General features: G+C 64.7%; 49 protein-coding genes and 1 tRNA gene (2 of these 50 only partly in view). 27 read left to right on the forward strand and 23 right to left on the reverse strand.

Features of this window, described 5'->3' with window-relative positions:
• The 3 genes from CBY09_RS00245 to CBY09_RS00255 all read left to right on the forward strand — a co-directional run.
• Positions 1-1,376: the 3' portion of a M48 family metallopeptidase gene (locus tag CBY09_RS00245; RefSeq protein ID WP_094285384.1), read on the forward strand. Its footprint begins 478 nt before the window's first position; the window shows 1,376 of its 1,854 coding nt (coding positions 479-1,854); the start codon falls outside the window, past its left edge; it ends in the stop codon at positions 1,374-1,376.
• 177 nt (positions 1,377-1,553) lie between these two features.
• On the forward strand, positions 1,554-2,828 hold the full coding sequence (locus tag CBY09_RS00250; RefSeq protein ID WP_094285385.1) for an RsmB/NOP family class I SAM-dependent RNA methyltransferase: 1,275 nt from the start codon (positions 1,554-1,556) through the stop codon (positions 2,826-2,828).
• A gap of 180 nt (positions 2,829-3,008) precedes the next feature.
• Positions 3,009-4,223 carry a DesA family fatty acid desaturase gene (locus CBY09_RS00255; RefSeq protein WP_094285386.1) on the forward strand — a complete coding sequence of 405 codons (1,215 nt, stop codon included), beginning with the start codon at positions 3,009-3,011 and terminating at the stop codon, positions 4,221-4,223.
• A 67-nt stretch (positions 4,224-4,290) separates the two neighbouring features.
• Here CBY09_RS00255 and CBY09_RS00260 read toward each other — a convergent pair whose 3' ends face one another.
• Positions 4,291-4,683, reverse strand: a complete 393-nt coding sequence (locus tag CBY09_RS00260) for a hypothetical protein (protein ID WP_094285387.1) — start codon at positions 4,681-4,683, stop codon at positions 4,291-4,293.
• Positions 4,684-4,915: 232 nt separating this feature from the next.
• On the opposite strand from CBY09_RS00260, the gene CBY09_RS00265 reads away from it, so the two are divergent.
• The gene (locus tag CBY09_RS00265; RefSeq protein ID WP_094285388.1) at positions 4,916-6,421 is read left to right on the forward strand and encodes an aminotransferase-like domain-containing protein; all 1,506 of its coding nucleotides are present in this window, start codon (positions 4,916-4,918) and stop codon (positions 6,419-6,421) included.
• Positions 6,422-6,516: 95 nt separating this feature from the next.
• Here CBY09_RS00265 and rpmG read toward each other — a convergent pair whose 3' ends face one another.
• From rpmG to trxB, 3 genes are all read right to left on the reverse strand, one after another.
• Positions 6,517-6,687, reverse strand: a complete 171-nt coding sequence (gene rpmG, locus CBY09_RS00270) for a 50S ribosomal protein L33 (protein ID WP_063461314.1) — start codon at positions 6,685-6,687, stop codon at positions 6,517-6,519.
• Positions 6,688-6,698: 11 nt separating this feature from the next.
• On the reverse strand, positions 6,699-6,932 hold the full coding sequence (gene rpmB / locus CBY09_RS00275; RefSeq protein WP_015013086.1) for a 50S ribosomal protein L28: 234 nt from the start codon (positions 6,930-6,932) through the stop codon (positions 6,699-6,701).
• Positions 6,933-7,114: 182 nt separating this feature from the next.
• The gene (gene trxB, locus CBY09_RS00280) at positions 7,115-8,068 is read right to left on the reverse strand and encodes a thioredoxin-disulfide reductase (protein WP_094285389.1); all 954 of its coding nucleotides are present in this window, start codon (positions 8,066-8,068) and stop codon (positions 7,115-7,117) included.
• A gap of 188 nt (positions 8,069-8,256) precedes the next feature.
• Between trxB and CBY09_RS00285 the strand changes: the two genes are divergently transcribed.
• From CBY09_RS00285 to CBY09_RS00335, 11 genes are all read left to right on the forward strand, one after another.
• Positions 8,257-8,934, forward strand: a complete 678-nt coding sequence (locus tag CBY09_RS00285) for a Crp/Fnr family transcriptional regulator (RefSeq protein ID WP_063461312.1) — start codon at positions 8,257-8,259, stop codon at positions 8,932-8,934.
• A gap of 70 nt (positions 8,935-9,004) precedes the next feature.
• Entirely contained in the window at positions 9,005-11,341 is a 2,337-nt protein-coding gene (locus CBY09_RS00290) for a DNA translocase FtsK (protein WP_094285390.1), read from the forward strand.
• 44 nt (positions 11,342-11,385) lie between these two features.
• Positions 11,386-12,018, forward strand: coding sequence for an outer membrane lipoprotein periplasmic chaperone LolA (gene lolA, locus CBY09_RS00295; protein WP_094285857.1), 633 nt, complete (start codon positions 11,386-11,388; stop codon positions 12,016-12,018).
• A gap of 94 nt (positions 12,019-12,112) precedes the next feature.
• Positions 12,113-13,462 carry a replication-associated recombination protein A gene (locus tag CBY09_RS00300; RefSeq protein WP_094285391.1) on the forward strand — a complete coding sequence of 450 codons (1,350 nt, stop codon included), beginning with the start codon at positions 12,113-12,115 and terminating at the stop codon, positions 13,460-13,462.
• Positions 13,463-13,789: 327 nt separating this feature from the next.
• Positions 13,790-14,719 (forward strand): branched-chain amino acid ABC transporter permease, encoded by a 930-nt coding sequence (locus CBY09_RS00305; RefSeq protein ID WP_094285392.1) that lies wholly within the window; start codon positions 13,790-13,792, stop codon positions 14,717-14,719.
• A 13-nt stretch (positions 14,720-14,732) separates the two neighbouring features.
• Complete coding sequence (locus tag CBY09_RS00310) at positions 14,733-15,809, forward strand: ABC transporter permease subunit (RefSeq protein ID WP_094285859.1); 1,077 nt, start codon at positions 14,733-14,735, stop codon at positions 15,807-15,809.
• Between the two features lie 25 nt (positions 15,810-15,834).
• Positions 15,835-16,617, forward strand: coding sequence for an ABC transporter ATP-binding protein (locus CBY09_RS00315; protein WP_015013097.1), 783 nt, complete (start codon positions 15,835-15,837; stop codon positions 16,615-16,617).
• A 2-nt stretch (positions 16,618-16,619) separates the two neighbouring features.
• Positions 16,620-17,348, forward strand: a complete 729-nt coding sequence (locus CBY09_RS00320; RefSeq protein WP_094285393.1) for an ABC transporter ATP-binding protein — start codon at positions 16,620-16,622, stop codon at positions 17,346-17,348.
• A gap of 232 nt (positions 17,349-17,580) precedes the next feature.
• Positions 17,581-17,943: a DMT family protein gene (locus tag CBY09_RS00325; protein WP_094285394.1), complete on the forward strand. Its 363-nt coding sequence runs from the start codon at positions 17,581-17,583 to the stop codon at positions 17,941-17,943.
• Between the two features lie 165 nt (positions 17,944-18,108).
• Positions 18,109-18,756, forward strand: coding sequence for a DUF47 domain-containing protein (locus CBY09_RS00330; RefSeq protein WP_055403060.1), 648 nt, complete (start codon positions 18,109-18,111; stop codon positions 18,754-18,756).
• A 19-nt stretch (positions 18,757-18,775) separates the two neighbouring features.
• Positions 18,776-19,786, forward strand: coding sequence for an inorganic phosphate transporter (locus tag CBY09_RS00335; RefSeq protein ID WP_094285395.1), 1,011 nt, complete (start codon positions 18,776-18,778; stop codon positions 19,784-19,786).
• Between the two features lie 108 nt (positions 19,787-19,894).
• Here CBY09_RS00335 and CBY09_RS00340 read toward each other — a convergent pair whose 3' ends face one another.
• Positions 19,895-20,341: a TM2 domain-containing protein gene (locus tag CBY09_RS00340; protein ID WP_063461303.1), complete on the reverse strand. Its 447-nt coding sequence runs from the start codon at positions 20,339-20,341 to the stop codon at positions 19,895-19,897.
• A gap of 13 nt (positions 20,342-20,354) precedes the next feature.
• On the reverse strand, positions 20,355-20,876 hold the full coding sequence (locus tag CBY09_RS00345; RefSeq protein WP_094285396.1) for a GNAT family N-acetyltransferase: 522 nt from the start codon (positions 20,874-20,876) through the stop codon (positions 20,355-20,357).
• A gap of 146 nt (positions 20,877-21,022) precedes the next feature.
• Between CBY09_RS00345 and rpsP the strand changes: the two genes are divergently transcribed.
• The 6 genes from rpsP (at position 21,023) to CBY09_RS00375 (ending at position 25,105) form a co-directional block, all read left to right on the forward strand.
• Positions 21,023-21,274, forward strand: coding sequence for a 30S ribosomal protein S16 (rpsP, locus tag CBY09_RS00350; RefSeq protein WP_063461301.1), 252 nt, complete (start codon positions 21,023-21,025; stop codon positions 21,272-21,274).
• A 76-nt stretch (positions 21,275-21,350) separates the two neighbouring features.
• Complete coding sequence (gene rimM, locus CBY09_RS00355; protein WP_094285397.1) at positions 21,351-21,923, forward strand: ribosome maturation factor RimM; 573 nt, start codon at positions 21,351-21,353, stop codon at positions 21,921-21,923.
• A 33-nt stretch (positions 21,924-21,956) separates the two neighbouring features.
• Entirely contained in the window at positions 21,957-22,715 is a 759-nt protein-coding gene (gene trmD / locus CBY09_RS00360) for a tRNA (guanosine(37)-N1)-methyltransferase TrmD (protein WP_094285398.1), read from the forward strand.
• 128 nt (positions 22,716-22,843) lie between these two features.
• Positions 22,844-23,227, forward strand: a complete 384-nt coding sequence (rplS, locus tag CBY09_RS00365) for a 50S ribosomal protein L19 (protein WP_056061081.1) — start codon at positions 22,844-22,846, stop codon at positions 23,225-23,227.
• Positions 23,228-23,340: 113 nt separating this feature from the next.
• A complete protein-coding gene (locus CBY09_RS00370; RefSeq protein ID WP_240515519.1) occupies positions 23,341-24,063 on the forward strand; it encodes a CoA pyrophosphatase in 723 nt (240 codons plus the stop codon).
• A gap of 55 nt (positions 24,064-24,118) precedes the next feature.
• Complete coding sequence (locus tag CBY09_RS00375; RefSeq protein ID WP_094285399.1) at positions 24,119-25,105, forward strand: CobD/CbiB family protein; 987 nt, start codon at positions 24,119-24,121, stop codon at positions 25,103-25,105.
• Between the two features lie 29 nt (positions 25,106-25,134).
• Here CBY09_RS00375 and rsgA read toward each other — a convergent pair whose 3' ends face one another.
• The 3 genes from rsgA to CBY09_RS00390 are packed head-to-tail and all read right to left on the reverse strand — an operon-like array spanning position 25,135 to position 27,779.
• On the reverse strand, positions 25,135-26,079 hold the full coding sequence (rsgA, locus tag CBY09_RS00380) for a ribosome small subunit-dependent GTPase A (RefSeq protein WP_094285400.1): 945 nt from the start codon (positions 26,077-26,079) through the stop codon (positions 25,135-25,137).
• Between the two features lie 12 nt (positions 26,080-26,091).
• A complete protein-coding gene (locus CBY09_RS00385) occupies positions 26,092-26,433 on the reverse strand; it encodes a 4a-hydroxytetrahydrobiopterin dehydratase (RefSeq protein ID WP_094285401.1) in 342 nt (113 codons plus the stop codon).
• Positions 26,430-27,779, reverse strand: a complete 1,350-nt coding sequence (locus tag CBY09_RS00390; RefSeq protein ID WP_240515520.1) for a M48 family metallopeptidase — start codon at positions 27,777-27,779, stop codon at positions 26,430-26,432. The genes CBY09_RS00385 and CBY09_RS00390 overlap by 4 nt, the downstream gene beginning before the upstream one ends.
• Here CBY09_RS00390 and orn point away from each other — a divergent pair.
• The 3 genes from orn to CBY09_RS00405 all read left to right on the forward strand — a co-directional run bounded on the left by orn (position 27,778) and on the right by CBY09_RS00405 (position 32,239).
• Positions 27,778-28,371: an oligoribonuclease gene (orn, locus tag CBY09_RS00395; protein ID WP_094285863.1), complete on the forward strand. Its 594-nt coding sequence runs from the start codon at positions 27,778-27,780 to the stop codon at positions 28,369-28,371. The two genes, CBY09_RS00390 and orn, sit on opposite strands and share 2 nt — an antisense overlap.
• Positions 28,372-28,768: 397 nt before the next feature.
• Positions 28,769-30,619: a DEAD/DEAH box helicase gene (locus CBY09_RS00400; RefSeq protein WP_094285402.1), complete on the forward strand. Its 1,851-nt coding sequence runs from the start codon at positions 28,769-28,771 to the stop codon at positions 30,617-30,619.
• Positions 30,620-30,766: 147 nt separating this feature from the next.
• Entirely contained in the window at positions 30,767-32,239 is a 1,473-nt protein-coding gene (locus CBY09_RS00405; protein WP_205734069.1) for a sensor domain-containing diguanylate cyclase, read from the forward strand.
• A gap of 102 nt (positions 32,240-32,341) precedes the next feature.
• On the opposite strand, the gene CBY09_RS00410 is transcribed toward CBY09_RS00405, so the two are convergent.
• From CBY09_RS00410 to CBY09_RS00460, 11 genes are all read right to left on the reverse strand, one after another.
• The gene (locus CBY09_RS00410; RefSeq protein ID WP_094285404.1) at positions 32,342-33,574 is read right to left on the reverse strand and encodes a multidrug effflux MFS transporter; all 1,233 of its coding nucleotides are present in this window, start codon (positions 33,572-33,574) and stop codon (positions 32,342-32,344) included.
• Positions 33,575-33,694: 120 nt separating this feature from the next.
• On the reverse strand, positions 33,695-35,275 hold the full coding sequence (bcsG, locus tag CBY09_RS00415; protein ID WP_094285405.1) for a cellulose biosynthesis protein BcsG: 1,581 nt from the start codon (positions 35,273-35,275) through the stop codon (positions 33,695-33,697).
• Positions 35,272-37,710 carry a UDP-forming cellulose synthase catalytic subunit gene (gene bcsA, locus CBY09_RS00420; protein ID WP_420807432.1) on the reverse strand — a complete coding sequence of 813 codons (2,439 nt, stop codon included), beginning with the start codon at positions 37,708-37,710 and terminating at the stop codon, positions 35,272-35,274. Before bcsA ends, bcsG begins: the two co-directional genes overlap by 4 nt.
• A gap of 89 nt (positions 37,711-37,799) precedes the next feature.
• A complete protein-coding gene (gene bcsQ / locus CBY09_RS00425) occupies positions 37,800-38,588 on the reverse strand; it encodes a cellulose biosynthesis protein BcsQ (RefSeq protein ID WP_094285407.1) in 789 nt (262 codons plus the stop codon).
• Positions 38,589-38,613: 25 nt separating this feature from the next.
• On the reverse strand, positions 38,614-38,793 hold the full coding sequence (locus CBY09_RS00430) for a hypothetical protein (RefSeq protein ID WP_094285408.1): 180 nt from the start codon (positions 38,791-38,793) through the stop codon (positions 38,614-38,616).
• On the reverse strand, positions 38,790-40,478 hold the full coding sequence (bcsE, locus tag CBY09_RS00435; RefSeq protein ID WP_094285409.1) for a cellulose biosynthesis protein BcsE: 1,689 nt from the start codon (positions 40,476-40,478) through the stop codon (positions 38,790-38,792). Before bcsE ends, CBY09_RS00430 begins: the two co-directional genes overlap by 4 nt.
• Positions 40,479-40,596: 118 nt before the next feature.
• Complete coding sequence (locus CBY09_RS00440) at positions 40,597-44,517, reverse strand: cellulose synthase subunit BcsC-related outer membrane protein (RefSeq protein ID WP_133066215.1); 3,921 nt, start codon at positions 44,515-44,517, stop codon at positions 40,597-40,599.
• Positions 44,514-45,671, reverse strand: coding sequence for a cellulose synthase complex periplasmic endoglucanase BcsZ (bcsZ, locus tag CBY09_RS00445; RefSeq protein WP_094285411.1), 1,158 nt, complete (start codon positions 45,669-45,671; stop codon positions 44,514-44,516). Before bcsZ ends, CBY09_RS00440 begins: the two co-directional genes overlap by 4 nt.
• Positions 45,664-48,054: a cellulose biosynthesis cyclic di-GMP-binding regulatory protein BcsB gene (gene bcsB, locus CBY09_RS00450; RefSeq protein WP_240515522.1), complete on the reverse strand. Its 2,391-nt coding sequence runs from the start codon at positions 48,052-48,054 to the stop codon at positions 45,664-45,666. Before bcsB ends, bcsZ begins: the two co-directional genes overlap by 8 nt.
• A 469-nt stretch (positions 48,055-48,523) precedes the next feature.
• Positions 48,524-48,599, reverse strand: a tRNA-Lys gene (locus CBY09_RS00455).
• A gap of 87 nt (positions 48,600-48,686) precedes the next feature.
• On the reverse strand, positions 48,687-49,616 hold the full coding sequence (locus CBY09_RS00460; RefSeq protein ID WP_276208238.1) for an NAD(P)-dependent oxidoreductase: 930 nt from the start codon (positions 49,614-49,616) through the stop codon (positions 48,687-48,689).
• Positions 49,617-49,715: 99 nt separating this feature from the next.
• On the opposite strand from CBY09_RS00460, the gene CBY09_RS00465 reads away from it, so the two are divergent.
• The gene (locus tag CBY09_RS00465; protein ID WP_094285412.1) at positions 49,716-50,597 is read left to right on the forward strand and encodes an alpha/beta hydrolase; all 882 of its coding nucleotides are present in this window, start codon (positions 49,716-49,718) and stop codon (positions 50,595-50,597) included.
• 50 nt (positions 50,598-50,647) lie between these two features.
• Here CBY09_RS00465 and CBY09_RS00470 read toward each other — a convergent pair whose 3' ends face one another.
• Together CBY09_RS00470 and CBY09_RS00475 are read right to left on the reverse strand one after the other, a co-directional pair.
• Positions 50,648-51,625 (reverse strand): GMP reductase, encoded by a 978-nt coding sequence (locus tag CBY09_RS00470; protein ID WP_094285413.1) that lies wholly within the window; start codon positions 51,623-51,625, stop codon positions 50,648-50,650.
• 243 nt (positions 51,626-51,868) lie between these two features.
• A complete protein-coding gene (locus CBY09_RS00475; protein ID WP_205734070.1) occupies positions 51,869-52,576 on the reverse strand; it encodes a hypothetical protein in 708 nt (235 codons plus the stop codon).
• 44 nt (positions 52,577-52,620) lie between these two features.
• Here CBY09_RS00475 and CBY09_RS00480 point away from each other — a divergent pair, with 44 nt between their 5' ends.
• Both CBY09_RS00480 and CBY09_RS00485 read left to right on the forward strand, forming a co-directional pair.
• The gene (locus tag CBY09_RS00480) at positions 52,621-55,074 is read left to right on the forward strand and encodes a UvrD-helicase domain-containing protein (RefSeq protein ID WP_094285414.1); all 2,454 of its coding nucleotides are present in this window, start codon (positions 52,621-52,623) and stop codon (positions 55,072-55,074) included.
• A gap of 114 nt (positions 55,075-55,188) precedes the next feature.
• Positions 55,189-57,009 (forward strand): DUF262 domain-containing protein, encoded by a 1,821-nt coding sequence (locus CBY09_RS00485; RefSeq protein WP_094285415.1) that lies wholly within the window; start codon positions 55,189-55,191, stop codon positions 57,007-57,009.
• 87 nt (positions 57,010-57,096) lie between these two features.
• On the opposite strand, the gene CBY09_RS00490 is transcribed toward CBY09_RS00485, so the two are convergent.
• Positions 57,097-57,120, reverse strand: partial view of a DUF1513 domain-containing protein gene (locus tag CBY09_RS00490; protein ID WP_094285416.1) — the end only. Its footprint extends 1,113 nt past the window's final position; only the last 24 of its 1,137 coding nucleotides appear in the window; its start codon lies beyond the right edge, outside the window; it ends in the stop codon at positions 57,097-57,099.

Here is a 57,120-nt window from a genome sequence, read left to right on the forward strand (position 1 = left end):
ACCGGCCGCGTTTCCTGGCCGTGCTGGCCCATGAATATGGGCACCTGCGCGGCGACCACGGCCGGTTTGCCGCCTGGATCTACCGCACGCGCCTGTCGTGGATGCGCCTGAACCACAGCCTGGCCGACGACGAAGGCCCGGTGGCGGCTGCCACCCAGGCCTTCATGCGCTGGTACTTTCCGCGCTTTTCTGCCAAGACCTTTGCGCTGGCCCGCCAGGACGAATACGAGGCCGACCGCATTGCGGGCAAGCTGCTGGGCCGCGATGTGACAGCCGCTGCGCTGGCCGAGATCGAGATCCGGGGCGCCTGGCTGCAGGCGGAGTTCTGGGGCAACCACTGGTGTGTGGCGGCCGACAACCCGGTGCCGGTGGGCCCCTACCGCAGCATGCGCCGCCAGCTGGCCAAGGCCCCCGACGCCGTGTTTGCCAACGATGCTTTGCGCCAGGCCCTCAAGCGCCTGAGCAGCGTGGATGACACCCACCCCGGCCTGCGCGACCGCATCGAGGCGCTGGATGCGACGCCCACCGTGCCGGACTGGTCGCGCGGCAATGCCCTGGCCCTGCTGGGCCCCGACGCCAAACGCTGGGTGACGCATTTCGACAAGCAATGGTGCCGTGACAACGCCACCGAGTGGAAGCAACACCACGCCTGGCTGGGCCGCGTGCGTGCCCGTGCCGAGGCACTGGGTGCCTCCACGGCGCAAAGCAGTGCCGCTGATCTGGTGGAGCTGGCGCGCCTGAAGCGCCACCTGGACCCGCATGCTGATGTGCGTGCTCTGTACGAACTGGCGCTGGAGCGCAGCACCGATTACCCGGCCGCGCTGCGCGGGCTGGTGCCTTGCCTGCCCGAAGGCGACCGCGAAGCCAAGCTGCAGCTGTTGAACCGGGTGTGGGAAGCCGGCAGCAGTGACCGCTACTGGGCCGCACGCACGGCGCTGGCCGAGCTGGAAACCCCACGCCTGGGGCTGGACCACGACGCCGCCGCCTTCAAGCAGTGGCGCAAGCGCCTGGAACGCGCCCAGGAGTCGGAAGAGCGTGCCTGGGAGGAGCTGTCGGGCACCTCGTTCTTCAGCCAGACCACGCGCAATGACCTGAGTTCTTTCGAGCTGGCCGAACTGCAGTCGGAGCTGGCCCGCTGCGCCCCCCTGGCCCGCTGCTGGCTGGTGCGCAAGAACCTGCGCGAACACCCACAGCGCAGGGCCTACCTGGTGTTTGTGGAACTACCGGGCATGGACGACGAAAGCCGCTACCACTTGTGCCGTGCGCTGGAACGCAACCTGAGCCTGCCCGGCCCCGCTCTGGTGCTGTGGGCAGGCGAATCGCCGACACTGCAGGAGATCCAGCGCTCGGCGTTCGAGCCCATCTATACGCGGTGAGGGGGCTCAGATCCGTGCGGTTGGGCGGATTCAACCCCACGATGCTGGTCTTTGCCACTGGGGCGACCCAGGCCAGTGCCCCCGCGCAAGGGCCGCCCCGCCGCGCTGGGGGCGTCCCCCTCCGGGGGAAGGCGCCGAAGGCGACTCAGGGGGGCTTCAGGGTGGGACAATCGGGGGATGCATCCCAAAGTTCTTCTCGACGCCTGCGCCGAACTGGTCAGGCTCACCCTCACGTTTGAACACCCCGCCGATGCGGTGGTGTCGCGTTTTTTCCGTGACAACCGGGGCCTGGGGCCCCGCGAGCGCGCAACGCTGGCCGAAACGGTCTACACCGTGCTGCGCAAGAAGCTGCTGTTTGACCACATGGCGCCTTCGGGCTCGGGCCCCAAGGAGCGGCGCCTGGCCATCCTGGGCTTTCATGGGCCGCGCGATTTCCTCAAGGCAGCGCTGACCGAGCAGGAGAAGAACTGGCTGGACCAGTGCGATGCCGTGACGGTGGACGACCTGATGGAGCGCCACCGCCACAACCTGCCCGAATGGCTGGTCAAGCCCCTCAAGGACCAGCTGGGCGCTGGCTTTTGGCCCTTGGTGGGTAGCCTGGCCCAGAGCGCGCCGCTGGACCTGCGCGTCAATGCGCTCAAGGACAAGCGCGCCGATGTGCAAAAAGAGCTGGCCAAGGCCGGCATCAAGGCCCAGCCCACGCCGTATTCGCCCTGGGGCCTGCGCATTGACGACAAGCCCGCATTGACCAAGCTGGATGCGTTCACGCGCGGGGCCATCGAGGTGCAGGACGAAGGTTCGCAGCTGCTGGCCCTGCTGCTTGATGCCAAACGGGGCGAGATGGTGGTGGATTTTTGCGCTGGTGCAGGTGGCAAGACGCTGGCCATTGGCGCTAGCATGCGCAATACGGGGCGGCTGTATGCCTTTGATGTGTCGGGCCACCGGCTGGACGCGCTCAAGCCCCGCTTGGCGCGCAGTGGCCTCTCGAACGTGCACCCGGCTGCGATCGCGCACGAGCGCGATGAGCGCGTCAAGCGCCTGGCCGGCAAGATCGACCGCGTGCTGGTGGATGCGCCGTGCTCCGGCCTGGGCACGCTGCGCCGCAACCCCGACCTCAAATGGCGCCAAACCCCCAAGGCGGTGGAGGAGCTGACCGCCAAGCAGACCTCGATACTGGCCAGCGCGGCGCGCCTGCTCAAGCCGGGCGGGCGGCTGGTGTATGCCACCTGCAGCATCCTGCCCGAGGAGAACGAGGCGATCGCCGAAGCCTTCAGCGCCGCGCACCGGGATTTTGAGCTGCTCGATGCGGGTGAGCTGCTGGCGCAGCTCAAGGTTGAAGGTGCCCAGGGGCTGTGCAGTGGAGGCGCATCCGGCAGTGGTTATCTGCGCCTGTGGCCCCATTTGCACCAGACCGACGGTTTCTTCGCAGCCGTCTGGACCCGCAAGCGCTGAGGGATGCATTGCCTGCACCAACTTGGGGATATGACCAGTTGGCGACAGATGCGCTGAGAATGCCCTCTAAATCAGCGTAAATCCTATGGATGTCCCCGGTTTTTCAAAGGGGTGTCACTTTAAAATGGGCGACCTGCTTCGCTGGTGAGCGGGCTCTTTGTAGTAAGGCTTTTGTTGAATATGCTGTTACCCGATTGGGCTGTGCTGAACGCTGCCATTGACTGGCTGGGCCATGGGTTGTGGAACCTGGCCTGGTGGCAAATCGTGCTGTACACCCTGGCGACGACCCACATCACCATTGCGGCGGTCACGATTTTTCTGCACCGCGCTCAGGCGCACCGCGCGCTCGACCTGCACGCCATTCCTTCGCACTTCTTCCGCTTCTGGCTGTGGATCGGCACGGGCATGGTCACCAAGGAATGGGTGGCCATCCACCGCAAGCACCACGCCAAGTGCGAAACCGTGGACGACCCCCACAGCCCGCAGACGCGTGGCCTGGATACCGTGATGTGGCGTGGTGCCGAGCTGTACCGTGCCGAGTCCAAGAACATGGAAACCATCAAGAAGTTCGGTCATGGCACACCGGATGACTGGATGGAGCGCAATGTGTACACCCGCTTCGGCTGGCAGGGCGTGGGCCTGATGCTGGTGCTCGATCTGGCCCTGTTCGGCGCCATCGGCGCCGCTGTGTGGGCGGTGCAGATGCTCTGGATTCCATTCTGGGCAGCCGGTGTGGTCAACGGTGTGGGCCACTACTGGGGCTACCGCAACTTCGAGGCGCAGGACGCCAGCACCAACCTCTCGCCCTGGGGCGTCATCATTGGCGGTGAAGAACTGCACAACAACCACCACACCTACCCCACGTCGGCCAAGTTCTCGGTCAAGCCCTATGAGTTCGACATTGGCTGGGTCTACATCAGCCTGATGAAAAAGGTGGGTTGGGCCACGGTCAAGAAGGTGCCGCCCAAGCTGCAGCTGGGTGATGTGAAAGCCGTGGCCGATGAGAAAACCCTGGAGGCCTTGATCGCCAACCGCTATGAGGTCATGGCCGGTTATGCCCGAGGGGTACGCCAGGCGTGCAAGGAAGAGATTGCTGCGCTCAAGGCGCGCCAGGCGGATGTCTCGGTGCTGAAGGCTGCCAAGCGCTGGCTGCCCCGCGATGCCGAAAAAATCCCGGCCATCGCGCTGCCACAACTGGCCCAGGCCCGCGCGGCGCACCCTGCGCTCGACAAGATGGTGACCATGCGCGAAGAACTGCGCCAGCTGTGGCTGAACACCTCGCAATCGCGTGAGCAGCTCACGGCCGACCTGCAGGCCTGGTGCCGCCGGGCGGAAGAAAGCGGGATTTCCGCACTGCGCGAGTTCTCGCTGCGGCTGCGGGCGGCGCAGGCCTGAAGCGGTTTGCCCTGACCACACAAAGGCCTTGCCGCTTGGCAAGGCCTTTTCATTTTTGGGTTCTTGTTTACCGCGCAGCGTGCAAGGCGCCGCCATGGCCTGAGCCCTTGGCGGCTTTCCGAGGGCTTTGGAGGGTGGTGCGCAGGCCGCGCCAGATCTGCTGCCATAGCCCTGGCGCAGGTGCGGCTTCCGTGAGCTGGATTTCGGCGGGGTGTTGCCGGGGGTTGTGCAGCCGAAGCCAGACGGCTTGCGCCTGCCCGTTCCACGGCAGATGCTGCCCGGCCTCCAGCCAGGTGGGAGGTGGTGTCTGCAATCCTTGTCCGCAGGCTTGAGGGGGCCAGTGGACAGCCACATCACCCCGCGTGGTGCGCAGTGTGCTGCCAGGGGCCAGGCAAATCCAGAGCCCCTGGCCGGGGGTGAGATGCTGGGTGAAGGGGGGCGTGCTGGTGTGCAGGGACATGGTGCAGGGGCTCCGGGTGAACAAAGGAAAGGCTGCAGTGAGGGCCTTAGCGTAGGAAAAGCCGCTTCGGTTCAACAGGTACACGCACCGGCGCAGAAGGGTAGAACAGTGTTGATTTCTTGAATGCTGTTATGGTCCTTGATCCCCTTTCCTGTATCTGTACCCGCCAGCGGTGTTCAGGCACGATGCACGGACCCGCTGCCGAGCCCGTCCCACGGCAGCGCACCACGCCATGTCACATTCCTCCGAGCCCCGGGAAGTCCCGATCTACCGCCAGCTGGCGGCCTTGTACGAGCAGGCGATCGCTGCAGGCAGCCTCACGCCCGGCATGCGCATGCCTTCGGTGCGCGAGCTGTGCCAGCGGCACCAGGTGAGCCTGACGACGGCGCTCCAGGTGCTGCGCCGGCTTGAATCCCAGGGGTGTGTGGAGGCCCGGGAACGGGTGGGTTACTTTGTGCGGGAGCTGGGTGGTGTGGCGCTGCCCGGGGCGCGCGAGCCCGATCTGCATGAGCCCCTGGCCCAGGACCCGCGCGTCTTCGCAGGTATCAACGAGCGTATTTCGGGATTTCTGGAGAAGGCGCGTCGCGCTGGCCCTTTGCCGCTGGACCTGGGCAGCGCCATGCCCGCGCCCAGTCTGTTCGATGCTGCCGCGCTCAACCGGCTGGCCCATGGCCTGTTGCGGGAGCAGCCCGATATCCTGGTGTATGGCCCCTCGGCGCCGACCACGCACCCGGAGTTCCAGCAGGCCATGGCGCGCCATGCGCTCACCTTTGGCGTGTGCGTGGCGCCTGCCGACATTGGTGCGACGCACGGCAACTCTGAAGCTGTGAACCTCGCACTGGATGCGGTGGCCGAGCCGGGCGATGTGATTGCCGTGGAATCGCCCACGTTTTTTGGCATCCTGCAGGCCATCGAGGTGCGGGGGCTGCGCGCGCTGGAGATTCCGAGCAGTCCACACACCGGCATGTCGCTGGAGGCGCTGGAGCTGGCCGCGCGCAATGAGCCCCGGCTCAAGGGCGTGGTGGTGGTGCCCCACCTGCAGATGCCCCTGGGTAGCGTCATGCCCGACGCCCACAAGGAACGCCTGGTGGCCCTGTGTGTGGAGCATGGGCTGGCGCTCATCGAGGACGATATCTACCGGGAGTTTGTGGAGTCTCCCCGCGTGCTGCGCCCCGCCAAGGCCTGGGACCGCCCGGGCGATGCGGGCCAGGTGATTTACTGTGCATCGCTCAGCAAGAGCTTTGCGCCTGGCCTGCGCCAGGGTTGGATGAGTGCCGGCCGCTGGCAGGCGCGGGTGCAGATGATCAAGTTCGCGCGCACGCGCAACATGCAGACCTGGTCGCAGTTGCTGGCCGCGCGCAGCGTGGATTCCCCAGCCTACGAGCGCCACATGCGCCGCATGCGGGCGCAACTGCGCATCCAGCGCGAACAGGCGGCGCGGGCCGTGGCGCGCTACTTCCCCGCGGGCACGCGCCTGAGCTTGCCGCCGGGTGGGTTGAGCCTGTGGCTGGAGCTGCCTGTCGGCATTTCCTCGACACGCTTGTACGACGAAGCGTTGGAGAACGGCATCCGTGTGGCCCCGGGCCCCATGTTCTCCAACACGGGGCGGTATGAGCATTTTCTGCGGCTGAGCTGCGGCATGCCGTTCACCGCCGAGGTGGAGGCGGGCTACCGCACCCTGGGTGGCTTGCTGGCTGCCCAGATGGCGGAGCTGCCTGTGCCGCGCAAGGTGGCCTGAGGCCGCTGAGGTCGTCCGCCTTTTGGCGGTCCGTTGTGCCGCAGGCATAAAAAAACCGCCCTGGAAGGGCGGTTTTTTCGGGGAGCGGTGCCGAATTACTTCAGCTTGGCTTCCTTGTACTCGACGTGTTTGCGAGCCTTGGGGTCGAACTTCATGATCGACATCTTTTCAGGCATCGTCTTCTTGTTCTTGGTGGTGGTGTAGAAGTGACCGGTGTCCGCCGAGGACACCAGCTTGATCTTGTCGCGTCCGCCTTTGCTTGCCATGGTGCTACTCCTTAAGCCTGGCCACGGGCACGCAGGTCTGCGAGCACCGAGTCGATACCGTTCTTGTCGATCAAACGCAGGGCAGCGCTCGAAACACGCAGGCGAACCCAGCGGTTTTCGCTCTCGACCCAGAAACGGCGGTATTGCAGGTTCGGCAGGAACCGGCGCTTGGTTTTGTTATTGGCGTGGGAAACATTGTTCCCGGTCATGGGCTTCTTGCCCGTTACGTCGCAGACGCGTGCCATGAGGACACTCCGATACTTTTAACGGCCGTTTGCTGGGCCCCGGGATCAATTTCCCGGGTTGGCTTGCGGCCTCACCTCGCCAGAAAGGGTGGCGGTAACCCGATTTGCTTGGTTTCAGGTGCCGCAAAAAACGGGCCGAATTCAGCAAAGCCGCAGATTATAGCCTGTTGCCCAGTTTTTGATCAAGCTTCTTGTTCGAGGAAGCGCTGCGCGTCCAGCGCGGCCATGCAGCCCGTGCCTGCGCTGGTGATGGCCTGGCGGTACACATGATCCTGCACATCGCCAGCGGCAAACACGCCGGGCACGCTGGTCTGGGTGGCAAAACCCTTGAGTCCGCCCTGGGTGATGATGTAGCCGTTCTCCATCTCCAGCTGGCCCTGGAAGATCTCGGTGTTGGGGGCATGGCCGATGGCGATGAAGCAGCCTTGCAGCTTGATGTCTTCCGTGCTGCCATCCTTGGTGCTCTTGATGCGGATACCGGTCACCCCAGTGTTGTCGCCCAGCACTTCGTCCAGCGTGTTGAACAGCTTGAGCTCGATCTTGCCCGCAGCGACCTTCTCATGCAGCTTGTCCACCAGGATGGGCTCGGCCTTGAACTTGTCGCGGCGGTGCACCAGCGTGACCTTGCGGGCAATGTTCGACAGGTAAAGAGCTTCTTCCACGGCGGTGTTGCCGCCGCCGACCACGCACACGTCCTGCTCGCGATAGAAGAAACCGTCGCAGGTGGCGCAGCCCGACACGCCCTTGCCCATGAAAGCCTCTTCCGAAGGCAGGCCCAGGTATTTGGCCGATGCGCCCGTTGCCAGGATCAGCGCGTCACAGGTGTAGGTGCCGCTGTCGCCGGTGAGGGTAAAGGGGCGCTTGCTGAAATCGACCTTGTTGATGTGGTCGAAGACGATTTGCGTCTTGAAGCGCTCGGCGTGCTCCAGAAAGCGCTGCATGAGGTCGGGGCCCTGCACGCCGTGCACGTCGGCAGGCCAGTTGTCCACCTCGGTCGTGGTCATCAGCTGGCCGCCCTGGGCCATGCCGGTGATGAGCACCGGGTTCAGGTTGGCGCGGGCGGCATAGACGGCCGCTGTGTAGCCCGCAGGGCCCGAGCCGAGAATCAGAACTTTCGCGTGTTGGGTGGTGGACATGGTAAAAGCCTGTGTTTTGCGCCCGCTACACGGGGCGCTGTTGGAAAAGCTGGGGGTTGAGCCGCCGAGTATCAACCGGCGGATGCGGCTGCACGCAGCCCGTTTTTCAATCACGGCGATTGTAAGAAGCGATTGATAACCCGTTGCGGCGCCGGTTGAGCCGCACCCCTGAAAGGAGAGATGTCTGCATGTCCACGATGTTGTCCAACCTGGACCTGCTGCGCCGGGTGCCCTTGTTCTCGCTGCTGACGGTGGCGCAGGCCGAGGTGATCAGCGGCGCGGTGATCAAGCGCCGTTTCAAGCGTGGCGAGGCCCTGGTGGAACAGGGGCAGAAATCCAATGCCCTGTTCATCCTGCTCACGGGCCGGGCCCGGGTGATGACCTCGGACAGCCGGGGGCGCGAAGTGATCCTGGCGACCCTGGCGCAGGGCGACTACCTGGGCGAGATGAGCATCATCGACAACGAACCCCACTCGGCCACGGTGCGGGCCGAGGTGCAGACCGACGTGCTGATGCTGGGCCGCACCGAGTTCGCCCGTTGCCTGACCGAGAACGCCTCCATGTCGCTGGTGGTGATGCGTGGTCTGGTCAAGCGCCTGCGCCATGCCGATCGCAAGATTGAGTCACTGGCGTTACTGGATGTGTACGGCCGTGTGGCCCATGCCCTGCTGGACTTTGCCGTGCCCGATGCCCAGGGCCAGCAGGTGATCAAGGACAAGATATCGCGCCAGGACCTGGCCAAGATGGTGGGCGCCTCGCGCGAGATGGTCAGCCGCGTGATGAAGGACCTGGAAGAGCGGGGCTTCATCGAAGTGCTCCCGAGCGGCGCCACGCTGCTGCGGGACCGGCTGAACGCGCTGGGCTGACGTTTACCGCCCTGCGGCGGGGCAAGCCCACGGTCCTGGGATGCTTGGGGTAAGCTCGCCCGGCACGCTTATGACCTATTCCCTCAATACCTTGAATGCATCGGCGGCGGCCAAGTCGCCGCCCCGCACGGGCGCGGCCCGTTTTGGCCATGAGATTGGCCTGCTGGTGGGCCTGCTGGCCCTGGTTTTCTGGCTGCTGGCGCTGGTCAGCTATTCGGCCCAGGACGCGGCCTGGTCCACCTCGGGCGCGCGGGATGCGCGCGCGGTGGCCAATTGGGCGGGTCGGCTGGGGGCCTGGCTGGCTGACGGCAGTTATTTTGCGATGGGCTTTTCGGTGTGGCTGTGTGTGGCGGCGGGTGTGCGCGCCTGGTTGTCTTCGCTGGCGCGCTGGATGCGCGGGGGCGAAGCAGTGGCCGGGGCGGCCAGCCCGCTGGTGCGCCGGGCCACGTTCTGGCTGGGCCTGGTGGTGTTGATGTGTGCCAGCACGGCCCTGGAGTGGTCGCGGCTGTACCGTTTTGAATCTCTCCTGCCGGGCCATGCCGGTGGTGTGCTGGGGTACCTCACGGGGCCCGCCAGCGTGAAATGGCTGGGTTTCACCGGCTCGGGGCTGCTGGCCATTGTGCTGGCCGTGCTGGGCGCGGCGCTGGTGTTCCGCTTTTCGTGGGGCCATGTGGCGGAGTTTCTGGGGGCGCGCATCGATGCGCTGGTGCAATCTCGCCTGGCAAAACGCGAGGTGGCCAAGGATGTGGCCGTGGGCCGCAAGGCCGCGCGCGAGCGCGAAGTGGTGGTGCAGGAAGAGCGCACCGAGAGCGAGGTGCACCACCCCGAACCCATTCAGATCATCGAACCCGTGTTGGTGGAGGTGCCCCAAAGCACGCGTGTGGTGAAAGAGCGGCAAAAGCCCCTGTTCACCGAGATGCCTGACAGCAAGCTGCCCCTGGTGGACCTGCTCGATGGCCCGCAGCAGCGCCAGGAAACCGTGGCGCCCGAGACGCTGGAGATGACCAGCCGCCTCATCGAGAAAAAACTCAAGGACTTTGGCGTGGAAGTGCGCGTGGTCGCGGCCATGCCCGGCCCGGTGATCACGCGGTACGAGATCGAGCCCGCCACCGGCGTGAAGGGCTCGCAGATCGTGGGCCTGGCCAAGGACCTGGCGCGCTCGCTCAGCCTGGTGTCCATCCGCGTGGTGGAGACCATCCCCGGCAAGAACTACATGGCGCTGGAGCTGCCCAATGCCAAGCGCCAGTCCATTCGCCTGTCTGAGATCCTCGGCTCGCAGGTCTACCACGAGGCCAAGAGCATGCTCACCATGGGCCTGGGCAAGGACATCGTGGGCAACCCGGTGGTGGCCGACCTCGCCAAGATGCCGCATGTGCTGGTGGCGGGTACCACGGGCTCGGGCAAGTCGGTGGGCATCAACGCGATGATCCTGTCGCTCCTGTACAAGGCCGAGGCGCGCGATGTGCGCCTGTTGATGATCGACCCCAAGATGCTGGAAATGTCGGTGTACGAAGGCATTCCGCACCTGCTGGCGCCCGTGGTCACCGACATGAAGCAGGCGGCGCATGGTCTGAACTGGTGTGTGGCCGAGATGGAGCGCCGCTACAAGCTCATGTCCAAGCTGGGTGTGCGCAACCTCGCGGGCTACAACACCAAGATCGACGAAGCCAAGGCCAAGGAGGAGTTCATCTACAACCCCTTCAGCCTCACACCCGAAGAGCCCGAGCCGCTGCAGCGCCTGCCGCACATCGTGGTCATCATCGACGAGCTGGCCGACCTGATGATGGTGGTGGGCAAGAAGATCGAAGAACTCATCGCCCGCCTGGCGCAGAAGGCGCGCGCTGCGGGTATCCACCTGATTCTGGCCACGCAGCGCCCCAGCGTGGACGTGATCACCGGCCTGATCAAGGCCAACATTCCCACCCGCATCGCGTTCTCGGTGGGCTCCAAGATCGACAGCCGCACCATCCTCGACCAGATGGGCGCCGAAGCCCTGCTGGGCATGGGCGACATGCTCTACATGGCCAGCGGCACCGGCCTGCCGATCCGGGTGCATGGCGCCTTTGTGTCGGACGAAGAAGTGCACCGTGTCGTCAGCTACCTCAAGGAACAAGGGGAGCCGGACTACATCGAGGGTGTGCTCGAAGGCGGAACTGTGGATGGCGACGGCGATCTGTCAGGGGACGGCGGCGGTGGCGAAGGGGGCGAGAAGGACCCCATGTACGACCAGGCCGTCGAAGTGGTGCTCAAGGACCGCAAGGCGAGCATCTCGTACGTGCAGCGCAAGCTGCGCATTGGCTACAACCGCTCGGCGCGGCTGCTGGAAGACATGGAGAAAGCTGGCTTGGTCAGCGGCCTCACCGCCAGCGGCCAGCGCGAAGTGCTGGTGCCTAACCGCAGCGAATGATGGACCGGGCTGCGCGCCCGGCCCGCACCCCACAGGAGTTTCTGTTGAAAAAGATCGCCACTGCAATTTTGATAGCTGCTGCGGCAAGCGCAGCAAGCGCTGATGGCCTGAAAAGCCTGGAGTCCTTCATGAAAGGCACCCAGACGGGCAAGGCGGATTTCACCCAGACCGTGACATCGCCCCCGAAGGAGGGTCAGACCGCGCGCACCAAACAGTCGAGTGGCAGTTTCGAGTTCCAGCGCCCGGGGCGCTTCAAGTTCGTTTACAAGAAACCTTTCGAGCAGACCATCGTGGCCGATGGGCAAACGCTGTGGCTGTACGACGTGGACCTGAACCAGGTCACGCAGCGCTCGCAGTCGCAGGCGCTGGGCAGCACGCCCGCTGCGCTGCTGGCGTCGGCGCCCGATCTGTCGGCGCTCAAGGCCGAATTCACGCTGGAGGCCGCCCCCGATGCCGATGGCCTGCAGTGGGTGTTGGCCAGCCCCAAGGCCAAGGACGGCCAGCTCAAGAGCGTGCGCGTGGGTTTTGCGGGCGAACAGCTGGCGGCGCTCGACATCCTGGACAGCTTTGGCCAGCGCTCGCTGATCCGCTTTACCGGCATGCAGGCCAATGCAGCGCTGCCCGCCAGCAGCTTCCAGTTCAAGCCGCCTGCCGGGGCGGATGTGGTGAAGCAGTGATTTGCTATAGATAATATAGCTTCCAGCGCATGCTGGTCAGGCGCAAAGAGCACTTTTGCTCGATAAGCGTGATGTAGACAGGACCGACTCCACCATGGCCACACGCAGTGCCTCCACCTCCCCAGCGGCGCAGGCCTCCACCCACCAGCCCTTGGCCGAGCGCCTGCGGCCCCGCACGTTGGGCGAGGTGATTGGCCAGCAGCATGTGCTGGGTCCGGGCATGCCGCTCAGGCTCGCGTTTGAATCAGGTCGCCCGCACAGCTGCATCCTGTGGGGCCCGCCGGGCGTGGGCAAGACCACCATTGCACGGCTCATGGCCGATGCCTTTGATGCCCAGTTCATCAGCATCAGCGCCGTGCTGGGCGGGGTCAAGGACATCCGCGAGGCCGTGGAGCAGGCCCAGGCCGCGCGCGACGGGCTGATGCAGCAGCGCACGATCGTGTTTGTGGACGAGGTGCACCGCTTCAACAAAAGCCAGCAGGACGCCTTTCTGCCCCATGTCGAGTCGGGCCTGTTTACCTTCATCGGTGCCACGACCGAGAACCCTTCGTTTGAGGTCAACTCCGCGCTGCTGTCGCGTGCGGCGGTCTATGTGTTGCAGCCCTTGTCCGAAGAGGATTTGAAGCAAATTGTGGCCCTTGCGCGCGATGAACAAGCCTTTCCAGCTATTGAAAGCGTAGCAATTGACCGCCTGGTGGCCTATGCCGACGGCGATGCGCGCCGCCTGCTCAACACACTGGAAACGCTGGCCATGGCGGCCGCGCAGGAAAGGCTTGCCGAGATCACCGACGTGTGGCTCCTCAAGGTGCTGGGCGAGCGCATGCGCCGTTATGACAAGGGCGGCGAGCAGTTCTACGACACCATCAGCGTGCTGCACAAGTCCGTGCGCGGCTCCGACCCCGATGCCGCGCTGTACTGGCTGGTGCGCATGCTGGACGGCGGTGCCGACCCGCGCTACATGGCCCGCCGCCTGGTGCGCATGGCCAGCGAGGACATTGGCCTGGCCGACCCGCGCGCCCTGCGCCTGGCGCTGGACGCGAGCGAGGTCTACGAGCGCCTGGGCAGCCCCGAGGGCGAGCTGGCGCTGGCCGAGTGTGTGGTGTACCTGGCCGTGGCGCCCAAATCCAACGCGGTCTACAAGGCCTACAACGCGGCGCGCGCGTGGGTGAAGCAGGACGGCACCCGGCCCGTGCCCATGCACCTGCGCAACGCACCAACACAGCTCATGAAGCAGCTCGACTACGGCAAGGGCTACCGCTACGCGCACGACGAGGAGGGTGGCTTTGCCGCGGGCGAAAACTACCTGCCCGAGGGCATGCCGGAGCCCGGTTTCTACCAGCCGGTGGAGCGTGGGCTCGAAATCAAGATTGCACAGAAATTGCGTGAACTGCGTGCGCGCAACGCGTCGGCAGGCGCGGGTACAGACCCCGGCGAAGGCGAATAAAGCAGGGGTTCAGAGAGAGCGTCTTGTGATCCCATTTGCCGCGTTATGCTGATTCTGCATACTGTAGGTAATAAGTTTGCACATCAATGATCCTGCGTGGATCATTTTTCCTTATACAGTGCGTGGCGCGCTGATGGGACGAAAACCCGAGGGAAAACCCCGCCCGGCGCGGATGGGGACGGAGAGGACTACTCGCTACAATCCCGTCCACAAACCCGCACAGTAGTACTCCTGGCGGGTTTTTTGCTAGATGGCAGTCGGGCCCACAAGGCTGTACCGATTCCGGTGCCTGAGCGGTGGGTGCGTCACAAACGAAGGACTTCTCTTATGGACATTTTGCTGCAACAGATCATCAACGGTCTGGTACTCGGCAGCATGTACGCCTTGATAGCCTTGGGCTACACCATGGTGTACGGCATTATTCAACTCATCAATTTTGCCCACGGCGAGGTGCTCATGATCGGCGCCCTGACCAGCTGGAGCTGTATTGGAATGATGCAGGCCGCCATGCCGGGCGCGCCGGGCTGGATGATCCTGCTGCTGGCCACCATCATTGCGTGTGTGGTCGCTGCCACCTTGAACTTCACGATCGAGAAAATTGCCTATAAGCCGCTGCGCAACAGCCCGCGGCTGGCGCCCCTGATCACCGCCATCGGCATGTCGATCCTGCTGCAGACGCTGGCGATGATCATCTGGAAGCCCAACTACAAGCCGTATCCCACGCTGCTGCCCAGCTCGCCTTTCCAGATCGGTGGCGCTTTCATCACCCCCACGCAGATCCTGATCCTGGGTGTGACGGCCGTGGCCCTGGCCTCGCTGGTCTATCTGGTCAACCACACCAACCTCGGCCGTGCCATGCGCGCCACCGCAGAGAACCCCCGCGTGGCGTCCCTCATGGGTGTGAAGCCCGACATGGTGATCTCGGCCACCTTCATCATCGGCGCCGTCCTGGCGGCCATCGCCGGCATGATGTACGCGTCCAACTACGGCACGGCGCAGCACACCATGGGCTTCCTGCCGGGCCTCAAGGCCTTCACGGCGGCCGTGTTCGGCGGCATCGGCAACCTGGCCGGCGCGGTGGTGGGCGGCATTTTGCTGGGCCTCATCGAAGCCATCGGCTCTGGCTACATCGGCACGCTCACGGGCGGCCTGCTGGGCAGTCACTACACCGACATCTTTGCGTTCATCGTGCTCATCATCATCCTGACGCTGCGCCCCTCGGGCCTGCTGGGTGAGCGTGTGGCGGATCGCGCCTGAGGAGCCTCACACCATGAAGAACACCAAAACCAACTGGATCATCGGCGCCGTTGCGCTGCTGGTGCTGCCGCTGATCCTGCAATCCTTCGGCAACGCCTGGGTGCGCATTGCCGACCTGGCCCTGCTGTACGTGCTGCTGGCCCTGGGCCTGAACATCGTGGTCGGCTATGCCGGTCTGCTGGACCTGGGCTACGTGGCGTTCTACGCCGTGGGCGCCTACCTGTTTGCCTTGATGGCCTCGCCGCACCTCGCGGACAACTTTGCGGCGTTTGCCGCCATGTTCCCCAACGGGTTGCACACCTCGTTGTGGCTCGTGATACCGGTGGCGGCGTTACTGGCGGCGTTCTTCGGGGCGTTGCTCGGGGCGCCCACGCTCAAGCTGCGTGGGGACTATCTCGCCATCGTGACGCTGGGCTTCGGCGAAATCATCCGCATCTTCCTGAACAACCTGGACCACCCCGTCAACCTGACCAACGGCCCCAAGGGCCTGGGCCAGATCGACTCGGTCAAGATCTTTGGTCTGGACCTGGGCAAGCGCCTGGAGCTGTTCGGCTTCGACATCAACTCCGTCACCCTGTACTACTACCTGTTCCTGGTGCTGGTGGTGGTCTCCATCGTGATCTGCTACCGCCTGCAGGATTCGCGCATCGGCCGCGCCTGGATGGCCATCCGTGAAGACGAAATCGCCGCCAAGGCCATGGGCATCAACACCCGCAACATGAAGCTGCTGGCTTTTGGCATGGGCGCTTCGTTTGGTGGTGTGTCGGGTGCGATGTTCGGCGCCTTCCAGGGCTTCGTGTCGCCCGAGTCCTTCAGCCTGATGGAGTCGGTCATGATCGTTGCCATGGTGGTGCTGGGTGGTATCGGCCACATCCCCGGCGTGATCCTGGGTGCCGTGCTGCTGTCGGCCCTGCCCGAAGTGCTGCGCTACGTGGCCGGCCCGCTGCAGGCCATGACGGACGGCCGTCTGGACTCCGCCATCCTGCGCCAGCTGCTGATCGCCCTGGCCATGATCATCATCATGCTGCTGCGCCCCCGTGGCCTGTGGCCGTCGCCTGAGCACGGCAAGAGCCTGACGCAGAAGACCTGAAGCAGAACACCACCGAAAGTTAGCAATGACAGAGAAATCCAATGAAGTGGTGCTGAAGGTCGCCGGTATTTCCAAGCGCTTCGGCGGCCTGCAGGCCCTGTCCGACGTGGGCATCACCATCCAGCGCGGCCAGGTCTATGGCCTGATCGGCCCCAACGGCGCAGGCAAGACCACGTTCTTCAACGTGATCACCGGCCTGTACACGCCCGACGCGGGCACCTTCGAGCTGGCCGGCAAGCCCTACGAGCCAACGGCCGTGCACGAAGTGGCCAAGGCCGGTATTGCGCGCACCTTCCAGAACATCCGCCTGTTTGCCGAAATGACGGCGCTCGAGAACGTGATGGTGGGCCGCCACATCCGTACCAAGTCCGGCCTGCTGGGCGCGGTGCTGCGCACCAAGGGCTTCAAGGAAGAAGAAGCCGCGATTGCCAAGCGTGCCCAGGAGCTGCTGGACTACGTGGGTATCGGCAAGTTTGCCGACTACAAGGCGCGCACGCTGTCGTACGGCGACCAGCGTCGCCTCGAAATTGCCCGTGCGCTGGCCACCGACCCGCAGCTCATTGCGCTGGACGAGCCCGCCGCCGGCATGAACGCCACCGAGAAAGTGCAGCTGCGCGAGCTGATCGACCGCATCCGCAACGACAACCGCACCATCCTGCTCATCGAGCATGACGTGAAGCTGGTGATGGGCCTGTGCGACCGTGTGACGGTGCTCGACTACGGCAAGCAGATCGCCGAAGGCAACCCTGCCGAAGTGCAGAAGAACGAAAAAGTGATTGAGGCCTATCTGGGCACCGGAGGACATTGAGAATGGCCGAAAAATCCAACAAGGTACTGCTGCAGGTCAAGGGCCTGAAGGTGGCCTACGGCGGTATCCAGGCCGTCAAGGGCGTGGACTTCGAAGTGCGCGAAGGCGAACTGGTCTCGCTGATTGGCTCCAATGGCGCTGGCAAGACCACCACCATGAAGGCCATCACCGGCACCCTGGGCATGAACGATGGCGACATCGAATACCTGGGCAAGAGCATCAAGGGCAAGGGCGCCTGGGACCTGGTCAAGGAGGGCCTGGTGATGGTGCCGGAAGGCCGCGGCGTGTTCGCGCGCATGACCATTACCGAAAACCTGCAAATGGGCGCCTACATCCGCAAGGACAAGGCGGGCATCCTCGCCGACATCGAGAAGATGTTCACCATCTTCCCGCGCCTGCGCGAGCGCAAGGACCAGCTGGCGGGCACCATGTCCGGTGGCGAACAGCAGATGCTGGCCATGGGCCGTGCGCTGATGAGCCAGCCCAAGGTGCTGCTGCTGGATGAACCCTCGATGGGTCTGTCGCCCATCATGGTGGACAAGATCTTCGAGGTGGTGCGCGACGTGTACGCCCTGGGCGTGACCATCGTGCTGGTGGAGCAGAACGCGAGCCGCGCGCTGGCGATTGCCGACCGTGGCTATGTGATGGAGTCGGGCCTGATCACCATGACCGGCCCTGGCCAGCAGCTGCTGAACGACCCCAAGGTGCGCGCTGCCTACCTGGGCGAGTAACCCGCACCATTCGCACCGATGTGCCCCGCCTGCCGCCTGCCAAAGGGCGCAGGAACTGGGGCAGACAACAAGGCACTGCCCCCTCGGGCGGTGCTTTTTTTTGGCCTCTGCAGGTAGGGAAGCAGATGTTTGCTATTTAATTTATAGCTTCAAGCGCTTGCCTGTCGAGCGCAGAATGCCATTTTTGTTCATAATCCAGCCCTTGTTCAGCCCCTCCTGGCCGAGGCCGTCGATGTCCACCCTCCAATCCCTGCCCGTTTCGCTTCAGACCGTGTTGCTGCTCATTGCCAGCAACGTCTTCATGACCTTTGCGTGGTATGGGCACCTCAAGAGCCTGGCGTCTTCGCCCTGGTACACCGCCGCGCTGGTGAGCTGGGGCATCGCGCTGTTCGAGTACCTGCTGCAGGTGCCTGCCAACCGCATCGGCTACACGCAGTTCAACGTGGGGCAGCTCAAGATCATGCAGGAGGTGATCACGCTGGGGGTATTTGTGCCGTTTGCGGTGTTTTATATGGGCCAGCCGCTCAAATGGGACTACCTCTGGGCGGGGCTGTGCCTGGTCGGTGCGGTGTACTTTATCTTCCGCGGCGCCTGAGCCGCACGCGCGCGCCAGGGGCTTGCCCCGGCGCATGACCGCATGCTGCGCAGGCATCGGCCCGTTGGGGGTGGACGGTTAAACTCCCCGGGTCACGAAAAAGTCATGGTTCTGTCATGGCTTTGCCTTTTTTCAAAATTCGATCCCGTTCCAGGAGCCTCTCCCATGCTGTTTGCCAAGCTGTTGCCACGCGAAGGCAATTTTTTCGAAATGTTCAACCAGCATGCGGACCGCATCGTCGAGGCGGCACGGGCCTTTTCGCAGCTGGTGGCCAATTACAGTGATCCGCACCTGCGCGACAAATACAACCAGGATGTGGACAATGCCGAGCGCGCCGCCGACCGCGTGACCCACGAGGTGAACAAGGCGATCCACAAGACCTTCATCACCCCCATCGACCGCGAGCAGATCCACACGCTGATCAACACCATGGACGACGTGGCCGACCTGATCCAGGACTCCGCCGAGACCATGGCGCTGTACGACGTGCGCCACATGACGGAAGAGATCACCCGTCTCACGGACCTGAGCCTCAAGTGCTGCGAGCGCCTGCGCGATGCCGTGAAGCTGCTCGACAAGATCGCCGACCCGGCCGTGGCCGAGGCCGCGCTCAAGACCTGCGAGGAAATCGACAAGCTCGAATCCGACGCCGACCGCGTGATGCGCAGCGCCATGAGCAAGCTGTTCCGCGAAGAGCCCGATGTGCGCGAGGTGATCAAGCTCAAGGCCATCTATGAGCTGCTGGAAACGATCACCGACAAGTGCGAGGACGTGGCCAACTGCATCGAGGGCATCGTCCTCGAAAACTCCTGAACCCCGCAGGCTGACCAGCATGGAAACCATACAGACGGCCCTGTGGGTTGTGGTTCTGCTCGTGGCGTTGGCGCTCCTGTTCGACTTCATGAACGGGTTCCACGACGCCGCCAATTCGATCGCCACGGTGGTCTCCACCGGCGTGCTCAAGCCCGCGCAGGCGGTGCTGTTCGCGGCGTTCTTCAACTTCATCGCGATTTTCGTGTTCCACCTGAGCGTGGCGGCCACGGTGGGCAAGGGCATCGTGCAGCCCGGCATCGTGGACACCCATGTGGTGTTTGGCGCCCTGGTGGGCGCCATCACCTGGAACGTGATCACCTGGTATTACGGCATCCCCAGCAGTTCGTCGCACGCGCTCATCGGCGGTATCGTGGGCGCGGTGATCGCTAAGGCCGGGGCGGGCGCGCTGATCTCCACCGGCATCCTCAAGACGGTGGCCTTCATCTTCGTCTCGCCGCTGCTCGGCTTCATGCTGGGCTCCATCATGATGGTGGCGGTGGCGCATATCTTCCGGCGCACGCGCCCGAGCAAGGTGGACAAGTGGTTCCGCCGCCTGCAGCTGGTGTCTGCCGGGGCCTACAGCCTGGGCCACGGTGGTAATGATGCGCAAAAGACCATCGGCATCATCTGGCTGCTGCTGATCGCCACGGGCTACACCTCGGCCACGGAAGCCTCGCCTCCCACCTGGACCATCGTGAGCTGCTACGTGGCCATTGGCCTTGGCACCATGTTCGGCGGCTGGCGCATCGTCAAGACCATGGGCCAGAAGATCACCAAGCTCAAGCCCGTGGGTGGTTTCTGCGCCGAAACGGGCGGGGCGCTTACGCTGTTCCTGGCGACCACGCTGGGCATTCCGGTGTCCACCACCCACACCATCACCGGTGCCATCGTGGGCGTGGGCTCCACGCAGCGCGCCAGCGCCGTGCGCTGGGGCGTGGCGGGCAACATCGTCTGGGCGTGGATTCTGACCATCCCGGCCAGCGCGTTTGTGGCCGCAGTGGCTTACTGGATCAGCCTGCAGATCTTCTGACGGCCCGCCACCATCCGCTGGGAGCCAGCGGATGGTGGGTTGCCAATTGTCAGTCGCTATATTTTTTATAGCTACTTGCGCTTGCCCATCAAGCGCAAGGCCCCGATTTCACTGAGAAATTTTGCGGGCTTCTTCAATCTGGTGCTCAAAGTAGCGCTGAAAGCTGAACGCGATGCTGGCCATCAGCACCGCCGTGCCAATCATCAGCGACGCCACGATGGCGGCAATGGTGATCCAGCCCGTGCGGCCGGGTGCTGCGTCGGGCGCAGCGTGGGGGTTGTAGCGGGCGTTCCAGGCTTCGGGCGTCTTCAGGGCAAACAGGATGGCCTGCAGCGCACAGCCCGCGATGGTGAAGCCCAGCAGCGGGATCAGCATCCAGCTGGTGTGATCGTCCTGGCCAAACTGCTGCACACGCTGGATGCCGTAGACCCCCAGTGCCGTGGGCAGCGGCAGCAGCCAGCCAATCAGGTCCCACATGCCGTGCAGGTAGAAGCGGTGCAGGCCCAGCGGCCCGCCTAGAAAAGCGAGCCAGGCCGCCAGGGTCTTGTTCTTCATGCGGGGCATCGTGTCATTCGGGGGAGGTGGTGTCGCCCGCGCCCAGGGTCTTCTCCATCAGCACGATGTCGCGCCAGGCGCCAAACTTCCAGCCCACTGAGCGCATGATGCCCACATCAGTGAACCCCAGCGCCCGGTGCACCCCGATGGAGCCCGCGTTGGCCGAGTCGCCAATCACGGCCAGCAGCTTGCGCACGCCCACGGCTTCGGCCTGCACGGCCAGCTCGGCCAGCAGTTGGCGGCCCAGGCCCATGCCACGGGCGCTGTCGGCCACATAAATCGAGTCTTCGGCCGAAAAACGGTAGGCCGGGCGCGGCTTGAACCAGTTGGCGTAGGCAAAACCCAGCACCTGCCCATCCTGCTCGGCCACCAGCCAGGGCAGGCCACGCGCCAGCACGTCGGCGCGGCGGCCCGCCATGTCGGCTTCAGACGGGGGATCGATCTCGAAGGTGCCCGTGCCGTGGAGCACGTGGTGTTGGTAAATGGCGGTAATGGCAGGGATATCGCTGTCGGTACTGGGACGGATGGTGGGCATTTTGGAGGAAATGGATATAATCGCGGGCTTTGCAGCGTGTCGCTGGCCGGGTGGCCATGTCGCGTGTCTCAAGCGTTGCGAATATGGTTGCGAACACTGTGGCTTACGGCAAATGTTGCCGGAGTTCACCACCCGAAGGATAAATCATGGTCGTCATTCGACTCTCCCGCGGCGGCTCCAAGGGCCGTCCTTTCTTCAACATCGTCGTTGCTGACAAGCGCGTGCGCCGTGACGGCCGCTTCATCGAGCGCATCGGCTTCTACAACCCCACCGCCAAGGAAACCGAAGAAGGCCTGCGCATCGTGCAAGACCGTCTGGCTTACTGGGTGGGCGTTGGCGCCCAGTCCTCCCCCACGGTGGACCGCCTGATCAAGCAAGCCGCCAAGAAGGCTGCTTAAAGCTCCCTGAAAAGGGCGGGTTCCGTCGGCTAGTCTGGCGGAACCCGCCCTTTTCCTATTCTGGAATCCCCCCGCCATGGCCACCACTCCCCTGACCCTCGAACCCGCAGAGCTGCCGCCCGATGCCGTTGAAGTGGGGCGCATTGCCGATGCCTGGGGCGTCAAGGGCTGGTTCAAGGTGCTGTCCCACAGCAGCAGCCCCGAGGCGCTGTTCGCGTCCAAGCGCTGGTACCTGCAGCCGTCCGAGCGGGGGGGCAAGGCATTTGCTGGCACGGTGGTGCTGTCCATCCGCCAGGCCAAGGACCATTCCGACACCGTGGTGGCCTGGGCGCAGGGCGTTGATGACCGCAATGCCGCCGAGGCCCTGCGCGGTGCGCGCATTTTTGTGCCCCGGTCGAGTTTTCCGTCCACCTCGGAGGACGAGTTCTACTGGGTGGATCTGATTGGCCTCGCGGTCGTCAACCGGGAAGGCGTGGCGCTGGGGCAGGTGCAGGAGCTGATGTCCACCGGCCCCCAGACCGTGCTGGTGCTGGCCTATGAGGAAGATGGCAAGGCCCGCGAGCGGATGATTCCTTTTGTCTCGGCTTTTGTGGACAAGGTGGATCTGCCTGAAAAGCGCATCACGGTCGATTGGCAGCCCGACTACTGAGCGGATGCCGCTCTCCTGCGCCCTGCACGCACCATGCGCTTTGACATCATCACCCTGTTCCCTGAGCTGTTCGCGCCTTTCCTGGCGAGCGGTGTGACCCGCCGCGCTTATGCCAGCGGCCAGGTCGATGTGCGCCTGTGGAACCCGCGTGACCATGCCGAAGGCAACTACCGCCGCGTGGACGACCGGCCCTTTGGCGGCGGCCCCGGCATGGTGATGATGGCCGAGCCGCTGCAGCGGTGCCTCGCAGCTATCCGAGCGGAGCGGGCCGAGCCGGAGGAGGGCAGGGCGCCGCTGGTGCTCTTTTCACCCATCGGGTCGCCGCTCAACCATGCTGCTGTGGAGCGCTGGTCTGCCAGCGCAGGCGCCGTGCTGCTGTGTGGCCGCTATGAAGGCATTGACCAGCGATTCATCGACGCACATGTGGATGTGCAGGTGAGTCTGGGGGATTTTGTGCTCTCGGGCGGCGAAATAGCCGCCATGGCCTTGCTGGATGCGGTCGCCCGTCTGCAACCCGGCGTGCTCAACGATGAAGGCAGCCACCAGCTCGACAGCTTCAACCCCGCGCTCGACGGTCTGCTCGACTGCCCGCACTACACGCGGCCGGAGGAGTGGGCGGGGCAGCAGGTACCCGCGGCGCTGATGTCCGGGCACCATGCGCAGATCGAGCGCTGGCGGCGCGACCAGCGGCTGGCCATCACGGCCCGCCACCGCCCCGATCTCATCGACGCTGCGCGCCAGGCGGGGCGTCTGGCCCCGGCCGACGAGGCGGTATTGGCCAAGCTCGCCTGAATTGTTATAATCAAAGGCTTTTCGATCCTCTGGCCGGCCGTTTTGACAGGGTTTCCTCCCGCAAAACACTGAACCGTCAATCCCGACGCAGCCACTTTTGGCGCGGACAAGATCGTTGGACATCAAACATGAACCTGATCCAGACCCTGGAAGCGGAAGAAATCGCCCGCTTGAACAAGACCATCCCCGAATTCGCCCCCGGTGACACCGTCATCGTGAGCGTGAACGTGGTGGAAGGTACCCGCAAGCGCGTGCAGGCCTACGAAGGTGTTGTGATTGCCAAGCGCAATCGCGGCCTGAACAGCGGCTTCACCGTGCGCAAGATCTCCAGCGGCGAAGGCGTGGAACGTACGTTCCAGACCTACAGCCCGCTGATCGCCAGCATCGAAGTCAAGCGCCGTGGTGACGTGCGCCGTGCCAAGCTGTACTACCTGCGTGACCGCAGCGGCAAGTCGGCACGTATCAAGGAAAAGCTGCCTTCGCGCGTCAAGGCTGCTGCCACCGCCGCTTAATCCAAGCAAGGCGAGGGCCTGCCCTGACAAGCCGCTACAGCATCAGCCTGTAGCGGCTTTTTTGTTTTTTTGGCCTGTTGAATCCGAACCTGAACCCGAACCGAATTTCTTGAGTGAACGCCTCTTCTCCCGCCCCCGCCGTTTCGTCCGTCGTTGCGCCGCTGTCCAGCCTGCCTGATTTCGACCCCCGCCTGGTGCCGGTGGTGGGCGTGGATGCGCACCTGCCCATCGTGCCTGCGGCGGCGCAGACGCCCGAGGCGCTGCGCGCGCGGTTTGCGCACCCGCCCCGCTGGGAGCCCGAGGTGCTGCTGGAGAAGAAGTTCATGAACCGCGAGCCAGCCCACGCATCCGTGCTGCTGGCGATCATGCTGCGCGAGCAGCCCACGGTGCTGCTCACCGAGCGCACGGCCCACCTGTCCACCCACTCGGGGCAGGTGGCTTTCCCGGGCGGGCGGGCCGACCCTGGCGACGCCACGACCGCCGACACGGCTTTGCGCGAGGCACAGGAAGAAGTCGGGCTCGCGCCCGAGTTCGTCGAGGTGCTGGGCACCTTGCCAACTTACGTCACCGGCTCGTCCTTCATCATCACGCCGGTGGTGGCGCTGGTGCGGCCAGACTGCGTGCTGCAGCCCAATCCCTACGAGGTGGCGGACCTGTTCGAGGTGCCGCTGGCGTTTCTGCTGGACCCCGCCAACCACCGGCGCCATGTGTTCGACCGGGACGGTGTGCACCGCGAGTGGTTCTCCATGCCCTACCAGGACAGCCGCAAGAACCATTTCATTTGGGGTGCGACGGCGGGTATGCTGCGCAATTTCTACCGCTTCATGCAGGCCTGATCCGCCTCGCACATAAAGGGTGCACGGGGGCGAAGCGCCAGTATCATTGCCCCCCATGAGTTTCTTCGCCATCCTGTTCGCTCTGCTGATCGAGCAGGCCCGCCCCCTGGCTCGCAGCAACCCCATTCATGCGGGTCTGCGGGCGTGGGCGCTGTCCGTGAGTCGCAACTTCGACGCCGGCAAGCCCCACCATGGCTGGGTGGCCTGGAGCTTGGCGGTGCTGCTCCCGGCCCTGATCACGCTGGCCATCCATTGGGCGCTGCTGTGGGGTCTGGGCTGGCCGTTTGCGGTGCTCTGGAGCGTGGCGGTGCTGTATGTCACGCTGGGCTTTCGCCAGTTCAGCCACCATTTCACGGGCATCCGCGATGCGCTCGAAGAAGGCGATGAAGATGCGGCCCGCGAGCGCCTTGCACATTGGCAGCAGGTGGATGTGGGGGCCTTGCCCCGCAGCGAGATCGTGCGCCATGTGATCGAGTATTCGGTGCTGGCCGCGCACCGCCATGTGTTTGGGGTGCTGGCCTGGTTCTCGGTGCTGGCGGCGCTGGGGCTGGGGCCCACGGGGGCGGTGTTGTACCGTCTGGCCGAATTTGTTTCACGCTACTGGCACTACCGGCAACGCGCGGGCACGCAGCCCGCCAGTGCCTCGCTGCAGCAGGCCTGTGCCCAGGCCTGGACCGTGGTGGACTGGCTGCCGGCGCGGCTCACGGCACTCAGCTTTGCCGTGGTCGGGAGTTTTGAGGAAGCGATCGAGGGCTGGCGTTTTCATGCGCAGCGGTTCCCCAACGACAATGATGGCGTGGTGCTGGCTGCCACAGCGGGCGCGATCAATGTGCGCCTGGGGGGCGAGGCCCTGAAGGCCCGCACCGAAACGCAGGCCCCCCAAGGGCTGGAGATCGACGCCGACATGGGCGACAGCGACTCCACTCCCGGCCGGGAGCCCGAAGTGGGCCACCTGCGCAGTGTGGTGGGGCTGGTGTGGCGATCGGTGGTGGTCTGGATGCTGCTGCTGGCGCTGCTCACGCTGGCCCGCCTGTTGGGGTAGGGCTGGGCACCCTTTGTGCAGGGCTCGCGTCAATAGCGGGTGTGGCTCAGCTCTTCAAACAAATCGCTATAAATTTTATAGCGATTTGGGCTTATCCCGTGCGCGGAAGAGCCGTTTTTAACCGCATCCAGAACACCACAACCGGGCTCATGCAGGTGGGTGCAGTTGTAGAACTTGCAGTGGCTGGCATGTTCTGCGATGTCCGGCATGCAGGCGGCGAGCTGCATGGGCGCCACATGGTGCAGACCGAATTCCTGGAACCCTGGTGAGTCGATGAGCGCCGTGGTGCGCTCCGCATCCATCCAGTACCAGTGGGTGCTGGTGGTGGTGTGCTTGCCGGAGTTCAGCGCTTGCGATATCTCGCCGGTCTGCACGGTAGCGCCTGGCACCAGCAGGTTGATCAGTGTGCTTTTGCCCGAGCCCGAGGGGCCCAGCACCAGCGTGGTCTTGCCGCGCAGGTGTTCCATCAGCAGCGCGCGGTCCACATCGCTGGACAGCGCCAGCGACAAGGGCAGCACGCCATAGTGCGTGCCTGCCCCCATGTGGCGGTACGGCAGCAGCCGTTCCCAGGCGCGGGCAAAGGGCTCCACCAGATCGCTTTTGTTGAGGCCGATCAGTGGTTTGATGCCTTCGGCCTCGGCTGCGATCAGGGCGCGGGCGAGCTGACTTTCGGAGAACACGGGTTCTGCCGCGATCAGGATCAGCACCTGATCCAGGTTGGCCGCAAACGACTTGGTGCGGATCTCGTCCTGGCGGTAGAACAGGTTGCGCCGCTCCAGCACCTTCTCGATGGTGCCTTCGTCGCCCTGGCCGGGCGGGGGGGCTTGCCACAGCACCCGGTCGCCCACCACGGCGTAGCTTTTTTTGCCCCGAGGGTGACAGATGCGGCGCTCGCCGTCGGCGGTTTCAACCATGCAGTGGCGCCCATGGCTGGCCACCACGGTGCCTTCCATGAGGGCGCTGCGTTCAGCCATGGTGGGCTGGTGTCATAGCGCGACCAAGGCGTCGAACTGGGCGGCGCATTCGAAGTCGGTCGAGGAGATGCCGTTCACATCGTGGGTGTTCAGGCGCACCACACAGCGGTTGTAGTGCACCGAGAGGTCGGGGTGGTGGTCTTGCGCATTGGCGACGAAGGCCAGTGCGTTCACGAACGAGATGGTCTCGTAGTAGTTGGCGAAGCGGTAGGTCTTCTCGATGGCGACGTTTGCGCCGTCGCCGCTCAGGCTCCAGCCTTCGAGCTTGGCCAGATTTGCTACAACTTCAGTAGCGGTCAGCGCACGGCGGGAAAGCGCAGACCAGTCTTTTTTCTTCAACATGGTGGTGGTCATGGATGGGCGGGGTGGTTGTGCATGCGTGCCAGCCGTTCGGTGGCGGGCGGGTGCGAGTAGTAGAACTTCACGTACACCGGGTCGGGTGTGAGCGTGGAGGCATTGTCTTCGTACAGCTTGAGCAGGGCCGAAGCCAGATCGGCGCCGCTGGCCTGGGCCATGGCGTAGGCATCTGCCTGAAACTCGTGCCTGCGCGACTGTTGCGAGAACAGCGGCGAGATGAAGAAGGTGAATACGGGCACCACCAGCATGAACAGCAGCAGCGCCAAGGCGTCGTTGGGCGCGGCCGCTATGGTGGGGTCCAACGAGATGTTGGGGCGCACGCCCAGGCCCGTATAGAACCACACCTGGTTGGAGAGCCACCCCAGCAGCGCAAAACCGGCCAGACTGAGGCCAAACATGACCACGATGCGCTGGATGATATGGCGGTGCTTGAAGTGGCCCAGCTCATGCGCCAGCACGGCCTCGACTTCACCCGGGGCCAGCTGCTTCAGCAGCGTGTCGTAGAACACCACGCGCTTGGCCGCGCCAAAGCCCGTGAAATAGGCATTGGCATGGGCACTGCGGCGGCTTCCATCCATCACAAACAGGCCCTTGGCCGAGAAGCCGCAGCGCTGCATCAGGGCCGTGACGCGGGCCTTGAGTGATTCGTCTTCGAGTGGCTGGAATTTGTTGAACAGGGGCGCGATGAAGGTGGGGTAGATCACCATCAAGAGCAGGTTGAAGCCCATCCAGAAGCACCAGGCCCAGAGCCACCACAGCGGGCCGGCCGCGCCCATGAGCCACAGGATGAGCGCGGCAATCGGTAGGCCGATGACCGCACCCACCAGCAGGCCCTTGGCCGCGTCGGCCAGCCACAGGCGCCAGGTCATCTTGTTGAAGCCAAAACGCTCTTCGATCACAAAGGTCTGGTACAGCGACAAGGGCAGGTCGATCAGGCCAGCGATGGCGGCGAAGGCCACCAGCAGCGCCAGCTGTTGCGCCATGCCGGGCCCCATGGCGTCCAGCAGGGTGCGGTTCAGTGCGTCCAAGCCACCCAGCAAGGTCCAGCCCAGCAGCACCACGCAGCCCAGGGCCATCTCCAGCAGCCCCAGGCGGGCCTTGGTGATGGTGTAGTCGGCGGCCTTCTGGTGGGCTGCCAGGGAGATGCGCTCGGCAAACGGTGCAGGCACGGCGGCGCGGTGGCGGGCGATATGCCGCACCTGGCGGGTGGCCAGCCAGAACTTGAGCGCCAGGCCCAGGACCAGTGCAGTCGCAAAGGCCAGCGTGAGCAGCATGGAGGGGGAGAAGTCGTCGGGGGTGGGCATGTGCGGCGAGTTTAGGCCATCGGCGACAATGCGCGCCATGTCAGAAGCCAACAACCCCACCCCTGCCACGCTTGCCAAATCCGACCAGAACCTGGTCTGGCTCGATTGCGAAATGACCGGCCTGGAGCCGGATACGGACCGCCTGCTGGAAATCGCCGTGGTCGTGACGGGCCCCGGTCTGGAACCCCGTGTCGAAGGCCCGGTGTTTGCCATCCACCAGTCGGATGAATTGCTGAACAAGATGGATGCCTGGAACAAGGGGACCCACGGCCGCAGCGGCCTGATCGACAAGGTGAAGGCCTCGACAGTGACCGAGGAAGAGGCCGAGCAACAGATCATTGCCTTCCTGAGCCAGTATGTACCCAAGGGCACAGCCCCCATGTGTGGCAACAGCATCGGGCAGGACCGCCGTTTTCTGGTGCGCTACATGCCCAAGCTGGAGAAGTTCTTCCACTACCGCAACGTCGATGTCAGCACCTTGAAGGAGCTGGCCAAACGCTGGAAGCCCGAGGCCTACACCAGCTTCAAGAAGGCGCAAAAGCACACGGCCCTAGCGGATGTGCACGAGTCCATCGATGAGCTGGCGCACTACCGCCAGCACCTGTTGTCCGTGGAAGTGAAAAACCCCTGAATCGCTGGGCGTCAGGAGAGCCCTCGGCGCATGCGCGGTATGGGGCGCCCCTGCAGCGGTGCGGCCATTGCGCGAGGGCGTGCGCCCGGAGCACGCCCTGGAGAGGCTGCGCATTGGAAGGGTATTGCGGGGAAACCCTTAACCGTGTCATAATTGCGGGCTGCGCAGGAAATCCGCCTCGCAGTTTGTGCATCTCCCCTCACACACCGGGCTTGCCAGCCCACTGCCCACATGCAAATGTAAGCCGGCAGTGCAGGACTGGCGAATAACAGCCCACCCGCATCGGCCTGATTCCCCAGAGCCAGCGCAGGTTTCGTTTGATGGTTGATGTTTTTTAACCATTTGACGAAGCCAATCGTGGGCAGCGCCCGCGACCGTCTTCGTGAGAGAAAAATTCATGACCGACACCTCTTTGGTGCAGGGCGAATTCGCGCCTGCTGATAATTCCTTTGCTGCCGACGTTTCCGTGCAGTCCTCCTCCCTCGATTCCGTGGTGGCCGCCGCTATTGAAGATGCTGCCGCCGTGACCGCCGAGCCCAATGGGTTCGTCGAACTGGGCTTGGCGCCCGAGCTGGTGCAAGCCGTGGCCGACCTGGGCTACACACAGCCCACCAGCGTGCAGCGCAAGGCCATTCCTCTGGCCATGGGCAGCGATGCCTCGAAGTTCATCGACCTGATGGTCTCCAGCCAGACGGGCAGCGGCAAGACCGCCGCCTTCCTGCTGCCGGTGCTGCACACGCTGATCCAGCAGCAGGCCGTGGCCCAGGCTGAAGAGCGCGCCGCGTTCGAGCGTGCGGTGGCCGAAGCGGCTGCCCGTGGCGAGCCCGCCCCCAAGCGTGCCAAGCGCAAGGACCCCACCAGCTCGCGCAATTTCAAGGCCGCCACGCCGGGCGCGCTGATCTTGTGCCCCACCCGTGAACTGGCCCAGCAGGTGGCGCACGACGCCATCGATCTGGTCAAGCACTGCCGTGGTCTGCGCGTGGCCAATGTGGTGGGCGGCATGCCCTACCAGCTGCAGATCGCCAAGCTGCAGAACGCCGATCTGGTGGTTGCTACCCCTGGCCGCCTGCTGGACCTGCAGCGCTCCATGCAGATCAAGCTCGACAAGGTGCAGTTCCTGGTGGTGGACGAAGCCGACCGCATGCTGGACCTGGGCTTCTCGGACGACCTGGCCGAGCTGAACCAGCTGACCAGCCAGCGCAAGCAGACCATGATGTTCAGCGCCACGTTCGCGCCCCGCATCCAGCAGCTGGCCATGCGTGTGATGCACGACGGTGGCTCGTCCGTGCAAAAGGTGACTATCGACTCTCCGCAAGAGAAACACACCAACATCAAGCAGGTGCTGTACTGGGCCGACAACGCCCAGCACAAGCGCAAGCTGCTGGACCACTGGCTGCGTGACACCACGATCAACCAAGCCATCGTGTTCGCCAGCACCCAGGTGGAGTGCGATGGTCTGGCCAACGACCTGCAGCAAGATGGCTTCTCGGCTGTCGCCCTGCACGGTGCCTTGAGCCAGGGCCTGCGCAACCGCCGCCTGATGGCGCTGCGCAGCGGCCAGGTGCAGATTCTGGTGGCGACCGATGTCGCAGCCCGTGGCATCGACGTGCCCACCATCACCCACGTGTTCAACTTCGGCCTGCCCATGAAGGCCGAGGACTACACCCACCGCATTGGCCGCACCGGCCGTGCGGGCCGCGACGGCCTGGCCGTCACTTTTGCCGAGTTCCGCGACCGCCGCAAGATTTACGACATTGAGTCGTACAGCCGCCAGCAGTTCAAGGCCGAAGTGATCCCTGGCATGGAGCCTGCCCAACGCGCCCCCCAGGCGCCCCGTGGCGGTGATTTTGGTGGCCGTGGCCGCTCGGGTGGCTATGACCGTGACAGCCGTGACCGCAAGTTCGGTGGCCCTGCCCGTGGCGGCTTCGGTGGTGGTTTTGGCGGCGGTTTTGCTGGCCGTGGTGACAACCGTGGTGCTCCAGCCCGAGGCGATGGTGGCGGCTTCGGTGGTCGTGACGATCGTGGTGCTGACCGTGGTTTTGCTCCTCGCCGCGACGGCGAAGGCTATGGCCGCAAGCCGGGCTTTGGCGATGCGGGCCGCGGTGGCTTTGCGCCCCGTGGCGATGCCGGCGCACCCCGTGGTGATTTCGCGCCGCGCAAGCCTGCGTTCTCCAAGCCTGCGGGTGGTGGTGGCAAGCCCTTTGTGGCCCACGATGCGCGCAAGCGCCCAGCGCGCCCCGCACGCTGATTGATGAATAGGGCTGGGGGCGTGTTGAGCGCTCCCACCGATCAAGGGCTGGTACCGCAAGGTGCCAGCCCTTTTTTGTGGCTGGAGTGCGGGCCCCCTGCTTTTTGCGGGCCGTGTCGTCAATAATTGCCCACGGAGGAATTTGTTGTGGTGTCTTCTCTCTCCTCGGGGGCCGATTACGAACACATGTTCGAGCTGGCGCCCGTGTCGCTTTGGCTGGAGGATTTCAGCGAACTCAAACGTCTGTTCGATGGCTGGCGTGCGCAAGGGGTCACCGACATACGCTCCCATCTGGCCGAAGACCCGGCCCGCCTGCGCCAATGCAGTGCGTCGCTGCGTGTGCTGCAGGTCAATCGGCGCACGCTGGAGTTGTTCTCGGCCGACAGCCAGCAGCATCTGGAAGCCAACCTCGACAAAGTCTTTCGGGATGACCGGCACGACACTGCGGCGCATGAGCTTGCGCAGCTGTGGGACGGACAGATGGAGTTTGCCAACCAGACGGTGAACTACGCGCTTGACGGCCGGCGCCTGGACGTGCTGGTCCGCGCGCGCATACTGCCTGGTCATGAGGCCGACTGGAGCCGCGTGCTGGTCTCTCTGGAGGACAACACCCAGCAACTGGAGGCTGCGCGCCGCTTGCGGCGCAGCGAGCAGTATGCGCGCGACCTGTTCGAGCATTCGCCGGTCTCGCTCTGGGTGGAAGACTTCAGCGCCGTGAAGAATCTGCTCGATGGCGTGCGCGCCCAGGGCATTGGCGACTTCAAGACCTTCCTCAAGGTACACCCCGACTTCGTGAGCCGCTGCATGCAGGAGATCCGCGTCATCGACGTGAACCAGCAGACATTGCGCATGTTCGGTGCTGCCAGCAAGGAGATGCTGCTCAACAACATCGGCCGCGTGTTCCGTGGCGAAATGCATGAGTCCTTCGCAGAGCAGCTGCAGGACCTGTGGGAGGGGAAGACCTTCCAGCAGCGCGAGGTGGTGAACTACTCACTGTCGGGCGACGCGGTGAACATCCACATGCAATTCTCGGTGCTCGATAGCCATCGGCATGATTGGGGGCTGGTGCTCCTGTCGCTGGTGGATATCACGGCCCGAAAAAAGGCCGAGGCTTACCTCGAATACCTGGGCAAACACGATGTACTCACCCAGCTGCGCAACCGCGCCTTCTATGCCGAAGAGTTGAACCGGCTCACGCGCAAAGGGCCCTGGCCTCTGTCCGTCATCGCCATTGACCTGAATGGGCTCAAGGTGGTCAATGACGAGCAAGGCCACGCGGCGGGCGACTCGATGCTGCGGCGCGTGGGTGAGGTGCTGGCCAAGGCCGTGGATGCCCCGGCCTGCGCGGCGCGCATTGGCGGCGATGAATTCACCGTGCTGTTGCCTGGCACTGAAGAGCGTGGGGCATATGCGTTGCAGGAGCGCATCATCTCGATGCTGGAGCTGAACAACCAGTTCTACCCCGGCCAGCACTTGAGTCTGGCCATGGGCATCGCCAGTTGCCATTCCGGCGATGGGGTGGAAGCGGCGATCAATCGGGCCGACCAAGCCATGTACGCCGAGAAAAACCGCTATTACCAGCAGAAAAATGTGGACCGTCGGCAGCCGCACAACACTTGAGGTGGATGCATGCCCGGTGACCACCTTGCACTGACAGTTGGCCATGGTCCTGCAGGGTAGTGCGGCCCCAGGAGCGATCCTGGGTGAACCCGGGGTGGATGCTCAGAGCTGAACGGGTGTGCGTCCGATGTCGGGCCAGCGGTTGTGTAGATAGATCCAGGCCGCCAGGCCTATGCCCATCATCAGCAGCGAGGCCAGTGCCAGCAGCACCGTGGAGTGCATGACCAGGGGGGCAATCAGACCGGCCACCAGGCCATTGGCGCTGGAGCCCACAAAGGCTTGCATCGACGAGGCCATGCCCCGGCGCTCCGGGTGCAGGTCCAGCACCAGCAGCGTGACCACCGGCACCATCAGTGCCCAGCCGAACGAGAAGATGGCAATGGGCAGCAGGGCCCACCAGGCGTGTGGCGGAAACAGCAGGTTGGCCGCGAGGTTGAGCACCGCCACCGTGCACATGATGAGAAACCCATGGCGTATCTGCCGCTTGGGTGGGATGCGCCCGGCCAGGCGCCCGCTAAGCCAGGCGCCGCCCATGATGCCCGAAATGGTCAGGATGAAGAACCAGAAGAACTGCGTGGGCGCCAGCGACAAATGTTCGCCCAGGAAAGCCGGTGCAGAGAGTACGTAGAGGAACATGCCGTTGAATGGCACGCCACTGGCCAGGGCAAGCAACACAAACCGCGCACTGGACCCGAGCTGCACATAGCCGCGCATCAGGTGGCGCACGTTGAAGGGCTGTCGGTGCTCGTGGTGCAAGGTCTCGGGCAGCAGGCGGTAGTTGGCGGTCCACAGCGCCACACCCACCAGGGTCAGAAACCAGAAGATGCTGTGCCAGCCCAGGTGTACGAACAACCAGCCCCCCACGATGGGTGCAATCGCCGGGGCCACACCAAAGTAGATGGTGACCTGGCTCATCACCTTCTGTGCCTGGGCGGGCGGGAACATGTCGCGGATCACTGCGCGCGAGACCACGATGCCCGCGCCCGTGGACAGGCCCTGCAGTGCCCGGAAGAACACCAATTGCCCGATGGTCTGCGACAACGCACAGCCCGCCGAGGCCAGTGTGAAGACTGCGATGCCCCAGAGAATCACCGGCCTGCGGCCAAAGCTGTCGGCCAGCGCACCATGGAACAGGCTCATGAACGCGAAGCCGAACAGGTAGGCGGACAGCGTCTGTTGCATCTGTACCGGCGTGGCACCCAGTGCCGTGGCAATGCCCGAGAACGCGGGGATGTAGGTGTCGATGGAGAACGGCCCCAGCATCCCTAGCACCGCCTGCAACACCGCCAAGGCCCAGCGGGGCGCTTTCCAGAGCAGGTGGGCTTGTGGGTTCATGCGAAGAGGGGAAGGGGTTGATGGACGCACGCCGCAGGCGGGCGAGGGCCCGGTGCGCGGGCGCAGCGGCCGATTATGCGGGACACAGCCTCCGGGCGCGGCCTGGGCCAATGCCGTGGATCAATAGCTGTAGGGAATCCACTCTCCGTTGCCCGACTTCATCAGATACTTGCCGGCCGCGTTGCGCATCACGATCACGTCGGCGTTTTCCGAGACGAAGGGGGTGGTCTCCGGTGCCTGCAGGCGATCGGTCAGCGGACGGGCGGAGTCGGCATAGGGACTGTCGCTCAGCAGGTCGCCAAGCAAGGTGAACAGGCCCAGGTAGCTCATCGGCTGGTTCACCACCACCGGCGCTGAGGACTCGGCCGCAGGGTCTTTTTTCTTCATGCCCACGAGCTTTACGCCAGCAGGCACCAGTGTGATGCGTGGGCCTGGAATCTCGCGCATGCCCGAAATCTGTATCTTGTCGCCGCGCAGCGATGCGCCGTGTTCAGGCACGAGCACTACCACCACCGGTTTACCCGCCGTTTCCAATTCCGTAATGAATTTGTCGAAATCAGCCATCAGCTGCACCAGGCGAGGCTTGTAGGTGTCCAGGCTGCTGCGGGAGGTCATGCCGGGCACGCGGTTGCCGTCGTGCAGTGAGATGCTGTTGTAGTACAGCGCCACGGGGGCGGCACCCCGCTCGCTGCTGCGCTTCTTCCACCACTGCGACAGCAGCGCGTGGTCGTTGTAGATCGGCGAGCCATCGAAGTTCTGCATGTGTACTGGCGCACTCTGGTTGGGCTGCAGCTTGCCCGCCAAACCGCCGCGCTGCTCCAGCGCATGGGCGTACTCTTCGTATACGCCGTCGTGGTTGAGCAGAGCCGCTGTCTGGTAGCCCACCTTCTCCAGGTTGGGAAACACGTAACACTGTGGATCGATGCCCTCGTACAGCTTGTTGTGGGGCGTTTGCCCGCACGAGCCGTGCAGCACGCGCAGCGAAGCCGGCCCGCTATAGCTGGCGGCGCTGTTGAAGTTGGTGAACAGCACGTCAAAGCGTTGGAGCAGCGGGTGGTTGCGCTGGCCCACAAACTCCATGTCGTCCCAGGACAGTGAGCATACGTGCAGCAGAATGATGTCGAACGGGGGCGGTCCGCCTGCGGTGCTGAACTGCATCCGTTTCTGGCTTTCGCTGGCATAGAACTTTTGCAGGAGGGCGTCGGGGTCTGCCGCGTCGGCGCCCGCCACGGAGGAGCCATCGCCAGTGTTGGCCTGGGCATTTCCGGCATCGGTGATCTGAGCCTCCCGCTCCTGGAGGGCTGCCACCACTGGCACGCTCAAGATGCCAACAAGGGCCAAGGTGGCAAAGCGCACGCGTCGCGCCAAGGCCGCATAGAGAAAGACACCGGCCACAGCCATCGCCACAGCGGTGGGGTTGACCAGCCGCCCGGCCAACTCCATCCAGTAGTCGGCGCTGAAACCCGCGAGAGCCTTGAGCTGGGACAACACGCGACCCAGGGTGGGTAGGTAGGAGTCGTAGTACAGCAGGGCAATCGCCGCTGGCCAGGCCAGCACGGCGCGGGTGCGTCTCAGCAGCCGGTGGCCGATGGGGGGCAGCAGCGCCAGCCACAGAAGCAGGTTCAGCCACCAGCTGAAACCGATGTAGCCCGTGAAGTACAGGCCGACTTTGACCAGGAAGTACAGGTTCCAGTAGCTCATGCGCCCAGTCCCTGTTGTCTGCGTTGTCTCCCGGTGGGCCAGCGGGTGTGGGCAGCGTCGAGCAGCGATTCCCAGAACTTGCGGTAGCCGAGCACGCCGAGCTGGGCGATCTCCTGCAGGCCATGCAAGGGGCGGTCGATGTCATGGCTGTCGTTCCATTGCCGCCAGGTGTCGGGGCGGGCAAAGGTGCATTGCACCAGGTCGATCTGTTGTTCGCGGGTCATGGGGTCGAATTGCAGGCCCGTGGCGCCCTGGCCCCGGTGCAGCATGATGGTGGCGGGGAAGGTGCATTCGGAATGGCCGCGCCACAGGCCCACCTGTACCTTTTCCCCCACTGCTGGTCGGATGCCTTCGGGCAGCTCCAGGCCCACTCCTGTCATGGAGAAGTCGATGCAGACGGCCTGGAGCACCGTACCGTCGTCCTGGTACAGCGTGGCCTGCAGCCGGGTTGCCACACGGTGCATGCGGCGCACCTGGCGCGCCTCGGAGGCCACGCCCAGCGCTGCCCCCAGCATGAGGATGCTGTAGACGGTCCACAGCAGGTTCAGCAGCACGGTGGCCGTTTCTTCCGTGTTCCAGAAGAACAGGCGCATGATCCCCATGCCAAAGGCTGCGAAGTTCAGCAGCACCAGCACGGTGTAGGGGCGCGAGATGGCCCAGTCGAAGTAGGGCTCATCCACCAGTCCGCCCTTGGCTGTCACGTTGAACTTGCCCAGGCGCGGGTTGATCAGCGCCACCGTGGTGGGCAGCGCCACGTACCAGGCCAGCACGGTCTCATAGACCTCGGCCCAGAATGTGTGCCGGTGCTCGCCTTGCACGTGTGCGTTGGCGATGTTGGATTGCAGGATGTAGGGCAGCACGTACAGCGCGATCATGATCGCGCCCGCGTTGATGATGTGCCACTCGAAGAACAGGAAGGCCATGGGCGCCGTGAGGAACACCAACCGCGGCAGTCCGAAGAAGAAGTGCACCATGGCATTGGCATAACAAATGCGCTGCCACAGCGTGAGGCCCTTGCCGAGGAATGGGTTGTCTACGCGGAAGATCTGTGCCATGCCGCGCGCCCAACGGATGCGCTGCCCCACATGGGCCGACAGGCTCTCGGTGGCGAGGCCCGCGGCCTGGGTTTCGTTGATGTAGGCCGTGGTGTAGCCGCGCCGGTGCAGCTTGAGGGCCGTGTGTGCGTCCTCGGTCACGGTTTCCACGGCGATGCCACCCACCTCCAGCAGCGGGCCACGGCGGATCACGGCGCAGGAGCCGCAGAAGAAGGTGGCGTTCCAGAAATCGTTGCCATCCTGGATCAGCCCGTAGAACAGTGCGCCCTCGTTGGGCACGCGGCGGAAGGTGCCCAGGTTGCGTTCAAACGGGTCGGGCGAGAAGAAGTGATGCGGCGTCTGCAGCATGGCGCACTTCGGGTCGCGCTGGAACCAGCCCACGGCCGTGGTCAGGAATGAGCGTGTGGGGATGTGGTCGCAATCGAAAATGGCGATCAGCTCGCCGTCGGTTTTGCCCAGCGCGTGGTTCAGGTTGCCAGCCTTGGCGTGGTTGTTGTCGGGGCGCACGATGTAACCCACGCCCATGGACTCAGCGAACTCGCGGAATTCCTCGCGCCGACCATCGTCCAGGATGAAGACCTTCACCTTGTCCTTGGGCCAGTCCAGTGCCATGGACGCCAGCACGGTGGTCCGCACCACGCTCAGGGGTTCGTTGTAGGTGGGAATGTAGACATCGACGGTAGGCCAGGAGGCAGGCTGGCCCTGCAGGTCGGCCGGGCGGCGGTGCAGGGGCCAGGCGGTCTGGATGAATCCGAGCACCACCACCAGCCACGTGTAGGCTTCGGCGGCCAGCAGGCCGTAGCCCAGGAAGGATTCAATGGCCGATTCGAACTCGATGGACGAGGTCACCCGCCACCAGGCATAGCGCCCCATGGCCAGCAGGCTGATGGCCGCCAGTGCCAGCGAGGGGTAGCGCCCTGGCAGGCGGCGCAGCACCAGCGACAGGCCCCAGCAAAGCAGCATGAACAGTGTCTGCCCGAGCCAGTTGAAGGGGGTCGTCATGACGACCAGCCCGGCCAGAAGGCCCACGGCCAGCACCACCCACCGGAGCCCGGGAATTTCCATGAGGGGAGACAGCACCTGGTCGGCCAGGCGCATGCCCTTCTCCACGCTGACATGGGTGGCCAACCGGTCCATGGCGCGCAGGAAGAGGCGTATGGGCCAGAACACCCCGTTCAGAAGCAGGGCCAGGCCTTTCCAGCCCCAGCGCAGCACAAACACCAGTCCTGCGAGCAGCCAGCGCCCCGGCTGAAGGAGCCAAGGCAGCAGTGCACGCTCGGGCGTGGCGGGCAGCACGACGCAGCGCCACAGCCACATCCACCATGGTGCACCGGGTGCCACTTCCAACTGCCGCGCAAGCCAGCGTATCCAGAGGCTCATGTGGTCTGGCTCGGAGCCCTCGTTCGCAGGCGCTTGAGGGGGGTACGGCGCGTTTGCGCGGGGTGCCACGCCCGTATCGTGCAGATAGGTCATGGCAGGGCGGCGCCGGACACCAGCATGGACGCGGGGGCTGCACGCTGGCCCACCAGCCAGTTGCACACACCCTGCAGGTCGTGGGCGGACTGTGCCTGGGGCGCCAGGCTGCCCACACACATGGCGCGGGCCAGTGCGCGCGCGATGTTCTCATCTTCGTGCAAGGTATAGGGGATGAGGCGCTCTCCCCATTGTTCGCGCAGGGTCTGCAAGGCCTCGCGGTGGGAGACCCGGCGCGGATCGAAACGCGTGACAAGCACACCCTGCTCACTGGGGGCTGCTGCAGCGCTGCGCAGCAGGGTCTGCACACTGCTCAGGGCCGCGCAGGCGCGGGCAGAGGCTTCCAGTGCCACCAGCACGGTGTCGGCGCAGTGCAGTGCGGATTGGGCCCAGGGTGAGGGCCACAAGGGGGTGTCCAGCAGCACGGTGCAATCAGAGGGGATGTCCAGCAGTTCGATCTGGTCCTGCAGCCAGCGCGGCTGCGCCTGCAGCAGCTGGTGCAGGGTGCTGATGGTTTCCAGGGAAGCCGCTCCAAAAGGCAGGACTCGCACGCCATCCGAGTTGTCAAATCCGTTTTCAGCCCACCATTGCCCGTCGGCCGCCGCGCGGGCCCAGCCAGTGGTGCTGGCCTCGTGCATGCCCAGGTGCCGCCCCAGCAGGTTCTGGGCGCACAGCTCCACCGCCAGGCTGCGCTGGCCCTGGCGCGCCAGGAGCGTGGCCAGATGGGCAGTCAGGGTGGTTCGCCCCACTCCTCCGAGTGGCGATACAACGGCAATCACACGCATGCAAAGTCTCTGTTCATTCGTTCATTCAAGGTGCGGAAGGTGGCGTTGGCGCACCGGCCGCATCCGTCTGCGGTAGTTCGGGCCGGTAGGGCCTCACGCAGCGCAGTGGCTGGCGTGCCCGTTGCGCACGGCGCAGCAGCAACCAGCATGGCCAGGCCAGCAGGGCTCCCAGCAGCATGTAGAGCAGCAGCATCAACAGCGTCATGCCAAGGATCTCCCGGCAGGGTGCGGCACGGCGCGCCGTGCAATGGGGCAGCGCTGCACGCTGGGGCCTGTCGCGACATGCACGGCGCCGGTGTCCGCAGGCAATGCGGGCAATGCAGGCCGTGTGGACGAGGGAAGAGGGGGCATGAAAGCTGGCGCAGCAGTGGTGACTGCCGGCGCCGCTGGTGTGTGGCCGAGCAGCGCACTGTAGTCGGGCAAGCCCTTGCGCGAGGCCTCTTGAAGGTGGCCGGTCATGGCTCGGATGCCTGTGTCCGAGCAGTCGGTGGCTTCGGATGAGAACAACTGGGTTAAGGGCAGAGCAAAAAGGCGGTGCAGCGCCAGACCCACATCGGGTTCACGGCAGGCGAACAGGAAGACGTACACCGATTCATGGTCGGCGGTGAAGAGGTCGCCGTCGCGTGCGGTGTGGCAGGCGCGCAGCGCATCCAGGTGCGGGATCTGCGCCAGCACGTTCAGTCGCACCAGGCTGTGCGACAGGCCAATCGCATGTGTGCGGTCCAGCATGCTGCGCACCAGTGCACAGAACTGCGCCGGCGGCTGGTAGCCCCGCTCGCGTGCAGGCATGAAGCTGCCCAGCGCCTGCTCGTAGTCCGGGTGCACCTTGCGGGTGTGGCTTTGGGCGTTGATGTCCTGCAGCAGCTGCAGGAGCCGCGAAAACCCCACCTCCTTGTAGACCACGGCACTGGCGCCCAGTTGCAGCAGGGCCTGCTCGCTGTGTGTGCGCAGCTTTCCCAGGTTTTCCCGCACCACGATCTTGAGCGTGAGCGGGCGCGACAGGCGCAGCTGATGCACCAGGCGTGCACGGGATTCGAAGTCTGACGCCTGGCCCGCATCCAGGAGCACGGTGGCAGCCACACTGGCGGCGGCCGCTATCTCCAGGTCGGCGAGGCCCTCGACGATGCGCCAGTGGCCGGGCACGCCACGCTGGCCTTCGATGGAAGCGCGCGTGGCGATGACCTCGGACTGGTCCGCCGCTTCGACCAGTTCGCGCGCGGCCCCCCGCGTGCGCGTGCCGTCGGCAGCCAGGCGGCCCGTTGTGTCGTCGCGCAGCAGCCCGAACGCCGTCTGGAAGAGCGCGCCGCCATCGGTATTCCAGCGCTCCAGGCCCAGGCTCCAGCGGTCCGCATCGGTGCACAAGGTGGCAATGTGCATGGACATCTGGCACAGATTGCGCAAGGCGGGCAGAAGCACTTCAGGCTCCAGCGGCGGGAAGAACCCCAGCACCACAGGGCGTGCGCGCTCGCGGCACAGGGCGCTGAGCTGGCGGCTTACCCGGGCCAGCTCCGCCACGCTGAGGCCTGCCAGCAGGCCCTGGGCGTCACAGACAAACAGCGCATGTGCATCGCTCAGGCCCGTGCGCTCCAGTTCCTGCATCAAGGAGAGAAGCCCATGTCGCCGCAGCTCGGCCTGCAGGCCAGGCGAGAGCACCCACAGCTGCAAGCCGCCGGCGCGGTAGGCGGCCTGCAGGGCTGGGCGCCGCAGCAGCCCGTCCACCCATGACGTGTCGGATGCGACCAGGCCCACGGAGCCTGCTGCGAGGGCGTCCTCCAGCAGTGCGGGGAACCACAGCGCAGCACTGGGCGCATCGGCTGCGACCAGGGAGACAGGGACATGCGCAGGCAACTGGCCCACGCCATCGGGCAGACCTTGGATACCGATGTGCATGGGGGTTGCGCCACCGTCAGGCCCACGGCCAGGGGAAAGGCGCAGGCGCCGGAGCCAGGTGCGCGCCCGCCCTGGAGGCAGAAGGCTTTTGCGCGGGGGAGAAGAGGCGGTGGACATCTCAGAAACTCGAATAGGGCTGGACGGGGCGCGGGCGGTTTTCCAGCGGCGCCAGCACCGGGTCAAAGCGATAACGGCCGTACACCATGAGGTTGGTGGGGGCGTAGTAGGCGGAGCGGTCCAGCTCCAGCTGGGCACCGAGCGAAAGATTGCGTGTGACCTGGTACTCCAGCACGCCCCGGAACGACCGGCCAACCCCCGAGCCTGAACTGCCTGGGTACACCGGGACATTGCCGCTTTCCGCCAGGCGCGCACGCGCCAGCGCCTGCAGTAGCGCGCTCTGCGGGAAGTAATCGCTGTCGGCGCTGCTGCTGCGCGATACCGATACCGAACCCCGCGCCAGCCAGGTGAGGGCCCCGTGGCGACCGCTCCATTCCACAGGCAGTGCAAGGGAAGCGTAGCTGCGTGGACTGTAGTAGCCACCGTGGCCAAAGCTGTACTCCGACAAGTCTTTGCTGTAGTGCCAGGCGGAAAACGCCACGCCCATGTTGACCACGCTGTGGCTGCTGCGCCAGACGTCGCGGTCCACAGCCACGCGCAGTTGGGCGCGGGTGTTGTTTTCCACGTTCTTGCCGGTCAGGGCTGCGAGATTCAGGCTCACCGAGCCGCTGTAGGGGCCGAAGTCGGTGGACAGGCGCGCCGCAGCGCCGGTGGCCACCACGCCACCCCAGGTCTCGCCGGAGACGGGATCGCGGGCACCAGCATAGGACAGCAGGCTGCCTGTGATGGGGCGACGGAAAGCTTCGAGCTTGTAGCCGTAGCGGCCCAGGGTGCCGGTTTTGGCCAGCCCCCCCACCACGTTGGTCACCGGGAAGCCCACGCCGCTGGCTCCAATGTCCCATTGGATGTCGTCGCCCACAAAACCGAAGCCCAGGTTGGTGCCTGCGCCACGCTGGCGGCGGGAGGTCAGGGGCGAGCCTGGGGGCAGGGCGGCCATCTGGCCAAAGTCCAGCAGGTCCGAGCCATCGGCAGGCAAGTCCCCTGCGTTGAGCTTGACCCGGTCCACATGCAGAAAATAGTGCCCGTCGTAGCCGCGTGGCATCCAGGCGACGAGGGGGCGCTCCCAGCCGCGCAGGCTGGAGATTCCCTCGGTGGAATTCTTGCGCAGCCTGGTGTGCGCGGCCTCGATCCAGACCTGTCGCCGGGCTTCGATGGCGTCGATCTCGCCCTGGATCTTGGCCACCACGATCGGATCCACGGGCAAAGACAGCGCGTAGCTCTTTTGCAGCGCCAGCGGGGGCTCTGCATCCATCGCCTCGGTCGGGATCGGTTCAGCTGTCGCTGCGGCGCCGCCACGCGTCTCCAGCATCAGGGCGCTGCGGAAAAACACCAGCGCCTGCGCATAGTTGCGGTTGGCGCGCTCCAGCCGCGCGGCGTGCAGCAGGACGTCGCTGTCCTGGGGGAAAGCCTGCAGCAATCGCGTGGAAAGGGCCCGGGCTTCCTCCATGCGGCCGGCGCGTTGCCAGATGCGCAGCAGCGCCAACTGCTGTCCGGCGTCGTTCGGGGGCAGATGGTCTTGCAGCCACAGGGCGTGTTCGGTGGCGCCCCTTGCATCGCCCAGCCGCGATAGCGCATCCGCCAGGGCCATGCGCAGGTCCAGGCCGTCGGGCTGCGCTTTGACCAGTGGTGCAAGCAGCTGGGCTGCGTCGGCATACTCGCCTGCCGCCATCAACAGGCGGGCCTGCGTTTGCGCACGCTGTTGGACCGCTTCGGGAGAAGCTGCCGGGGCTGGCAGCTGCAGTGGCTGGCGTGCCATGCGCACGGCTTCGGTCAGGTTACCGGCCTGGCGCTGCTGTTCGATGAGCCGCTCGCGGTGGGCGGTGTAGAGGGCTACGAGGCGCGCTTCTTGCTCGACGCTCCAGCCCGGTGATTGCAACAGGCGAGGCAGGTGTTCGGCCAGTGCGGCATCGTCCTGTGCGCGGTTGAGCAACTGGGCATGGTCGAGCTGCGTCTGTGGCTCCATGCGGGGCGTGCGCGCCGCCAACCGGTTGAACACTGCCACGCCTTGCAGGGGCTGTGCCCGGCGGAACCAGGCATTGGCCACGGCGTAGAGCAACTCGGCATCGTTGCCTGCGGTCTGCTCGGCCCGGGCAAGCAGTGCATGCGCTTCGGCGGGCTGGCGGCTGGCGGCTGCCTGCGCCACCAGCGCATTGACGGTGGAGCGTTGGCTCAGAGCCTGCATCGATTCGGTGCGCTCGCCGGATGGAATCTGCGCCAGATCGGCCAGCGCCCCCTGGTCGTCATCCACCGCAGAGCGGATCAGCGCCCGCGCGTACAGCATGGCGCTGCTGGCCACTCCCGGTGGGTTGGCTGTGGCGCGTGCCATGCCTTCGTCCATGACATTGAGTGCTTCCTTGGGCAGGTTCAGCCGCAGGTACAACCGTGCCAGGCGATGTCGCACCCAGGCGTCGCCCGGCGCCAGCACCACGGCAGATTCAAGGGCGCGCAATGCGGCACTGAGGCGCTGCGCCTGCAGGTGCTCTTCGGCCTGGGCGACCAAGATGTCGGCCTGCGTGCCTGCGAGCTTTGCGCCCAGGACAGCGTCGCGGGTGGCGGCTTCGGCCAGCAAGGCCAGCGCCTTGTCTGAGCGCTGTGTGCGGGCATACAACCCGGCCAGCCCCTTGACGGCAGCGCTGCTGTTGGCCTCATGCCGCAGCGCGTCCAGATACAGGTTTTCGGCCAGCGCGTGGTCTCCCTGCAGGTCGCGGATGCTGGCCAGTGTGGTCAGCGCCTCTGTGTTGCCGGGTTGCAGGGCCAGCGCCCGCTCGGCCAGGCTAGCGGCCGTAGACAGTTCGTTCTTCTCGATGGCCCGGTCTGCCTGTCGCAGAAAGCCCCAGAACCGGGCCGTCTCCTGCAGTTCTTTCCATTTGCCCTGGCGGGTCAGCGCATAGGCCTGGCCAAACAGCTCCTGGGCCTGGGCGTGTTCACCCTGGCGCAGACGGATGAGCCCGAGGTTGCCCAGGCTGTCACCGTCGCTGGGGCGCAAGGCCAGTGCAGCCTGGAGCTGTTCTTCGGCCAGTTCGGTGTTGCCCTGGTCCAGGGCTGCCCGTGCGGCATTGCGCGCCAGGTTGGCGGGGTCGCGGGCTGCCCGTGCGGCGCGCTCCACGGCCTGTTGCATGGCGGCCAGGCGATCTTCCATGGCCTGGTCGCCGGGGTAGCGCTGCAGAAAGGCACGCACGCGGGGCAGGTTGGCGGAGGTGTTGGCCAGCCGGTCCATGGCACGGCGCCACAGGTCCTGCAATTGTTGGGCGTTGACATCGGGTTGCTTGGCCAGCGATTCGATTTCCTGCACCACGGTAGTGGGGTTCTCGCCCTGGTACATGCGCATTTCGAGCTGCGCCAGGCGATAGCGCGATTCACCGGTCTCCTGGTACAGCTTGCCCAGCTGGCGCAGGGAGTCGGCATTGCGCTTGGTGCTGGAGCCGAGGATCTGGTGGTATTCCAGCGCCAGTCCACCCAAGGTAGGGGGGCCTTGCGGGAACAGCTCGCGCGCCAGGTCGGCGGCCTCGGCCTTGCGGCCTGCACGCGCCATGAGCCGCATTTGCGAGAGTTTTTCACGTTCGCTGCCATAGACCCGCACCAGGGTCTCCAGCTCCTGAGTCACCGCGTGGCCAGGGTGGCGGCTGCGCAGGGTGTCGAGGATGCGCTTGGCTTCATCCATTTTTTTCTCGCGCAGCGCCAGGTCGCCGAGCGTGCCCAGTCCCTGCGGCGAATAGGGGTCCATGGCCAGGACCTTGTCCACCAGCTGGCGCGCCATGTCAGGGCGGTTCTTGGAGGCCCACATGCGGGCACCGCTGAGCAGCTCGGCCTCGACGGCCGACGGCGTGCTGGCGTGCACGCCCTGGACTGGGGGCAGGCAGGCTGCGGCCAGCAGGGTGATGGAAGGCAGCCAATGGCGGGGGCGGCGGGGGGCTCGGGTCACGGTTTCCACCGCGCCAGGAGCTGGCCCGTTGCTGTGAAGCGGTACTGCCCCTCGAATGCACCCTGGCCAAACAGGGCCAGCACCTGCTCATAGTAGGCCTTGGGCCGCAGGGGGCGTGCCTCCAGGCGCATGCGCTGCGACTGCAGTGCCTTGTCGTCCCCCATGGCACGCAGAAAGGGCAGTATCGCGGCCGAAAAGCCCGAGGGCGCAGGGCCCGAGGCCTGCCCAGTCAGGATGTCGATGGATTCGGGCGGATAGCCCTGCTCGCGCACATAGCGGGCCATGGGCGCCAGGGTGTCGAGCAGCGCTTTGCGCCCGGGCGCGTCGGCATGCATCACACCGGCCCACAGGTAGACACGGATGGCGTTGTAGGTGCCCTGGCCTTTTTCCTTGCCTTCTGTATCGACCAGAAAGCCCTGTTTGGCGTCGTACACCGTCCAGTCGGGGGTAAAGCCCTTAGGCGATGCGCCACGGATGACTTTGAGCGAGCTGTCCACCAGCTTTTTCCATTGCGGGTCGTAGTCACTGGCGGCCAGCCAGTGCATCAGGTGCATGGGCATGTAGCTGGGGTTCAGGCGCCAGCGGCCGTTGGGCTGCACGAACCCCTTGGGCGCGGGCAGCAGTGTGGGGCCCAGGCCCGGGATGTCGGCGGTTTCCTCCCGCAGCACACGTGCGGCCAGCAGGGCCGAAAGGGCGCGGTAGCTGCGCTCGTTCCACAGCCGGCCGGCCTCGCCCAGCGCATAGGCAATCCACAGGTCGGCATCCGATGCGGCGTTGCTGTCGATCACACCCCATGTGCCGTCGGGGCGGCGGCCCCAGAGCCATGCAGGCAGGCGCGCGGTCATGTCGCCTTCGCAGAGGTTGTTCTCGGTCCAGCGCAACAGCTTTTCGAACATGGGCCGATCGTTTGCCACCAGTGCAAAGAAAAGTGCGTAGGACTGGCCTTCGGAATAGGTCTGGCCACCCCCATCATCGTCAGAGACCACACGGCCACCTTCGTTGATGAATTGGGCTTTGAAAGCGTCCCAGGCGGGCCAGGCGGTGCGGCCCCCGCCCGCTGCGGTTGACTGGGCCTGGGCCCCCGGGAAGCAGGCCAGCAGGGCGGCACTGGCGCAGGTCTGCAAGGCGGCGCGGCGATGAACGGGCTTAGTCATGGTGTGCAGCCAGTCGGCGCCGCGCCATGCTGCGCAGCGCTGCGTAGACGATGAAAGTCAGCAGCAGGCCAGTGCCAATGCCCACGAGGGCCAGCAGCAGCGGATGGCTGTGCATGTGGAACCACAGGCGCTGCCACCAGGGCAGGTCACCTACGTAGTACACCGGCTTGATGCGGAAGCTTTCGATGGCGTCGCCGCGCATCAGTCCCAGGTCGCCACGCAGGCTCTTGATTTTGCCCGCGTCGTTCAGGCCCTGGCTCAGCAGGGACATGGCATCCTTGTCGGTGGCGGTGAGGGCCACCACGCTGCGCCCGCTGCTCAGGGGCGATTCGAAGCCCGTCACGGCTGCCAGCGGGCCTTTGCCCTGCAACACGGCCTGGCCCCCCGAGGCCGACAGGCGCTGGTGGGGCTCCAGGTTGAAAAGATCGAAGAAAGAACCCATCGCGCGCTCCAGCGGTTGCACCGAACGTGCGCCCGCTGCCAGCAGGGCTGGCAGGTGGCTCTTCCATTTTTCAAGCAGGCCGTCGCTGTCACCCTGGGAAATGACCAGGATGTCTGTGTCGGCCGCCTTGTCGGCCTCGGCCGCGCTGATCAGCCTGAAGCGCGTACCGGGATAGCCGGTGGACGCGCTCATGCGGCCCACGGCCGTGAGAAACACTTCCACGTCGGATGGCGTCGGCCGGTTCGGCAGGATGATGGACGTCTGCGCCAGATCGGGCACCCGCGTGAACGGGAAACCGCTGTTGGCATAGGCCGCCAGATTGGGCATGGCCAGGTAGTGGCGGAAAGCCGTGAGGTCGATGGTGGAATGCGGGTCGATGGCTGCGAACAACTCGGTGGGCGGTGCCGAGCGACAGCGGCCAAGATCGTTGGGAGGGATCTGGAAGGCAAACTGCAGCTGGTTGTCGCCACCGATCATGAAGGCCGGGATCTTCAGGTCCGAACGGGTCTGGGCACTGCCATCGTCGAACAGCGGCAGCATGATGGTGCTCTTGCCACTGGTGCGGTCTTCGCGCGACTGCAGCGGGTAGGACTGGATGAACTGGTTGTTGATCGAGATATTGAGCGCCCCATGGTCCGAGACACTGTTGGGCGTGTAGCGGTAGGTCAGGTCCAGCGGCACACCCTTGGCGTTCCAGGTGAACAGGTCAGGCGCCATGCGGGTGTAGACGTTCACCGTGTCGTTGAGCACCGCGCCGCGCAGCTGAAGCTCCGAAGCGCTGGACACCAGTTCTGCCAGCTTCACAGGCCGTTGGGTCGTGATCCACCGGGGTGCGTCGTACGGCTTGGCCAGGGCCGGGTACTCCAGCGACTTGACGGTGATGCTCTGCCCCGAGAGCGCGGCCTTGCCCAGGGCCAGCGCGTCGGCCGCCATCTGCAGCTGCGCATCGTCCTTGCCCAGCACCAGCAGCAGCTTGGCGCCGGGCATGTCGGGGTGTGGCACGACGGACAGCGTGGGTTCTTCCACCGCTGGAAGGGTCTGCAGGAAGGCGGGGCGGTTGTTGTTGGTGGCCAGCACCACGGCGTGCTGGCGGGGCAGCTGGTTTTCAAACACCGGAAACTGGTTGCCACGGTAGCCTGCCAGCATGCCGATCCAGCTTGCGACGGAGCCCGACGCCTTGAGTGTGCCCATGCTGGGCTTGTCGCCGTACACAAAAGGCAGGTTGACGGGCCGGTTGTCACGTGGGTCGAAGAACGGTGCGGGCAGCAGGGCCAGATCGTCGCGCAGCGGGATCTGGCGCAGCGAGAGTTCGAGCTGGCTTTCGTTGCTGATGGTGGCCCACAAGCTCGAATGGTTGGGCGTTTCGCATTCCATCGTGTAGTGGCCGATGAACTGGAAGCGGAAACGGTTGTAGTCGGTGAAGTAGCGTGGGTCGATGTTGAGTTCGACGGTCTGTGGTGTGCCCAGACGCTCTTTGTCGAGGACAAGGGTTTGCAGCGTTTCGTCGTTGAGCATCACCTTGAGGTGCGACAGCACCGGGATCAAGGCCGGCGACAGCGTGAAGGTCAGGCGCAGCCGGGCCGATTCCACCGCTTCGTCGCGCCGCACGCCCACGCCCACGCTGGCCTCGCTCTCCACGCCGCGCAGGGCGATGGGGCGCGCCACGCCAAGATCCTTGAGGCTGACCCTCCACTGCCGGGAGGGCAGTGGCGAGGGCGTTGCCACTGTTGCATGGGCTGCACTGGCTCCTGTGTCTGCGGGTGCCACCTTGCTGCGCACCACATCGCGTTCTGCCCTGGCCTGGTTGCGATCCTTGGCCCCGGCGTCACGCGATTTGGAGGACTGTGCATTGGCAACAGGGTGGGGCAGCGAGATCAGGCCGACGGCGATGAGTGCGAGCAGGATGGAGGGCGCGCCGGTTTTTTGGGGGCTGGATGTCACGGTGTTCTGGGTGTCTCGTTCCGGGTGAGGATGGCGTCGTGGGCTTACTTCACCGGTGTGTCATGTGTTTGACAAAGTGTAGCCACGCGTTTCGTCCGCAAATGGTCGGGAGACATTTGTTTGCAATCGCCGCCAGGCCTGGTGGGAGCGTTCCTGCCATGGGTACGAGGCGGGTGTGCGTTTGGATTCATGGGTCAAAAAATGGCCGCCAGAACCACGCGCCATCACACTGCCTCAGCCTTTGGCGGTGGCAATGTGGATCGTGGGATGGTGGCCGTCTGGGGAGATGCATTCGTTGCCGCCTGAGGAGGGCGGACACCAAGGCCGTGTGGCCCGGAGGTCAGAGCCTGCACCAGCAGGCTTCCGGGCGGTGCGCGCGTACTGGCTGCAAGAGTGGGGCAGTTGTTCTGAAAACAAAAAAGCCTGCTACTTATAGGTAGCAGGCTTTTTGTGCCTTGCGGCTTCGATTTGGTGGGTCCTGAGTGACTCGAACACTCGACCTACGGATTAAGAGTCCGCTGCTCTACCAACTGAGCTAAGAACCCAAATCTTTTTAAAATCTGTCTGCGTTGCTGCAGAGCCTCGAATTATGCACTAATTTTTTGGTTGTTAGCAAGTCGGGCCAAAAAACTTCACTGCATCGCGTTGCGGCTGGCCAGTTCCACAAAGAGGCCGCTGTGGTCCAGATCGCCCAGGCCATGCTCGACACCGTCGGCATACAGGGCCTCGAACAGTGCGGTGATGGGGGCATCGAAGCCTGTCTCACGGGCAGTGGCCATGGCGTTGCGCATGTCCTTGAGCTGCACGGCCATGCGGCCCCGGGGGGCGAAGTCGCGCTCCACCATGCGCTGGCCGTGCAACTGCAGGATGCGGCTGTCGGCAAAGCCGCCACTGATGGCCTCGCGGACCTTGGCCATATCGGCCCCACCCTTGGCCGCAAACAGCAGCGCCTCGGCCACGGCGCCAATCGTGATGCCCACGATCATCTGGTTGGCCAGTTTGGCGAGCTGTCCCGCACCATGGGGCCCCACATGGGTGGCGCGGCCCAGGGGGGTAAACACGGGCAGTGCGCGCTGAAAATCTTCGGGGCGGCCGCCGACCATGATGGCCAGGGTGCCCGCTTCGGCACCCACGGTGCCGCCGGAGACTGGCGCGTCCAGGTGCGCCACGCCCAGCTCGCCCAGGCGCGCGGCATGGTCACGCGCTTCGCTGGGCTGGATGGAGGCCATGTCGATGAACAGGCTGCCTTTGCGCATGGCCCGGGCGGCGCCTTGGTCAAACAGTACATGGCCGACCACGGGGCCGTTTTCGAGCAGGCTGATCACGATGTCGGCGTCCTGCACGGCTTCTGCGGGCGTATTGTTCACGGTGACACCATACAGGGCCAGCGGCTCTGCCTTCGCACGGGTGCGGTTCCAGGCCCGCACCGGGTGGCCCGCTTCGCTCAGGCGGCGGGCCATGGGCAGGCCCATCATGCCAATGCCGAGAACGGCGATGCGCAGGGGTGTAGTGGTCATGGCGTACTTCTTTTTGCTGAGATGAAAGGCTGTCTCTGCTGCCATCATGTGCCTTTTTGGTGCACCAGCCTGTCACGGAGCTTGCAGCTTGGAGCGAATGGAAAGATGATGCCCGAAGCTGTTTTGCCCAAGGAGACATCGCCCATGAGCTTGCCCCTGAACGACCCGGCCTGGCTGGAGCGCATGTACAACAACCGCGCGCTGGTTCCCGACCACATGGACTACCTGCAGCGCTGGGCCCGGGATTCCGCGCAGGTGCGTGCCCAGGTGCCCTGTGTGCTGGATGTGGCGTATGGCACGGGCGTCGGTGAAACCCTGGATGTTTTCCCCTCCACGCGCCCCGCCGGCGCCCCGGTGCCGGTGCTGGTGTTCATCCACGGCGGTTACTGGCGGGCCCTCGACAAATCCGACCATTCCTTCATCGCACCCCCGTTCAACCAGGCGGGCTTCTGTGTGGTGGTGGTGAACTACGCGCTGTGCCCGGGCACGCCCGAGGCGCCGGTCACGATTCCGCACATCGTGCGGCAGATGGAAAAAGCGGTTGCCTGGGTGGCGCGCAACATCGAGGCCCATGGCGGGGATGCGCGGCGCATCACCGTGGCCGGGCATTCGGCGGGCGGGCATCTGGCGGCCATGTTGCTGACGAGTGTGTGGCCGCTGATCGGTGCGGGCCTGCCGGATGGGCTGGTGCGCAACGCGCTGTCGATCTCGGGGCTGCACGACCTGGAGCCTTTGATGCACACCCCTTTTCTGCAAGAGGCGCTGCACCTGACCGACCAGCATGTGCTGCAGGACAGCCCCGCGCGCCTGCTGGCGCCCGAGCATGGCATTCTTTACTGCGTGGCGGGCGGGGATGAGAGCGAAGAATTCCACCGCCAGAATGGCCTGGTGCAGCAGGCCTGGGGTGTTCACTCGGTACCGCGCTGCCAGGTGCTGCCGGGGCTGAACCATTTCAGCATCCTCGACACCCTGGCCCAGCCCGGCAAGGACCTGCACCACATGGCGCAGAACCTGCTGCGGATGTAGCTTGCCGCGAGGCCGTGGCATGGTGCACGGCGCCCGGCAGGGCGCGGGTTTTACATCAGCAGGTGTTCGCCTGCGTTGTCGCCGCCCAGGATCACATAGTTCACCTTGCGGATGTCCATCAGCTTCTTGCCCCCGGCATAGCTGATGGAGCTTTGCACGTCCTGCTCCATCTCGATGAGCGTGTTGGCGAGCTGGCCCTTGATGGGCTCCAGGATGCGCTTGCCTTCGACATGCTTGTATTCGCCCTTGTTGAAGTCGCTGGCCGAGCCGTAGTACTCCTTGAACAGCGCGCCGTCCACTTCCACCGTCTTGCCGGGCGATTCCTCATGGCCTGCAAACAGCGAGCCGATCATCACCATGCTGGCACCAAAGCGAATGCTCTTGGCGATGTCGCCGTGGCTGCGGATGCCGCCGTCGGCAATGATGGGCTTGGTGGCCACACGCGCGCACCACTTCAGGGCCGACAGCTGCCAGCCGCCCGTGCCAAAACCGGTCTTGAGCTTGGTGATGCACACCTTGCCCGGGCCCACGCCCACCTTGGTGGCATCGGCGCCCCAGTTTTCCAGGTCGATCACGGCCTCGGGGGTGGCCACATTGCCCGCAATCACAAAGGACTTGGGCAGCTTGTCCTTCAGGTAGCCGATCATGTTCTTCACGCTGTCGGCATGGCCGTGGGCGATGTCGATGGTGATGTACTCGGGCGTGAGACCCAGGGCCACCAGCTGGTCCACGGTGTCGTAGTCGGGCTGCTTCACGCCCAGCGAAATGGATGCGTAGCAGCCCTGTGCGTGCATGTCCTTCACGAACTGGACGTTGTCCAGGTCAAAGCGGTGCATCACGTAGAAGTAGCCGTTCTTCGCCATCCAGGTGCAGATTTTTTCGTCCACCACCGTTTTCATGTTGGACGGCACCACGGGCAGGCGGAACGAGCGCCCGCCCAGCTCCACGCTGGCATCGCATTCCGAGCGGCTTTCCACCCGGCACTTGCGCGGCAGCAAAAGGATGTTGTCGTAGTCGAAGATTTCCATGAGATTCCAAGCTCCTTTGAAAGGCGCTGCCAAACCATTTCAGCAGCGTGGGGCGCTTGGCTTGGGACCGGCTTGGTTTGTGGGCGGGGCCGTGGTGGCCGCTCCGAACCCCGCAATGCGCGGGCACAAAAAACCGGGCGACAAGAAACTTGGGCCCGGTGATTGATTCTACCCGCCTGTGCGGCAGACCCTATAACACTGATGGTATGAGCGGTATCACGGGCACCGCCGATGCGGCCGGTGTCACTGGCAGCGGGACTGCGCAGCGGCCACCACGCGGCCCTGGGCGTCCTGCACCCAGCCCACCAGGCGCAGGCGCTCTGGCTTCGCCCCCTCGGGGATGCGCACCGGGCGCATCTCCTGCTGCTTGAATTGCTCTGTTTTTGATAGCTTTTTGCCTTTATCCCATGCGCCGAGAAGCATGTTTCTGACCACGTTTCTGGGCACTGCAGTGCCATCGGTTCCGGCAGGCACGGATTCGACCAGCGCCAGGTGAAAACGCCAGGGGCCGTGCTGGCGCGCGGCGCGGGCCGGCGTGAAGGTGATGGCGGCGCCCATGTAGTCGTTGAACGGCGGGCCCTGCGCCACGCGCAGTTGCGCAGGGGCTGCTGATTCAAGGGCTGCGATGTGCACGTCGGTGCGTGCAGGCACGGGGCGGGCCAGCGTGTCCAGGCGCGCCAGGGCATCGCCGTTGGCGGCGGCTGACAGGGGCGCGTCGTCGCCCAGGGCGCCGGGCACGATCCAGTCCAGCACCACGGCCTGGCCTCGGGCGGACGGGGCAGGGGTGGCCGGGTCGGTCCAGCAGGCCTCGCAGTCGGCGTTGATGAAGCGCTCGAACACCGCCACGGGCTGGGGCGCGCCGTCGCTGCTGCAACTGGCCTGGGCCCAGGCGCCGGGAGCGTAAGAAAGTGCCAGCAGCAGGCCGGCCAGGGTAGGAGCAATGTTTTTCATGGGGGGGACGGGGCAGGGGCGGGGGCGCTTTCTACAATGGCCGGATGTTCCCACAAGACCTGTTTTCGGGTGCGCCGTCGCCTTCCCCCGCCGGTGCCGCCCCGGCGCCCGCACCTTTGTCCCCCCTGCTGCAGAACCTGAACGACGAGCAATTGGCCGCCGTCACCCTGCCCGCAGGCCATGCGCTCATCCTGGCGGGCGCGGGTTCGGGCAAGACCCGCGTGCTCACCACCCGCATTGCCTGGCTGCTGCAAAACGGCCACGCCACACCCGGCGGCATCCTGGCCGTCACCTTCACCAACAAGGCCGCCAAGGAGATGGTGGCCCGCCTGTCGGCCATGCTGCCCGTGAACGTGCGCGGCATGTGGATCGGCACCTTCCACGGCCTGTGCAACCGCCTGCTGCGCGCGCACCACAAGGCGGCGGGGCTGCCGCAGTCGTTCCAGATTCTCGACACGCAAGACCAGCTCTCGGCCATCAAGCGCCTGTGCAAGCAGCACAACGTGGACGAGGAGCGCTTTCCGCCCAAGCAGCTGTCGTACTTCATCGCCAGCTGCAAGGAAGAGGGCATGCGCCCGGGCGACGTGCCCACGCACGACAGCGACAGCCGCAAGAAGGTCGAGATCTACCAGCTGTACGAGGAACAGTGCCAGCGCGAAGGCGTGGTGGACTTTGGCGAGCTGATGCTGCGCTCTTATGAGCTGCTGCGCGACAACGATCCGATCCGCGAGCACTACCAGCGCCGCTTTGCGCACATCCTGGTGGATGAGTTTCAGGACACTAACAAGCTGCAGTACGCCTGGCTCAAGCAGCTGGCGGGCAATGAGGTGAACGGGCGCTACGAGGCGCGGGGCAGTGTGATCGCCGTGGGTGACGACGACCAGAGCATCTATGCCTTCCGTGGCGCGCGCGTCGGCAACATGACCGACTTCGTGCGCGAGTTTGATGTCAGGCAGCAGATCAAGCTGGAGCAGAACTACCGCAGCTACAGCAACATCCTCGACTCGGCCAACCACCTCATCAGCCACAACAGCCGCCGCTTGGGCAAGAACCTGCGCACCACGCAGGGCGCGGGCGAGCCCGTGCGTGTGTACGAGGCCAGCTCCGACCTGGCCGAGGCGCAGTGGATGGTGGACGAGATCAAGCAGCTGGTGCGCAGCGACGGTTTTGAGCGCAAGGAAATCGCCGTGCTCTACCGCAGCAATGCGCAAAGCCGGGTGATCGAATCGGCGCTGTTCAACGCCAGCGTGCCCTACCGCGTGTACGGTGGCCTGCGGTTTTTCGAGCGCGCTGAAATCAAGCACGCGCTGGCCTACCTGCGCCTGCTGGAGAACCCACACGACGACACCAGCTTCACGCGCGTCGTCAACTTTCCGCCGCGTGGCATTGGCGCGCGCAGCATCGAGGTGCTGCAGGACGCTGCCCGCGCCGCAGGTTGCTCGCTGCACGACGCGGTGAGCGCCGTGCCTGGCAAGGCGGGCGCCAACCTGGGCGCGTTTGTGGCCATGGTCGATGTGCTGCGCGAGCAGACCCAGGGGCTGAACCTGCGCGGCATCATCGAGCAGATGCTCGAATCCACGGGCCTGGTGGAGCACTTTCGCACTGAAAAGGAAGGCGCCGACCGCATCGAGAACTTGCAGGAACTGGTCAACGCCGCCGAGAGTTTTGTTACGCAAGAGGGCTTTGGCCGCGACGCCGTGGCCCTGCCGCTGGACGAGCACGGCACGCCGCTGACCCAGAGCGTGGTCAGTCAAGGGCTGGACCCGAACGCGCCGGTGCTCGACGAGCCTTTGAAGCCCGCCGTGCCCGGCATTGTGGACGCCGACACCGGTGAAACCCTCTCGCCCCTGGCGGCCTTCCTGACCCACGCGGCGCTGGAGGCGGGCGACAACCAGGCCCAGGCCGGACAGGACGCCGTGCAGCTCATGACCGTGCACGCCAGCAAGGGCCTGGAGTTTGACTGCGTGTTCATCGGCGGTATGGAAGAGGGCCTGTTCCCGCACGAGAACTCCGCCAGCGACCGCGACGGCCTGGAGGAAGAGCGCCGTCTGATGTACGTGGCCATCACCCGCGCGCGCAAGCGCCTGTACCTGAGCCACTCGCAAACGCGCATGCTGCACGGCCAGACGCGCTACAACATCAAGAGCCGGTTTTTTGACGAGCTGCCCGAGGCCGCGCTCAAGTGGATCACGCCCAAGCAGCAGGGGTTTGGCTCGTATGCTCCTAATATGGGAGCTGCAAACCCATATGCAGCAGGCGGAAGAGGCAGCTTTGGCTTGAAATCCGAGACCTTCGCCAGCCCCCCGGTGCCCGTGCAGAAGGCCGCGCCCTCGCACGGCCTGCGCGTGGGCATCTCCGTGTTCCACACCAAGTTTGGCGAAGGCAAGGTGCTGGCCATCGAGGGGCAGGGCGACGATGCGCGCGCACAGGTCAGCTTTCCGCGCCACGGCACGAAGTGGCTGGCGCTGTCAGTGGCCAAGCTCACGGTGGTGGAGTGAGGTGCGCGCCTCAAATCTGTCCGGTCGAATATTGATTGGACTGCCCAGAATTCCGTTTGGACGCGACCGAGCCGTCGCCTCTCCAAGTACCTTTGTCGAACCGAAATTTCATCTATGGAAATCAAAGCCCAGGTCCACAACATTTCCAAACTGAAGGATTACTACTTCCTCGTGCCGGACTACCAGCGCGAATATGTGTGGAAGATGGATGACCAAGTCGATCAGTTTTTGGCCGACATAGCGAACGAGTTCGAGCCTGGCGCGAGGGAGCAAAGCAGCTATTTCATCGGCTCCATCATCATCGTCAAGAACGGTGACAAGTACGACGTAATCGACGGCCAGCAGCGCCTGACCACCATCGTGCTTACCATGTGTGCGCTGCGTGATCTGCTCAAGGACCAGGTCATGGATGCTCGGCAGACTCAGTACTTCCAGAGTATTGATCATTGGCTTTCGAGCTTCGACATCGAAACCAATGAGGTGCAGGTGCGCTTGGAATTGCAGTACGAGGAAAGCAAGGGTTTCCTGCTGCAACTCATTCAGGGACCGCCGTGGTCTGGCGATGAAACCGCCTCGATCCAACGTATGCGCGAGGCGTATGTGCGGATCAAGGAGCATCTGGGGCAGTACCTTGATGCGGGATTGGAAGCGCTGACCGAATACGCCCGCTACTTCCTCACCAAGATCGACCTTGTCGTCATCGAATCTGAAAATCTCAGCAGCGCCCTCAAGATCTTCGAAACCATTAACCAGCGCGGCGCCGGGCTCAACGCGATGGACCTTGTCAAGAACCTGCTGTTCAGCAAGGCCAAGGGCAATGAGTTTTCCCGGATCAAAGAAAAGTGGAAGGACCTCACCAGCCATTTGCAGCGCGCGGGCGAGGGCGACAGCCCACTGCGGTTCTTGCGTTATTTCCTCATGGCGCGCCACTATGAAGGCATTCTGCGCGAGGATGAACTGTACAAATGGATCATCTCGCCGAAGGGGAGGGAACGCCTGCGGTACGAAGAAGCCCCCTACGATTTGGCCGTGGAACTGGAAAAGGGTGCCCGCCGCTACGCCGACTTGGTGTGCGCGACCGAACTGCTTGGCGATGGCGGTGAATACCCAGCCGTTACCCGCATCGGGTTCATGAACAAGGTCAAATCGCGCCAGCACCTCATCCTGCTGCTCGCACTCGATCACACCAGTTCCGCTAGCGCTATCAACTACCTGGCCGACCAGATCGAGAGCTTTCTTTTCTACGTCAACACTCTTGGCATCCAGACCAAGAACTACGAACGCCAGTTCACTCAGTGGGCCGCCGGGCTGCGTGGTCTCAAATCAGAAGCGGACATTGCCACCGTGGTCGATGCCACTCTGCGCCCCTACCTGCACGACAAACTGGGCGAGTTCCGCCAGCGCTTCCTGGCGCTGCGCGACAACGACTATCACCCGCTGTACCGCCTTCGCTATGTGCTCGGCCGCATGGAAAACACGCTGCTGGCCGAATGCAATATTCCGGAAAAGGGTTTGCGCTACATCGACGGCTTGCAGGTCGAGCACATCCTGCCCCAGACGCCGCAAGGTGGCGTCATTCCGCCCGCCCTGGCTGCCAACCTGGCCGAGTACGAGGGGCACGTATACCGCCTGGGCAATGTCACCCTGCTGGAGAGCGTCATCAACCAGGCCGTCAACAAGCACAACGGCCTAGGCGGCACTTGGTTTGCGGACAAGCAGGCCGAGTACGCCAAATCCGGCCTGCTCAGCACCCAATTGTTAGACCACACATTCGCCATCGGTGTGAACACGGCGGTGAACCGCTTGTCAGCTAAGCCCGGTGCCAACTTCCGAACCGCGCAATGGGACAGCCAAGCCATCGCACAACGTCAAGCCGCGCTGATGGAACTGGCCTTGGACACTTGGCGACTCAATCACCGCCGCCTGGATGCATGAAGGTCCTGCGTGCCGTGGATGAGTGCTTCTTTTTTGATAGCTTCTTGCGCTTATTCAGAAAGCCATAGAGCACGATTTGGCTTGTAATCAACCATGCACCAGCACCCAGTG

The organism is Acidovorax kalamii, assembly GCF_002245625.1.
In the GTDB taxonomy this organism is placed as follows: Bacteria; Pseudomonadota; Gammaproteobacteria; order Burkholderiales; family Burkholderiaceae_C; genus Acidovorax; species Acidovorax kalamii.

Excerpts from the sequence above, each read along its gene's own strand:
- CBY09_RS00250 (WP_094285385.1), top strand. The coding sequence starts at position 1,554 with ATGCATCCCAAAGTTCTTCTCGACGCCTGCGCCGAACTGGTCAGGCTC.
- CBY09_RS00335 (WP_094285395.1), top strand. The coding sequence starts at position 18,776 with ATGGAAACCATACAGACGGCCCTGTGGGTTGTGGTTCTGCTCGTGGCG.
- CBY09_RS00470 (WP_094285413.1), bottom strand. The coding sequence starts at position 51,625 with ATGGAAATCTTCGACTACGACAACATCCTTTTGCTGCCGCGCAAGTGC.
- CBY09_RS00390 (WP_240515520.1), bottom strand. The coding sequence starts at position 27,779 with ATGGCGCGCATTGTCGCCGATGGCCTAAACTCGCCGCACATGCCCACC.
- rpmG (WP_063461314.1), bottom strand. The coding sequence starts at position 6,687 with ATGGCAAGCAAAGGCGGACGCGACAAGATCAAGCTGGTGTCCTCGGCG.
- bcsQ (WP_094285407.1), bottom strand. The coding sequence starts at position 38,588 with ATGCGTGTGATTGCCGTTGTATCGCCACTCGGAGGAGTGGGGCGAACC.
- bcsG (WP_094285405.1), bottom strand. The coding sequence starts at position 35,275 with ATGAGCTACTGGAACCTGTACTTCCTGGTCAAAGTCGGCCTGTACTTC.
- CBY09_RS00465 (WP_094285412.1), top strand. The coding sequence starts at position 49,716 with ATGAGCTTGCCCCTGAACGACCCGGCCTGGCTGGAGCGCATGTACAAC.
- CBY09_RS00400 (WP_094285402.1), top strand. The coding sequence starts at position 28,769 with ATGACCGACACCTCTTTGGTGCAGGGCGAATTCGCGCCTGCTGATAAT.
- CBY09_RS00485 (WP_094285415.1), top strand. The coding sequence starts at position 55,189 with ATGGAAATCAAAGCCCAGGTCCACAACATTTCCAAACTGAAGGATTAC.
- CBY09_RS00305 (WP_094285392.1), top strand. The coding sequence starts at position 13,790 with ATGGACATTTTGCTGCAACAGATCATCAACGGTCTGGTACTCGGCAGC.
- bcsA (WP_420807432.1), bottom strand. The coding sequence starts at position 37,710 with ATGAGCCTCTGGATACGCTGGCTTGCGCGGCAGTTGGAAGTGGCACCC.
- CBY09_RS00265 (WP_094285388.1), top strand. The coding sequence starts at position 4,916 with ATGTCACATTCCTCCGAGCCCCGGGAAGTCCCGATCTACCGCCAGCTG.
- CBY09_RS00300 (WP_094285391.1), top strand. The coding sequence starts at position 12,113 with ATGGCCACACGCAGTGCCTCCACCTCCCCAGCGGCGCAGGCCTCCACC.
- rplS (WP_056061081.1), top strand. The coding sequence starts at position 22,844 with ATGAACCTGATCCAGACCCTGGAAGCGGAAGAAATCGCCCGCTTGAAC.
- rimM (WP_094285397.1), top strand. The coding sequence starts at position 21,351 with ATGGCCACCACTCCCCTGACCCTCGAACCCGCAGAGCTGCCGCCCGAT.
- CBY09_RS00290 (WP_094285390.1), top strand. The coding sequence starts at position 9,005 with ATGACCTATTCCCTCAATACCTTGAATGCATCGGCGGCGGCCAAGTCG.
- rpsP (WP_063461301.1), top strand. The coding sequence starts at position 21,023 with ATGGTCGTCATTCGACTCTCCCGCGGCGGCTCCAAGGGCCGTCCTTTC.
- CBY09_RS00430 (WP_094285408.1), bottom strand. The coding sequence starts at position 38,793 with ATGACGCTGTTGATGCTGCTGCTCTACATGCTGCTGGGAGCCCTGCTG.
- CBY09_RS00475 (WP_205734070.1), bottom strand. The coding sequence starts at position 52,576 with ATGAAAAACATTGCTCCTACCCTGGCCGGCCTGCTGCTGGCACTTTCT.
- orn (WP_094285863.1), top strand. The coding sequence starts at position 27,778 with ATGTCAGAAGCCAACAACCCCACCCCTGCCACGCTTGCCAAATCCGAC.
- CBY09_RS00320 (WP_094285393.1), top strand. The coding sequence starts at position 16,620 with ATGGCCGAAAAATCCAACAAGGTACTGCTGCAGGTCAAGGGCCTGAAG.
- bcsE (WP_094285409.1), bottom strand. The coding sequence starts at position 40,478 with ATGCACATCGGTATCCAAGGTCTGCCCGATGGCGTGGGCCAGTTGCCT.
- trmD (WP_094285398.1), top strand. The coding sequence starts at position 21,957 with ATGCGCTTTGACATCATCACCCTGTTCCCTGAGCTGTTCGCGCCTTTC.
- rsgA (WP_094285400.1), bottom strand. The coding sequence starts at position 26,079 with ATGGCTGAACGCAGCGCCCTCATGGAAGGCACCGTGGTGGCCAGCCAT.
- CBY09_RS00385 (WP_094285401.1), bottom strand. The coding sequence starts at position 26,433 with ATGACCACCACCATGTTGAAGAAAAAAGACTGGTCTGCGCTTTCCCGC.
- bcsZ (WP_094285411.1), bottom strand. The coding sequence starts at position 45,671 with ATGACTAAGCCCGTTCATCGCCGCGCCGCCTTGCAGACCTGCGCCAGT.
- CBY09_RS00460 (WP_276208238.1), bottom strand. The coding sequence starts at position 49,616 with ATGGCAGCAGAGACAGCCTTTCATCTCAGCAAAAAGAAGTACGCCATG.
- trxB (WP_094285389.1), bottom strand. The coding sequence starts at position 8,068 with ATGTCCACCACCCAACACGCGAAAGTTCTGATTCTCGGCTCGGGCCCT.
- CBY09_RS00410 (WP_094285404.1), bottom strand. The coding sequence starts at position 33,574 with ATGAACCCACAAGCCCACCTGCTCTGGAAAGCGCCCCGCTGGGCCTTG.
- rpmB (WP_015013086.1), bottom strand. The coding sequence starts at position 6,932 with ATGGCACGCGTCTGCGACGTAACGGGCAAGAAGCCCATGACCGGGAAC.
- CBY09_RS00330 (WP_055403060.1), top strand. The coding sequence starts at position 18,109 with ATGCTGTTTGCCAAGCTGTTGCCACGCGAAGGCAATTTTTTCGAAATG.
- CBY09_RS00310 (WP_094285859.1), top strand. The coding sequence starts at position 14,733 with ATGAAGAACACCAAAACCAACTGGATCATCGGCGCCGTTGCGCTGCTG.
- CBY09_RS00325 (WP_094285394.1), top strand. The coding sequence starts at position 17,581 with ATGTCCACCCTCCAATCCCTGCCCGTTTCGCTTCAGACCGTGTTGCTG.
- CBY09_RS00375 (WP_094285399.1), top strand. The coding sequence starts at position 24,119 with ATGAGTTTCTTCGCCATCCTGTTCGCTCTGCTGATCGAGCAGGCCCGC.
- CBY09_RS00255 (WP_094285386.1), top strand. The coding sequence starts at position 3,009 with ATGCTGTTACCCGATTGGGCTGTGCTGAACGCTGCCATTGACTGGCTG.
- CBY09_RS00480 (WP_094285414.1), top strand. The coding sequence starts at position 52,621 with ATGTTCCCACAAGACCTGTTTTCGGGTGCGCCGTCGCCTTCCCCCGCC.
- CBY09_RS00285 (WP_063461312.1), top strand. The coding sequence starts at position 8,257 with ATGTCCACGATGTTGTCCAACCTGGACCTGCTGCGCCGGGTGCCCTTG.
- CBY09_RS00315 (WP_015013097.1), top strand. The coding sequence starts at position 15,835 with ATGACAGAGAAATCCAATGAAGTGGTGCTGAAGGTCGCCGGTATTTCC.
- CBY09_RS00340 (WP_063461303.1), bottom strand. The coding sequence starts at position 20,341 with ATGAAGAACAAGACCCTGGCGGCCTGGCTCGCTTTTCTAGGCGGGCCG.
- CBY09_RS00345 (WP_094285396.1), bottom strand. The coding sequence starts at position 20,876 with ATGCCCACCATCCGTCCCAGTACCGACAGCGATATCCCTGCCATTACC.
- CBY09_RS00260 (WP_094285387.1), bottom strand. The coding sequence starts at position 4,683 with ATGTCCCTGCACACCAGCACGCCCCCCTTCACCCAGCATCTCACCCCC.